Raw genomic sequence first — 53,297 nt, forward strand, 5'->3', positions numbered from 1 at the left:
TTATCAAGAGTGCCTAGCTAAAGTTGGGACTGTTACCTTGCAGGACTATCGAGATGATTTAGTGGCTTTGATTGAAAGTCTAGACCAACCACCACTCATTTTGGGGCACTCTTTAGGCTGTCTGGTGGCTCAAATGGTTGCTGAAAAGACAGAAGTTGCTGGTATGATTCTCATGGGACCTGCTCCGACAGCAGATATTTATGCCTTTTATCCAACCATGTTAGCTTGTTTTGGCAAACACTTTTTACGCTGGGGTTTTTGGAAAAAAGCCATGCCCCCTTATAAAAAGGAGTTTTTCAAGTATTGCATGAATGAACAAGAGGAAGCTTTGAAAGAGGAAGTTTTTGCTAATCTGGTTCCTGAATCAGGAAAAGTTTATACTCAGATGGCTCTTCATTGCTTTGATAAGACAAAGGCAGCTTATGTGGACTTTAGTAACATTTTATGTCCTGTTCTCGTCATTTCAGGAACCAAGGATAAGATGACTCATCCTAATATTGCTAGAAGAACAGCTAAGAACTACCGTGATTCTGTTCTCGTTTCCTTAACAGGTGCAGATCACATGTATGAAAGTGGCAAATACCAGCAGAAGACCTTGAAGGTTATTAAGGGTTGGAGTCAGCAAAATGGTTTTGTGGATTAGTCACGAAAGATAATCAGAAGAAGTTGGAAGGCAATTCCAGCTTTTTTAGCTTTCATTTGAAACGTCTTTTTGAAAATTTAGAAAATTTAGTCACAAAGAGTCCTCACTATGGTATAATTGAAAAAAAGTATGTATTGGAGAACACCCATGGCGATAATAATGGATGGTAAGGCCCTAGCTGTTAAAATGCAGGATCAATTGCAAGAAAAGGTAGCACGTCTAAAAGAAAAGGAATGGATTGTGCCAGGACTAGTGGTAATTATGGTTGGAGACAACCCAGCTAGTCAAGTTTATGTGCGTAATAAGGAACGTGCTGCTAAAAAGGCTGGCTTCCATAGTCAGACGGTCAATCTTTCTGAGAGTATTAGTGAGGAAGAGTTGATTGAAGTTATTGAGCGCTATAATCAGGATCCGCTTTTCCATGGTATCTTGGTTCAGTTGCCACTGCCGAATCATATTAATGAAATGCGTATTCTTTTGGCTATTGATCCTAAAAAAGATGTCGATGGTTTCCATCCTATGAATACTGGTAATCTTTGGAATGGTCGCCGTCAAATGGTTCCTTGTACACCGGCTGGGATTATGGAAATCCTTCGTGAGTACAATGTTGAATTGGAAGGTAAGACAGCAGTTATTATCGGACGTAGTAATATTGTTGGTAAACCTATGGCTCAGCTTCTTCTAGAAAAGAATGCAACAGTTACCTTGACCCACTCACGAACACCGAATTTGGCTAAGGTTTGTAGCAAGGCAGATGTCTTGATTGTAGCTATTGGACGTGCAAAATTTGTAACAGAAGACTATGTCAAAGAAGGTGCTGTTGTCATTGATGTGGGAATCAACCGTGATGAAGAAGGCAAACTTTGTGGTGACGTTGATTTTGATCAAGTGAAAGATAAGGTTGGCATGATCACGCCTGTTCCAGGTGGTGTAGGCCCTATGACTATTACTATGCTGATGGAACAGACCTATCAAGCTGCTCTTCGTAGTGCGAAAGGATAGTTTATGAAAGTTGATGACGATTTAGCTAGGCAAGTGATAACACCTCGCTTGAGAGAGTCTCACAAGGGTTCTTACGGTCGAGTGCTTTTAGTTGGTGGGCTTTATCCTTATGGTGGTGCCATCATTATGGCTGCCATAGTTTGTGTCAATAGTGGGGCAGGCTTGGTCACAGTGGCTACGGATCGTGAAAATATCACAGCCCTCCATGCTCATCTCCCTGAAGCCATGGCTTTTGACCTTAGAGAGACTGAAAGATTTCTTGAGAATCTTAGGGCAGCTGATGTGGTATTAATCGGTTCTGGCCTAGGTGAAGATGGTGTAGCTAGTCAGGCTATGGACTTGGTGCTGGCAAATATTAGGGCAGATCAAAATTTGGTTGTTGATGGTTCAGCTCTCAATCTTTTGGCTAAGAAGAATAAGAAGAGCTTACCAGATTGTCACCTTACTCTCACCCCACATCAAAAAGAATGGGAACGCTTGTCTGGTTTAAGGATTCCAGAGCAGACCGTTTCCAACACTCAAAAAGCCTTGGGAGAGTTCCGAGCTGGGACAATCCTGGTTGCCAAGAGTCATAAGACGGCTGTCTATCAGGGTGAAAAAGTAGCTTATTTAGAAGTTGGTGGGCCTTATCAAGCCACAGGAGGAATGGGAGATACCTTGGCTGGTATGATTACTGGTTTTCTGGCCCAGTTTTCTTCAATTGATCGCTATAAGGCTGTCACAGTAGCTACCTGGCTTCACTCAGCTATCGCTGATGATCTGGCTAAAAATGCCTATGTGGTTTTGCCGACACATATCAGTAAAGCCATTCCTAGCTGGATGAAAAAGTTGTCAATATAATCTAAAAAACGTGTCTTATATTGAGGCGAGTTTTTTTAGATTTCGACATTTTTTTAAGATTGCTGAAGCTTATTTGTGATAAAATAAAAGAGAATTTTTATGAGAACATAGAGGAAAAAAAGTGACATCATTTTCGAAAAAACTCAGTCAAAAATGGGAAAAACGGCGCCAAAAACAAAAAGAAAAACGAGCGAACAAACCTAGAAAGCCAGTAAACATTTCACGTCGTGTTTACTTGCTTTTTGGTGTAGTCTTTGTCCTTTTTTTGTTACTTTTTGCACGTTTGACCTATATGCAGGTTTATAACAAATCGTTTTATACTAAGAAATTAGAGGATAATTCTAAGTATACGGTTAGGATTGCAAGTGAACGTGGGCAAATCTTTGATGCTAAGGGGGTCGCTCTTACGACCAACCAGAGTAAGGACGTTATCACCTTTACACGTAGCAATTTGGTGTCATCAGATACTATGAAGAAGGTCGCTGAAAAGTTAGCGACCATGGTAACACTAACGGAGACGAAGGTAACAGCACGCCAGAAACGCGATTTCTATCTAGCGGATTCTGCCACCTACAAACGTGTGGTTAATGATCTTCCAAAGGACAAGAAAACAGATAAGTTTGGTAATAAATTAGCTGAAGCTACTATTTACAACAATGCTGTTGATGCCGTTCCTGATGAAGCAGTGGATTACACTGAGGATGAGCTTAAGATTGTCTACATTTACTCACAGATGAATGCTGTTTCTAATTTCTCAACAGTCACATTGAAAACAGGAGACTTGACGCCTGAACAAATTGCGATTGTAGCAGCTAAACAGAAGGAACTTAATGGTATTACGGTTGCTAAGGATTGGGAGCGTCATACGGTTGATTCAGCCTTGTCTCCTCTCATCGGGAAAGTCTCAAGTTCAGAAGCAGGTTTGCCACAAGAAGATGCTAAGGAATACCTCAAAAAAGGTTATGCCCTTAATGACCGTGTAGGAACTTCTTATCTAGAAAAAGAATATGAGGAGAAGCTACAAGGGAAACATACTGTTCGTGAGATTACAGTAGACAAGGAAGGCGAAGTTGCTAGTGATAAAATCACTCAAAAGGGAAGTAAGGGTAACAATCTGCAGTTGACCATCGACCTTGATTTCCAAAAGGGAGTTGAAGATATCCTAGGTCAACAGCTTTCTTCAGAGATTTCAGAGAACAAAGCTACCTATTCTGAAGGAATGTATGCCGTTGTTATGAATGCTGAAACTGGTGCTGTACTTGCCATGGCGGGGCAAAAACATGAACAAGGAGCACAAGATTTTAAAGCAAATGCCTTAGGAACAATCACTGATGTCTTTATTCCAGGATCTGTTGTTAAGGGAGCAACCCTAACTGCTGGTTGGCGTTCAGGTGCCATCTATGGGAATCAGGTCTTGACTGACCAACCAATCAACATTGCTGGTTCAGCCTCGATTACGTCTTGGTTTACAGATCAAGGTAGCCGTCCTATTACCGCGACACAGGCTCTAGAATATTCATCAAATACCTATATGGTGCAGATTGCAATCAAACTACTTGGCCAACAGTATGTTCCAGGCATGGCCTTGTCGACTGACAATATGGATAAGGCCATGACGACACTTCGTGATACCTACGCTGATTTTGGTATGGGGGTATCTACAGGACTTGATTTGCCTGGAGAATCAGAAGGGTACATTTCTAAGAATTACAATGTAGCCAACGTTTTGACAGAGGCCTTTGGTCAGTACGATTCTTATACAACCATTCAGCTGGCTCAGTATGTTGCTTCAATTGCAAATGGTGGTAAACGTGTAGCACCTCATATTGTGGGAGGTATTTATGATGCTGGTACTAATGGTAGCTTAGGAGCTCTAGCTTCAACGGTAGATACACGTGTATTAAATACCTTACCTCTTGATTCTGAGCAGATGGGGATTATCCAACAAGGCTTTAATGATGTCGTTAATTCTGGTTCTAGCCTTGCGACTGGTAAAGCTATGGCAAGTTCTATCATTCCAATTAGTGGTAAAACAGGGACAGCCGAAACCTATACGACAGACAGCTCAGGTAACACAGTAAAAACATATAATCTTAATGCCGTAGCCTATGCGACCGCCAAAGATGGTACGAAGTTGGCTGTTGGAATCATGTACCCACATGTTCTTGATTGGAAGAGTAAAAGCCCCCAAGTTGCAGTCAAAGCTATCATGGAACTTTATCAAAATACTCACTAAATATGAAAATCTCTCGTGCCTTGCACGAGGGATTTTTCTGTGATATAGTGTTTGAGTATTTGTTCTTGGGTAAAGACATATCCATGACAGTGACAAAAGATAAGTGATGGATAAAAAAATATAAAGAACAGGAGGCCTTCATGCTTTATCCTACTCCAATTGCGAAGCTGATTGATAGTTTTTCAAAACTCCCTGGAATTGGGGCTAAAACAGCGACACGCCTAGCTTTTTATACCATTAGTATGTCTGATGAAGATGTCAACGATTTCGCAAAAAACCTCTTGGCAGCAAAACGTGAATTGACTTATTGTTCGGTCTGTGGTCGTTTGACAGATGATGATCCATGTAACATTTGTACCGATGAAACTAGAGACCGTACTAAGATTTTGGTTGTTGAAGACTCCAAAGATGTTTCAGCTATGGAAAAGATTCAGGAATACCGTGGTCTCTACCATGTGCTTCAAGGGCTTATTTCCCCTATGAATGGTGTTGGGCCAGACGATATTAACCTGAAAAGTTTGATTACCCGTCTTATGGATAGCGAGGTTGACGAGGTTATCATTGCTACTAATGCAACAGCAGATGGTGAGGCAACATCTATGTATATTTCACGTGTCCTTAAACCTGCAGGAATCAAGGTGACTCGTTTAGCGCGTGGTTTGGCAGTCGGTTCTGACATTGAGTATGCTGATGAAGTGACCTTGCTAAGAGCTATCGAAAATCGAACAGAACTATAAGTAAGAAGTGTTGGTCAGGCCAGCACTTTTAGTTTGTAGTAAGTAGGTTTCTCATTAAAAATTTGGTAAAACAAAGTAAGCGCTTTTATAACGAGGAATCATGATGAAGATTGAAAAGGTTTTAAACAACAATGTTATCCAAGCTTTGGATAATAATGTGGAATACATTGTCATGGGTAAGGGACTAGGTTTTCAAAAGAAGGTCGGAGACCTTGTTGATAAGGAAAAGATTGAAAAGACTTTTGTTTTGGAAAATACAGAGGTAGTAGAGGAATGGTCTCGTGTTTATGTCAATTTACCTGATGGTGAAATGCAGGTCTTTTTGAATATCCTTACTTTTGCTGAGGCTGTCTTGCAAACCAAGTTTAATCCCTCTTTTTTCATCGCCCTTGCCGATCACCTACATTATGCTATTGAAAGAAGTAGAGAGGGTGTTTCTTTGCAGAATCCTTTGGCTTGGGAGGTTCGAAAATTTTATCCTCGGGAGTATGAAATTGGGAAACAAGCCCTTCGTTTGATTGCCAAGGATTTAGAAGTTCAGTTAGAAGATGATGAGGCTGCCTCTGTCGCCTTACATTTTGTTAATGCACAAAAAGATGCGGGTCTCCATGAAAAAGACCGACAGATGACTCAAATTGTGGTTGGAATTAGTGACATTGTCCGTCTTCATTTTGGTTATGATTTGGATGAGGATAGTTTCTCGTATAACCGTTTTATGACACATCTCCAATACCTAGCACAACGTATTGTGAGCGGAGTTAGTGGTGGCAAGAATGATGCTTTCCTTTACGAACAAGTTAAGATAAATTATCCGGAGTCCTTTATCTGTACCCAAAAGATTGCTACCTATATCAAGACAAGTTATGCCTTTGATCTAAGTTTAGACGAACAAGTCTTTTTAACCATTCACATTCAACGTCTTAAGGATAATTTAGATAAGTAAGCGATTCCCAGAGAGGTCCTACAAAAAGCAGACAATTAGCCTTAAGTCTGCTTTTTCTGTGTCCTTATGGTATAATGAAGTGATTAATATTAGACCAAAAATACTCTGGGCTAGTATTCTAGGTATTTGAGTATTTGTATAAAAAAGCTAATGAGTTAGTGAAAGGAAGCGAGCGGTTCTATGCTTGAAGTGAGCATAGCCGTTCCTAAAGTATCTTATGTATATTGAAATGATTGATGAGACTGGACAAGTCTCTGAGAAATTAAAAGAACAAACCTTGGAGTTGCTAGATTTTGCAGCACAAAGACTTGGCAAGGAAGACAAGGAAATGGCGGTCACATTTGTAACCAACGAACGTAGCCACGAGCTAAACCTGGAATATCGTGATACGGACCGTCCAACGGATGTTATTAGTTTGGAGTATAAGCCTGAATTAGACATTAGCTTTGATGAGGAAGAGTTGGCTGAAAATCCTGAATTAGCTGAAATGATGGGAGAGTTTGATAGTTATATCGGTGAACTCTTTATTTCTGTTGATAAGGCTCATGAGCAAGCTGAGGATTATGGTCATAGTTTCGAGCGTGAGATGGGCTTCTTGGCTGTTCACGGTTTTCTTCACATCAATGGCTACGACCATTACACCCCAGAAGAAGAAGCGGAAATGTTTGGATTACAGGAAGAAATTTTGACTGCTTATGGACTTACGCGACAATAACCCACAAAAAAAGTGGAAAAATAGAGAATTTACAGCTAGTTTTGAGTTTGCTCTGACAGGAATAATAACGGCTTTTAAAGAAGAACGCAATATGCGCAAGCACTTGGTTTCAGCTATCTTGGTGGTATTGGCTGGCTTGATTTTCCGTGTGTCTGCGACAGAATGGCTCTTTCTTTTGATGGCAGTTTTTCTCGTAATTGCCCTAGAGATTGTTAATTCTGCCATTGAAAATGTTGTCGATTTAGCTAGTAATTATCACTTTTCGATGCTAGCCAAAAATGCCAAGGATATGGCCGCTGGAGCTGTTTTAGTGGTTTCTTGTTATGCAGTCATTACGGGGATGATTGTTTTCATACCTAAAATTTGGCACTTAATTTTCAATTAAAACGAAGTAGGAAAGAAGTTATATGACATTTAAATCAGGATTTGTGGCTATTCTCGGCCGTCCTAATGTAGGAAAATCAACGTTTTTGAACCATGTTATGGGGCAAAAGATTGCTATCATGAGTGATAAGGCTCAAACAACCCGCAATAAAATTATGGGCATTTACACAACCGATAAGGAACAGATTGTCTTTATCGATACCCCAGGGATTCACAAGCCTAAGACGGCTCTTGGGGATTTTATGGTGGAATCTGCTTATTCAACCCTTCGTGAGGTTGATACAGTCCTCTTTATGGTACCAGCGGATGAGCCTCGTGGTAAGGGTGATAATATGATTATCGAACGCCTCAAACAAGCTAAAGTTCCAGTTATCTTGGTAATCAATAAGATTGACAAGGTCCATCCAGATCAGCTCCTAGAGCAGATTGAGGATTTCCGTACACAAATGGATTTCAAGGAGATTATTCCGATATCTGCCCTCCAAGGAAACAACGTTTCTCATCTTGTGGATGTCTTGAGTGATAACCTTGAGGAAGGGTTCCAATATTTCCCAGCGGACCAAATCACCGACCACCCAGAGCGTTTCTTGGTATCGGAGATGATTCGTGAAAAAGTCCTTCAGTTGACACGTGAAGAAATTCCACACTCTGTTGCGGTTGTCATTGATGAGATGAAGCGTGATGAAGAGACGGATAAGATTCACATTCGTGCGACAATCATGGTTGAGCGTGACAGCCAAAAAGGCATTGTCATTGGTAAACAAGGTTCCATGCTCAAGAAGATTGGTACCCTTGCCCGTAAAGATATTGAAGTCATGCTTGGGGACAAGGTCTTCCTTGAAACCTGGGTTAAGGTTAAGAAAAATTGGCGTGATAAAAAACTTGATTTGGCCGATTTTGGTTACAATGAAAAAGAATATTAAAAAGCTGGGCACTTGCTCGGCTTTCTTGCTAGAAGGAGGAGCAGATGCCTGAGTTACCTGAGGTAGAAACTGTTAGACGAGGGTTAGAAAGATTGGTAGTAGGTCGGACTATTTTGTCGCTTGAGGTTAAGGTCCCGAAAATGATAAAGACCTCCTACGATAGTTTTCTGAATGACTTACCTGGTCAAACTATTCAAGCCATGCGACGTAGAGGCAAGTACTTGATTTTTGACCTTGGACAATTGATTCTGATTTCCCACTTGCGCATGGAAGGAAAATACCTCTTGTTTACAGATCAGGTTCCTGTTAATAAGCATTTCCATCTTTTCTTTACCTTAAATGATGGCTCGACTCTTGTTTATCAGGATGTCCGCAAGTTTGGGACCTTTGATTTATTGGCTAAAAATCAAGAGGACGCTTATTTTACAAAGAAAAAGCTTGGTCCTGAGCCTACTAAGAAGGCTTTTAAATATGCTCCGTTTGAGAGAGCCTTGATGACCTCTGCCAAGCCTATTAAAAGTCTCCTTTTGGAGCAGAAATTAGTGGCTGGTCTAGGCAACATCTATGTTGATGAGGTGCTTTGGGCAGCCAAGGTTCATCCTGAGACGCCAGCAAAGAAACTCAGCAAGGCAGCCATGAAACGGGTCCATGATCAAACGATTGCTATTTTACAGCTAGGAATTGAAAAAGGTGGCTCAACTATAAGGACTTATCGTAATGCCCTTGGTGAAGATGGGACCATGCAGAACTATTTACAGGTTTACGGAAAGACGGGACAGCCTTGTCCACGCTGCGCAAGCACAATTGAGAAAATCAAGTTAGGAGGGAGAGGAACACATTTGTGTCCTCATTGTCAGAAACAATGATTATTGGGTTAACAGGTGGTATTGCTTCAGGAAAATCTACTGTTGTTGAAATGATTAAAGAGGCAGGTTACAAGGTCATTGACGCTGATCAGCTTGTACACGACATGCAGGCCCAAGGGGGCCGTTTGTACCGTGCCTTACTTGATTGGTTGGGAGAGGGGATTCTCCTTTCTAATGGAGAATTGAATCGTCCTAAACTAGGGCAACTGATTTTTTCCAATGAGGAGATGAGACAGCGGTCTGCTGATATTCAAGGGACAATTATTCGAGAGGAACTAGCAGCTCAGAGGGATCGTTTGGCCAAGGAAGAAGATGTTTTTTTCATGGATATTCCCTTGCTTATTGAGAATGGGTATCAGGACTGGTTTGATCAGATTTGGTTGGTGGCAGTGTCACCGGAGATCCAGTGCCAACGCTTGATGAAACGTAATCACTTAAGTTCAAAGGAAGCTAGTATGCGTATCGCTAGCCAGATGTCTTTAGCTGAGAAAATGCCCTATGCCAGCTTGGTTCTTGATAATAACGGTAGTCTCGATGATTTGAAGAAAAAGGTTAAGAGTGCAATAAATGATTTAACGAGCTCCTCATAGCTAGCCATTGTGATATAATGGATAGTGAATTTTAGAAAGAAGATGATTATTTGCGCCAAAAAGAGCTTAAAAGTACTGATTGGCAACGTAACCTTAAAATTGCATGGATAGGAACCTTTTTTACTGGAGCTAGTTTCTCCATTGTTATGCCTTTCATGGCCCTCTACATTGAGGAACTTGGTGTTAAAGGAGATATGGTCGAATGGTATGCTGGCTTGTCTGTTGCCATCTCTGCCTTAGCCTCTGCCTTGGTTTCTCCTGTTTGGGGACGCCTGGCTGACCGTTATGGTCGAAAGCCCATGATGATCAGGGCAAGTATGGTGATGACTTTTACAATGGGAGGTCTTGCCTTAGTCCCAAATGTTTTCTGGCTACTTTTCTTGAGAACGCTGAATGGTTTGTTTGCGGGCTATGTCCCAAATGCCACAGCATTAATTGCTAGTCAGGTTCCTCAGAACCGTTCTGGCTATGCCTTGGGGACCTTGTCTACGGGTCTAACGGCAGGTGTTCTGATTGGCCCTTTGTTAGGTGGTACCTTGTCTGAGGCGTTTGGTATGAGAGGGACCTTTTTATTGGTGGGCCTTATTCTATTTATCTGCTGCCTCTTAACTATTTTTGGCTTGCGAGAGGATTTCCAGCCTGTCGAAAAGGGAGAGATGATGACCCTTTCTCAGGTTTTTGCAAGAATTCCCAGCAAATCTATGTTGATTGGCCTTTTTGTGACCAGTATGATTATTCAGATTTCTGCCCAATCGATTGCACCTATGTTGGCCCTTTACATTCGTTATTTAGGTCAGAGGGAAAATATCCTTTTTTACTCAGGGTTAATTGTTTCTGCTATGGGCTTTTCTAGTCTCTTAAGTATCCCTTATCTGGGAAAATTGGGAGACCGTATTGGGAATCATCGCTTGCTTTTAATGGGGCTATTTTATAGCTTTCTCTTGTATTTCCTCTGTGGTTTTGCCGGTTCAGCCTTGCAACTGGGTATCTTACGCTTTGCCTATGGCTTCGGTGTAGGTGCTCTTATGCCTAGTGTCAATTCTTTATTGACCAAGATGACACCCAAGGAAGGAATCTCAAGAATATTTAGCTTTAATCAAAGCTTTTCATATATTGGACAGGTTTTAGGTCCCTTTGTTGGGTCAGCAGTTGCGACAGGTCTAGGTTATCGCTGGGTCTTCTTTGTGACTGCAATGATTGTCTTTGGAAATTTTGTCTGGTCCTTAATCATCTTTAGAAAATTGCTAGGAGTCAAGAATATAGGTGAGAGTTAAAATCAATTTAAAGTGTAGTGAATGTGGGAGCATCAACTATCTCACAAGTAAAAATAAACAGAATCATCCTGAGAAAATTCAGGTACCCAAATTCTGCCCTAAGGATAGAAAAGTAACCTTACATGTTGAATCTTAAAGGGTTCTATGGTAGAATAAAAAGGACTTTTTCGGAGGAATAACTATGTACGACTTATTATTAACGCTGCTCTTGGTGATGTCAGCTATTATTGTGATTGCGGTATTCATGCAGCCACAAAAGAATCCAAGTAGCAATGTCTTTGATGGTGGTGGGTCAGAAGCACTATTTGAACGTAGTAAACCACGTGGTTTTGAAGCCTTTATGCAACGCTTTACAGGAATCATGGTTTTTCTATGGATTGTAGATGCAATCGTCCTTTCCATTCTCTCAAGTAAGTAATGAGCTGACTGAGGTTGGCTCATTTTTTGCGTTATAGTCAATAAATAAAAGAAAAGGAAATCATGAAAGAATCTATTATAAATTATTTGAAGGAGCATGGGAAATCCAGTGTAAACGACATTGCCCAGGCTCTTAATCATGCTGGGGGAGAAAAGTTTCCTCAGCTCATCAAGGCCATATCAGCCATGGAAAGTAAGGGGCAGTTGCGTTTTAATCGAGATGGCTCTGTTTCCTTGCGTCCTAAGAAAGAAAATCCAAATCAGGTGACTGTTGAAGGTGTTTTCCGTGCCAATAAGAACGGTTTTGGTTTCTTGCATGTCGATGACAGTGAAGATGATATGTTCATTGGTCGTAATGATGTTGGCCATGCCATTGATGGTGATACTGTTGCTGTTGTTATCAAGAAGCCAGCGGATCGTTTGCGTGGGACAGCAGCGGAAGCACGAGTTGTTGAAATTGTAGAACGTTCGCTTAAGACTGTTGTAGGGAAATTTATCCTTAGCGACGAGAAAGAACCTTATGCTGGTTACATTAAGTCTAAAAATCAAAAAATTCAGCAGCCAATTTATATTAAGAAAGAACCAGTTGCCCTAGACGGTACTGAAATTATCAAGGTTGATATTGAAAAATACCCTAACCGTCACTATGATTATTTCGTAGGAAGTGTTCGTGACATTATTGGTCATCAAGGGGATGCTGGTATTGATGTCTTGGAAGTCTTAGAATCAATGGATATTGTTTCAGAGTTCCCAGAGGATGTCATGGCGGAAGCAGAAGCTGTACCAGATGCACCTAGTCAGGAAGACCTCCTTGGTCGTGTTGACCTTCGTCAAGAGGTAACCTTTACTATTGATGGAGCTGATGCGAAGGACTTGGATGATGCGGTCCATATTAAACGTTTGCCAAATGGTAATTTTGAGCTTGGTGTTCATATTGCTGATGTGTCCTACTATGTCACTGAAGGTTCAGCTCTTAACCGTGAGGCCGTAGCACGTGGGACTTCGGTTTATGTGACAGACCGTGTGGTGCCAATGTTGCCTGAGCGTCTTTCAAATGGTATTTGTTCACTAAATCCCAATGTTGATCGCTTGACTCAGTCAGCCATTATGGAGATTACTCCAAAAGGTAAGGTGGTTAATCATAAGATTTGCCAATCTGTGATTAATACAACCTTCCGTATGACCTACAGTGATGTCAATGAGATGTTGGCTGGAAATCCAGAAAAGATTGGGCAGTTTAAGCCAATCATGGACTCTGTATCAGCTATGGCAGAACTGCATAAGATTTTAGAAGACATGCGTGAGCGTCGTGGTGCCCTTAACTTTGATACATCTGAAGCTCGTATCTTGGTAAATGAGAAGGGGATGCCAGTGGATATCGTGGTGCGTGAACGTGGAACAGCTGAGCGAATGATTGAATCCTTCATGTTGGCTGCCAATGAATGTGTGGCAGAGCATTTCGCTAAGGCTAAGTTGCCATTTATTTATCGAATCCACGAGGAACCAAAAGCTGAGAAATTGCAACGCTTCATGGATTATGCCTCTATCTTTGGTGTTCAAATCAAAGGAACTGCCAATAAGATGGATCAACTAGACTTGCAAGAGTTCATGGCGCGAGTTCAAGGCAAACCCGGAGCAGAGGTCATGAACATGATGTTGCTTCGTTCAATGCAACAAGCCCGCTATTCAGAACACAATCATGGGCACTATGGACTTGCGGCTCAGTATTATACCCACTTTACTAGTCCAATCCGTCGTTACCCAGACCTCTTGGTTCACCGAATGATTCGTGAGTACACTAACAATATGTCTCAAGAAACACGTGAACATTTTGAAGAGGTTATTCCTGAGTTAGCGACATCATCTTCAACCCTTGAACGCCGTGCCATTGATGCCGAACGTGTCGTTGAAGCGATGAAAAAAGCGGAATACATGGAAGAGTTTGTTGGTCAAGAATTCGACGGTATTGTTGGAAGTGTGGTTAAATTCGGTATGTTTGTGGAATTGCCAAACACCATCGAAGGTTTGGTTCACATCACCACCCTTCCAGAATTTTACAATTACAATGAACGTACCATGACACTTCAGGGTGAGAAAACTGGTAAGACTTTCCGAGTTGGTCAGCCTATCCGTGTCAAATTAACACGTGCGGATAAGGAAACCGGAGATATTGACTTCCAATACCTTCCAAGCGAGTATGATGTCACTGAAAAAGTAGATCACAAGGCACGTCAGGAACGTGAAGAGAAAGCGAAAGCCTTCCGCAATAGAGGTCCACGTCGTGACCGTCAAAATGGAGACTTCGAACGTCGTGGTAAACGTGGGGATAACCGTAACCGTCAAGATGGTAATGGTCGTAAAGGCTCTTATGACGAAAAACGTAAGTCATCTAAGAAACCAGACAAACGTAAAAATCAAAACCGTCCTCATAATGATAACAAGGGACGTGAGAGTGGTCGTCGTAAGAAAAAAGGGAACAAACCTTTTTACAAGGACGTTGCTAAAAAACGAAAATAGGATGAGAATGGAGGGACTGCTATGCCAAAGGGTGAAGGCAATGTTGTTGCTCAGAATAAAAAGGCTAGACATGACTATAGTATCGTTGATACTATTGAAGCGGGTATCGTACTGACAGGGACAGAGATTAAGTCTGTTCGTGCGGCCCGCATCCAACTTAAAGATGGCTATGCCCAAATCAAAAATGGTGAGGCCTGGTTAATCAATGTCCATATTGCTCCTTTTGAGCAAGGAAATATTTGGAATCAAGATCCAGACCGTACGAGAAAGTTGTTGCTAAAGAAGAAGCAGATCACCAAACTTCAAAATGATCTTAAGGGTACAGGAATGACCCTAGTTCCTCTTAAGGTCTACCTAAAAAACAGTTTTGCCAAGGTATTGCTCGGTATTGCCAAAGGGAAACACGATTACGATAAACGTGAGTCTATCAAGCGTCGTGAACAAGAGCGTGATATTAAACGTATTATCAAGAGTGTTAACCGTTAAACCGCCTATCATCTAAGACTACTATAGTCCTAGATGATTTTTTGTTTTTGGCTTTAAGACATGATATAATGAAAGTACCATTCGGTCTTTAGTTAGGATACTAGCTATACCTGACTCTAGCTGTGATACTGTAAAGGAGATTAGCGATGCCAGTAGATGCTAAAACAAAATACAAGGCCAAGAAGACTAAGATTGTTTTCTTTGACATTGACGACACCCTTCGTGTTAAAAAGACAGGCTACATTCCTGAATCTATTAAGGCTGTTTTCAAAGGGCTTAAAGAAAAAGGAATTTTGACGGGGATTGCCACAGGACGTGGCTACTATGGTGTCGTTGAGGACATTCGAGACCTAGAGCCCGATTATTTTGTAACCATCAATGGAACTTATGTGATTAATCGAAAAGGGGAAGAAATTTATAACCAACCCCTCGCTCGTGAGGTTACAGAAGCTTTTGTTGCTTGGTGCAAAGAGATTGGAATTGCTTGGGGCTTTGCTGGTAAGGATAAGCCAGTTGTCTCAGAGCGTTCAGATTTGATTGATAATGCTATGAAACCGGTCTATGGTCTTTGTGATGTGGAGCCAGACTTTCACTTGTCGAATGATGTTTACCATATGTGGACTTTTGCGGAAAATGATGGTGACCTTGAATTACCAGAAGAACTCGCAGCCCATGTCCGCATGGTACCTTGGCATGAACACTCCTCTGATGTCGTAGCAAATGGTATCTCAAAAGCATCTGGTGTAGAGCAAGTCTTGGAGCATGAAAAACTTAAACCGGTCAATGCTATGATGTTTGGGGATGGTCCAAACGATATGGAAATCTTTGACTATGTTGGCCTTAAGATTGCCATGGGTAATGCCACACCAGAACTGAAAGAAAAAGCAGATTACGTTACAGGAACAATAGAAGAAGATGGCATTTTCAATGCCTTGGAGGAACTCGGATTGGTAGAAAAAAAACTTCATTTCCCACAACTTGACTTGGATACAGTAGAAGGTCCAGTCGCAACAATTAAAACAAATCATGGTAATTTGGTCATCAAACTCTTCCCTGATCATGCACCATTAACAGTTACTAACTTTGTTAATTTGGCCAAGAGTGGCTACTATGATGGTGTGATTTTCCACAGAATTATCAAGGACTTTATGATTCAAGGTGGTGACCCAACTGGTACTGGTATGGGTGGTGAGTCAAGCTTTGGTGGTAGCTTCCAGGACGAATTTTCTGAAGAGCTCTATAACCTCCGTGGTGCGCTTTCTATGGCCAATGCTGGACCAGATACTAATGGTAGCCAGTTCTTCATCGTTCAAACGCCTGAAATTCCTTATGCTAAAAAGGAACTTGAACGTGGTGGTTGGCCAGCACCAATCGCAGAAGCTTATGCTGAAAATGGTGGAACACCTCACCTAGACCGTCGTCACACAGTCTTTGGTCAATTGGTGGATGAAGACTCTTACAAGGTGCTTGATGAGATTGCCAATGTTGAGGTTGGGGCTCAAGATAAGCCACTTGAGGATGTTGTAATTGAAACAGTTGAGGTAGCAGACTAAGATGAAAATTGGAGACAAGCTTAGGGGTGTTATCACAGGCATCAAGCCTTACGGTGCCTTTGTTTCATTGGAAAATGGTACCACAGGCTTGATTCACATCTCAGAGATTAAGACAGGTTATATCGACAACATCTACAATACTCTCAAGGTAGACCAGGAGGTCTTGGTTCAAGTTGTTGATTTTGATGAATTTACACAAAAGGCCAGTCTTTCTTTGAGAACCCTTGAGGAAGAAAAAAATAAAATCCCTCATCGTCATCGTTTCTCTGATAGTCGTTTAAACTATGGCTTTAAACCTTTGGCAGAAGCAATGCCAGGATGGATTGAAGAAGGACTTGACTATCTTAGACAAGAGCATGAGGAAAAATAGCAAAAGCTGACTCTCGATGGGTCAGCTTTTTTGGTGTTTTCGATTTGGCTACAAACAAAAAGGTCTTCAACTTAATTAAAGACCCATGTTTATTAATTAGACATCAAAATAGAGCAATTCTTTTGGTGTGTGTGTGAAGACTTCAAAGCCATCTTTTGTCACATAACCACAGTCCTCGATACGAACACCAACTTTTTCAGGAATGTAAATACCTGGTTCGACTGAGAAGCACATTCCTTCTTCAATGACCATGTCATTTCCTTCCATGATAGAAGGGAATTCATGCACATCCATTCCGATACCGTGTCCGAGGCGGTGGTTGAAGTATTCGCCGTAACCAGCTTTTTCAATAACATTACGTGCTGCAGCATCGACTTCGCTGGCAGTTACACCTGGTTTAATCATATCTAGGGCAGCCTGTTGAGCTTCTAAAGTCAAGTGGTAGATTTCTTTTTTGAAATCATCGGGTTTTCCAACAGCGACTGTTCGCGTCATATCTGAAGCATAGCCATTCACCATACAGCCCAAGTCGAAGAGAAGAAGAGCATCTTTTTCAATTTTGTTGCTTCCAGGAATGCCGTGTGGGTTGGCTGCATTGTTACCAGTCAAGACCATAGTTTCAAAGCTCATTTCATAGCCCAAGCGTTTGATGCCAAATTCGATTTGAGCAATGATATCTGTTTCAGTAACGTCAAGAGAGATATTGTCGAAACCGATATTAACAGCTTTATCAGCATAATCACCGGCCACAATCATTTTTTGAATTTCATCAGCTGACTTGATAACGCGCATTTTTTGAATGAATGGTGTCAAGTTTTCAAAGCGACCATCAAAGACCGTTTGCAATCCTTGGAACTTAGTCACATTGAGATTGTCAAACTCTGCATAAATAATAGGGCTGTCTGTACTTGCTAGGCCAGCCTTGATTTTTTGCCATGGATTTTCAGAGTCTACATAACCAAATACTGGGAAGTCGAGTAAAGCAGAGGCACGTGCAACCTCAAGAGCAGGTACAAAGAGGGCAGGCTCACGATTTTCGTAGACGAAGAGGAACATTTGGCGTTCATGTGGGTCACAATCAAAACCAGTAAGATAATTGACAGTTACAGGATCTGAAACAATAGCTAGCCCTGCTTTATTTTCATTCAAAAAATGACGAATGCGATCAAGTTTAGACATAGAAAAAAACTCCTTTGTATTTCTTACACTCATTCTGTCACTTTTATAAGGAAAATGCAAGCTGTTTTTTTGGCTTTTCATTAAATCATTTACTTTCATTGAGACTTTTTAGGCTAGTTTTGTAAGCGATGGATAGTCTTGGAAACACGAAATGAGAGGCCTTTTTCTGAAATGGCTTTCTTCCTCATAACCACAAAGAAGGAATCCCTTTCATTTTTTTGTAAAAAATCAGTCAAAATAATTGAAAGTGTTTTCAGAATCTGATACAATTAGCGTGAAAGAGTGAGCGTAAAATGAGAAAGGAAGTGTTTTTATGAATACTGATGAAACAATCACTATTTATGACGTTGCGCGTGAGGCAGGCGTTTCGATGGCGACTGTGTCTCGTGTGGTAAATGGAAATAAAAATGTAAAAGAAAACACCCGAAAAAAAGTGCTTGAGGTCATTGATCGTTTGGATTATCGTCCAAATGCGGTTGCACGTGGCTTGGCGAGTAAGAAAACCACTACTGTAGGAGTTGTCATCCCAAATATTGCTAATAGTTATTTTGCTACTTTAGCAAGGGGGATTGATGATATTGCAACGATGTACAAGTACAATATTGTTCTTGCATCTAGTGATGAAAATGACGATCACGAAGTTACCGTGATTAACTCTCTATTTGCCAAACAAGTAGATGGTATCATCTTCATGGGTTACCACTTGACGGAAAAAATTCGTGCAGAATTTTCTCGTACCCGTACTCCGATTGTCCTAGCAGGAACAGTGGACCTCGAGCACCAATTACCGAGCGTTAACATCGACTATAAAGCTGCCGTTGAGGATTCTGTAACACAACTTGCCAAGAATAATGAAAAGGTTGCCTTTGTATCAGGACCACTAATTGATGATATTAATGGCAAGCTCCGTCTAGCTGGTTATAAGGCTGGACTTGAAAAGAATAATTTGCGTTACAATGAAGGTCTTGTCTTTGAAGCCAAATATAGCTATAAAGATGGCTTTGATTTAGCACAACGTGTTTTGAACTCTGGTGCCACTGCTGCCTATGTTGGAGAAGATGAATTGGCTGCAGGTCTCTTGAATGGCCTCTTTGCTGCAGGTAAATCAGTTCCAGAAGACTTCGAAATCATCACAAGCAATGACTCACCAATTACAAGCTACACACGTCCAAACCTTTCTAGTATTAATCATCCTCTCTATGATTTAGGGGCAGTTAGCATGCGTATGTTGACTAAAATCATGAATAAGGAAGAGCTCGAAGAAAAAGATGTTATTCTTAATCACGGTCTTACCTTACGTCAGTCAACAAAATAAAAAAGAGAAGTTGGGACTTAAGTTTGTCTCAACTTCTCTTTTTTAGAAAAAGGGAGAACCAATGACTTTTGAGGATGCTTATTTTAAACAGAAGATCCTAAAACAGGATAGCCTAGAGCCTTTTGGTTTTACAACTACTGAGCAAGGTTACGAGTTCAGAAAAACACTGATAGCTGATGAACTTGAAGCTCGATTGCTTATTGATTTAGAAGGTAAGTTGACGGGACAGGTTGTTGATATCGATCTTGATGAGCCTTATGATATCTTCAGGAGTCCTCAGGCCACTGGAACCTACGTTGGTCAAGTCAGAGAAGCTTATGGAGAACTTCTCTCACAGCTAGCTGATTCTTGTTATGAAAATCAATTGTTCTCATCTCCACAAGCTAATCGTCTAGCTCAGTTTTTAGTTCAAGAATTTTCAGACCAAGCAGACCATCCTTTCGAAAAGGAACCAAGCTATTTGTCCTTTAGGGTTGATGGTAAATGGTATGCCTTGTTTTTTCCTCTTAAGGGAGAAAAACTAGGGCTTGATGGAGAAAAGGCGGATTTAATTTATGATGTGGTTAACCTGAAGGTTAATCAAAAGCAAATGGATAAGCTCTTGAAAATGGAAGGGGTTTTCCCTAGCTACCATATGTCCAAGAAGACCTGGATTAGTCTTGTTTTAGACGAGACATTGTCGGACCAAACCATTATTGAGCTTCTTAGTGACAGTCGCTCCCTAGTGGCCCCCAAACATCTTAGAAAGGCTTTTGAGCCTCATTATTGGATTATCCCGGTAAATTTGAAATACTACGATATTGGAGAGGAGTTCTCCACAAATGAGGAGATTCTTTGGACACAGAAAGCTAGTATGCAAAAGGGAGATTTGGTGGCTATCTATATTACGGCACCTACCAAGGCCATCCGTTACCTCTGTCAGGTTTTAGAAGCGAATATCCCTAATCAAGGTTATCGTGAAGAGGCGAGTATTAAGGAGTTGATGCGGATTAAACCCTTATACACCTTTAATGACACCGAATTTGACAGTGATAGACTAAAGAGTTTAGGGATCAAAACTGTTCGAGGTCCAAGACATATGACAGATGAGTTAGTTCAGTCCTTATTCCCTTACCTAAAAGAAAAATAGAAGGAGGACATCATGCGAATTTTGATTGCACCTGATTCCTTTAAGGAAAGTTTGTCTGCAAAAGAGGTCGCCTTAGCTCTTAAATTGGGCTTTGAAAAGGCCTTACCCGACACTGAATTTGACCTCATGCCAATAGGTGATGGTGGCGAGGGCACCTTAGATGCTCTTGCTGAAAATCTAAATCTTGAGAAGAAAAGTATCAAGATTCCTCATACCTATACAAGTGATGGAAGTGTTTCTTTTGCCAGCAATGGCCAGACTGCCGTTTTTGAAATGGCTGCGATTTGTGGCTTGGGACAGATTCCTAAGGATAAACGAAATCCTCTAGCTCTAACGACACAAGGCGTGGGTGAAGTAATTGTTCATTTGGTTCAATCTGGCATCCGAGATTTTATCATAGGCGTAGGTGGGTCTGCTACCAATGATGGTGGTATTGGTATGGCATATGGATTGGGTTATCGTTTTTATGACTCTCAGGGACAGGAGCTTGAGCCAATAGGTGCTAATCTTGGTCTTATTAAAAAGGTATCCTCTAAAAATAAGATTGATTTGTCTGGTGTTACTATTCATCTGATTACTGACGTAGATAATCCCTTGTGTGGTCAAGATGGAGCGACCTATATTTTTGGTGGACAAAAAGGCCTAGCTCCTTCACAATTTAAAAAGGTTGACCAAGACATGACACAATTCTACGAAAACTTTGCTCCTGAGGTTTTAAAACTGGCTGGTTCAGGAGCCGGAGGAGGCATGGCAGCGGGTTTAGTAGCTTTTGCAGGCGCAGAAATTAAATCAGGGATTGACTTTGTACTTGATTGCGTTGATTTTGATCAACGTGTGAAGGAAGTTGATTTGGTCATAGTTGGTGAAGGACGTATGGATAGCCAGTCCTTGTCTGGTAAAGCACCGGTCTGGGTGGCTAGGCGGACACCATCAGCTATTCCCGTCATTGCTATCTGTGGTAGTTTGAAGGATGACTTGCCTGATTTTCCAGTAGCAGGTATCTCAGCTGCTTTCCCTATCATTGGACAAGTATTAGAGTTAGACCAAGTTTTAGCTACCGCTAAGGAGAATCTCTATCGCACAGGACTCAATATTGGGAATGTCATCAAGCTCAGTAAAACATTGTGATATAAGAAAAAGCTGACTTTGCATCAGCTTTTATTTTCCAAATAGTTTAGCAAAAAATCCCTTTTTTTCAAGGATAGGTTCAGTTTCACTAGGAGTAAGGATATCAGGATAGAGCTCTGAAAATAACACTTTATCAAGATTCTCTGCATGATTACTATGTACGATAAGACCGTATGGTGAATGGGCCTTGGCCTCGTCAACGATAGTTGCAGAAATATTTAGTGCTTGAGCGGTCTTGATATAGGTAAATTGTGTCTGGTCGGCTAATTTTGGCGAAAGTTTGAGACTAAGATTAGGGTAAACGGCTAATAAGTCTTTTAATATTTGCGGAAAATTGTCAATTACAGTTTTCTTTTCGGTATTTTCCAATAGAACAGCTAGGACTACACGTTCCGCATAGGTTCCAAAATACTGACGAAGTTCATCGGGATTTAGGCGTTTTTCGCCACTAGCGCATTGGAGCACTTTGTTTTCAAGTGAAGTCATAGGAATCTCCTCTTAGTTTTCTACTTGTATTATACAATATTTTGAATTCCTTTTCATTTGAGTTGCTTTCTGAGATTTTCAAAAACAATTGAAAATATTAAAAAATAGAAAATCGCTAGAAAATTCTGGTTTTAATTTGCTTAAGCCTTGATATTATGGTAATATATAGGTGTAAAAAATTTTAACTCATAAGGAGAGTATTGTAATGTCAATTATTACTGATGTTTACGCACGCGAAGTCCTTGACTCACGCGGTAACCCAACACTTGAAGTAGAAGTTTACACTGAATCTGGTGCATTCGGTCGCGGTATGGTTCCTTCAGGAGCTTCAACTGGTGAACACGAAGCAGTAGAACTTCGTGATGGTGACAAAGCTCGTTACGGTGGTCTTGGTACTCAAAAAGCAGTTGATAACGTAAACAACGTTATTGCTGAACACATCATCGGATTCGACGTACGTGATCAACAAGGTATTGACCGCGCAATGATCGCTCTTGACGGTACTCCAAACAAAGGTAAACTTGGTGCCAACGCTATTCTTGGTGTGTCTATCGCTGTAGCACGCGCAGCTGCTGACTACCTTGAAGTTCCACTTTATAGCTACCTTGGCGGATTCAACACTAAAGTTCTTCCAACTCCAATGATGAACATCATCAACGGTGGTTCTCACTCAGACGCTCCAATCGCTTTCCAAGAATTCATGATTGTACCTGCTGGTGCACCAACATTCAAAGAAGCTCTTCGTTGGGGTGCTGAAATCTTCCACGCACTTAAGAAAATCCTTAAAGAACGTGGACTTGAAACAGCCGTAGGTGACGAAGGTGGTTTTGCACCTCGTTTCGACGGAACTGAAGATGGTGTTGAAACTATCATCAAAGCTATCGAAGCTGCTGGATATGTACCAGGTAAAGACGTATTTATCGGATTTGACTGTGCATCATCTGAATTCTACGATGCAGAACGTAAAGTTTACGACTACACTAAATTTGAAGGTGAAGGCGCTGCTGTTCGTACTGCTGCAGAACAAATCGACTACCTTGAAGAATTGGTTAACAAATACCCAATCATCACTATCGAAGATGGTATGGACGAAAACGACTGGGACGGTTGGAAAGCTCTTACTGAACGTCTTGGTGGTAAAGTTCAATTGGTTGGTGACGACTTCTTCGTAACTAACACAGCTTACCTTGAAAAAGGTATTGCAGAACACGCTGCTAACTCAATCCTTATCAAAGTTAACCAAATCGGTACTTTGACTGAAACTTTCGACGCTATCGAAATGGCGAAAGAAGCTGGATACACAGCAGTAGTATCACACCGTTCAGGTGAAACTGAAGATTCAACAATCGCTGATATCGCAGTTGCAACTAACGCTGGTCAAATCAAGACAGGTTCATTGTCACGTACTGACCGTATCGCTAAATACAACCAATTGCTTCGTATCGAAGACCAACTTGGTGAAGTTGCAGAATACCGTGGTTTGAAATCATTCTACAACTTGAAAAAATAATTCTATAGTCATATAGAATAAAAGAGGTTCCTTAGGAATCTCTTTTTTGTGTTTCTAAAGAATCTTAGATTGTGTTATGCATTGTCTCTAAATAGAAACTCTACACATAAAAAGTCCCCTCAATCAATAGGATTGAGGGGACTTCGTCTTAGAATAGACCTTTAATCTTGTCTAGAGCTCCACTAACCATTTCGTTACCTGAAACAAGTGACTTAGCTTGGTCAAAGTATTCGCCCAAATCATCTTTATTGTCATCGACAAACTTTTTAGCAGCTTCGAAATCTTTCTTTTCGATCATTTCTTTTACTTGGTTAAATAGGTCCATTGGATTCATATCTGTTCTCCTTTATAAGTTTTCTTACAAACTCTATTTAATCACGCTTATAGTAAACTAGCAAGAAATATGTTTGAGGCGAGTGCTATGAGGATTATGATTTTCTAGTTAAGTACGATTGATAATTGTTTAATCTAAAAAGGCAGTCCAAATAGGACTGCTTTTAAGGCTTATTGTTGTTCCGTTGAAGAGCTACTAGACTCTGATTCACTTGAACTTGAGCTTGATTCAGATTCTGCAGGATGTAGTTCCTTGTAAGATGGGGTCTTGAATAGATCAGCTGTCGATTTATTGCCTTTTTGTTTGTAGAGGCTGGTTGATTTATCTTTCAGCTTTTTATTGATTTCTTTTAGTTGATCCATCTGTTTAGTGTAGGAAATCTTGCTAGAATCAACATGCTTCAAACCGTTTGGCGTATAGAAACGAAGAAGGTCACCTGTTTGAACAGCGTCACTCATCGAAAGCTGAGTTGCTACTGCCTTACGAATGGCTTCGTTATCTTTTTTAGTTGTCTCATCAGGGTTGGTAATTTCTTCCCCTGTTTGAGTGTTATAAAGTCGACCAGAGTAGCTGGTGTATTGAGGAGTAACATATTGACCTGAGGTTCTAAATGCGACGGTTTGCTTATTATCAGGAGATAGGAGGTCTTGTCCCATCTGGATATAAGAGCTAGTGTCAACGCCAAGAACGTGAAGGAGAGTTGGAAGGGCATCAACCTCACCACCAAAGGTGTTAGAGATACCACCACCAGTATAACCTGGAATATGAATCATGTAAGGAACACGTTGAAGCATGGCTTTATCATAGTTTGACCAAGTTTCAGGGTTCTTACCGAGAAGTTCAGCAAGATTGCTGCTTCGTGTATCTGAGATACCATAGTGGTCACCGTACATGACAATAATCGAGTTATCGTAAAGACCGGTTTCCTTGAGGTAATCAAAAAAGTCTTTGATTGCTGAGTCAAGATAGTTAGCTGTTGCAAAATATCCGTTGACTGTCTCGTCTTTTGTTTCGGCAAGTGGGAAACCTTGTTCCTTTTCATCGCCTGAGAGAGAAGTATATGGGTAGTGGTTAGATACTGTAAGGTATTTAACGTAGAAAGGTTGTTGCATTTGTTCCAGATACTTGATGGAATCTGGGAACATGTACTTGTCATTTAGACCATACTGGAAGGAGTTTTCATCAGTTTTTTCAGTGAAGGCTGATGAGTCAAAGAAGTAGTTATACCCCCATTGTTTATAGGTATTGTTACGATTCCAGAAGGATCCAGTGTTTCCGTGGAAAACAGCTGACGTATAGTCACCTGTTTGAGCTAGGATAGATGGCGCAGCATAGGCTGTATTGGTACCACCATAGTTTACCATGTATGACCCTGTACTTAGTCCAAAGAGAGACGTTTCCATCAAGGTTTCAGCATCAGAAGTTTTACCTGATTTTACTTGGTGGAAGAAGTTTGAAAAGGCTAGAGTTTCATTTGAGTGATAAATGGAATTGATGAATGGTGTAACCTCATAGTCTTGACCGTCTACTTTGAGCTTGTAATCAATGAGGAACTGTTGGAAGCTTTCCAAGTGAATAACGATGACGTTTCTTCCTTTAGCAATTCCGTAATACTTAGGGTCAGGTGCCGCATAGTGCTCCTTAACGTAAGCCTCAACCTTTTTCATATCCTCAGCTGTTGCAGATGACCGAGCCTGTGAAGCTTGATAAGTTAAGTTACCAGAATAGGCTGTGAAGAAGGGAAGCCCCATAGCACGAACAATATAGTTATTTGAGAAACCACGTGTCAACAACTCGCCACGGTTAACTTCCGCTAAGAAGAGGTTAACTGAGAGTAGGAGTGTTGATAGTGCAGTAACTGCGAAACTAGCTCGTTTATTAAATGGCTTGCTGTCCAATTTAAGCTTTTTCCTGAAACCAGCATAGATGAAGAAAGGAACATCAATCAGGTAGAAAAGATAGCTTGGCTCAAGAAGGTTCTTGGCTGAGTCTCCTAGTCCTGCTGCCGAACTAGAACTTGCTAGGATGGTATTTACAGTGATGAAGTCTGTAAACTCTCCAAAGTAAATCACATTAGCGATAAGTAAGAGGTTAAGGATGACATAGATAGCAATGGTAATACTATAAAAGAAACGTCGTTTCTTGAAGTATAGTCCTAAACCTAGAAGCATTAATCCTAGTGGAATAGGGTTAATCAGCGAAAGCATAACCTGATATCTGCTTTCCAACTCAAGATTAATGTTGACGTAATAAGCGAATATGGTTTTTAGCCAGTAAAAGAAGAGTAACAAGAGGATAAATCCAAGTCTTGATGAAACTCCTTTCCAAAAGGCTTCAGTAATTTTTTTCAAAGTAATACTTCCTTTGATTCTATATTATCTTAATCATTATACCAAATAAGATAATGACTCTCAAAAATTTACTGCCATTGAGTGTGATATTCCTTGACATATAATTGATAAAATCTAGTCACGAAACAGAAATAATAGCATTTTTTTGGTATAATAGTAACATGAGTATATTGACGGTAAGTCCCTTTGCGGAGAAAAAAATCAAACAAGGAAAACAGCTTCTTTTAGCCGAAGATTTTCCAAATATAACTGAAAATAATCAGTTGGTTTATCTATATAGCCAATCCAAAGACTTTTTAGGAACGGGCTATTTGTCAAGTCAAAATAAGGGGATAGGATGGTTTCTGTCCCCTAAAAAACAACAATTGACAGTGACTTATTTTCAAGGACTTTTTGAAAGGGCTAAGGCCAAACGTCAATCCTATTATGATAATGAGTTGACGACAGCTTTTCGTCTTTTCAACCAAGATGGTGACGATTTTGGTGGTCTCACAATTGATTTATATGGGGATTATGCCCTCTTTTCATGGTACAATGCCTTTGTTTATTCCTTGAAAAATGATATTGTAGATGCTTTCCAAATGGTCTTTCCTGAGGTCTTGGGAGGCTATGAGAAAATCCGCTTCAAGGGTCTTGATTTCGAATCAGACCATCTTTTTGGGCAAGAGGCGGCTGATACCTTCACCATTTTAGAAAATGGGGTAACTTATGAAGTTTTCCTCAATGATGGGCTAATGACGGGGATTTTCCTTGATCAGCATGAAGTGCGTGATGGCTTAGTTAATGGCTTAGCTTTGGGAAAATCAGTTTTGAATATGTTCTCCTATACGGCAGCTTTTTCAGTGGCTGCAGCTATGGGGGGAGCGGTTGAAACGACATCGGTTGATTTGGCTAAGCGTTCACGTGAATTATCGACGGCTCATTTTGAAGCTAATGGCTTCAGTATGGAAAATCATCGCTTGGTCGTGATGGATGTCTTCGATTATTTCAAATATGCAAAGAAAAAAGGCTTATCTTATGACCTTATCGTCATCGATCCGCCAAGCTTTGCTCGAAATAAGAAACGCACTTTCTCAGCAAATAAGGATTACCACAAGTTAATTGCACAAAGTCTTGATATTTTATCAGAGCATGGGACAATCATCGCAAGTACCAATGCTGCTAATATGACAGTGCAACAGTTTAAAAAACAACTACGTAAGGGCTTGGGAGATGTTTCAGCGGACTTCGTTAACCTGCAACAATTACCAGCGGATTTTACCGTCAATCCTAATGATCCAACATCAAATTATTTGAAAGTATACACAATAAAGGTAAATAAATGAAAATTGTAGTTCCGATTATGCCAACTAGTTTAGAGGAGGCACAAGCGCTTGAACTGTCTCGTTTTGAGGGGGCAGACATTATTGAATGGCGTGCAGATTTTTTAGATAAGGATAGTATCTTAACGGTTGCTCCGGCTATTTTCGAGAAATTCGCAGGCTTTGAGATTATCTTTACCATCCGTACAACGCGTGAGGGTGGTAGGCTTGAGTTAACGGATGCGGAATATGTCGCACTGATTAAGGATGTAGCTGCGATTTACTCGCCAGATTATATTGATTTTGAGTATTTCACACGTAAGGCTGTCTTTGATCAAATGCTTGAATTTTCAAACTTGGTTTTGTCTTATCATAACTTTGAGGAGACACCTGAAAACCTCTTGGAACTTTTGTCTGAGATGGCAAACTTGACACCACGAGTGGTTAAGGTGGCAGTTATGCCTAAGCATGAGCAGGATGTTCTCGACCTTATGAACTTCACACGTGGCTTTAAGGCCTTTAATCCTGAGCAGGAGTTTGTGACCATGTCAATGGGTAAACTAGGTCGTTTGTCACGTTTTGCGGGCAACTTGATAGGGTCATCATGGACCTTTGCCAGTCTTGATAATGCCAGTGCTCCAGGACAAATTAGTTTAGCAGACATGCGCAGAATCAGGGAGGTGTTGGATGCAGATTGATGGACACACACGCCTAGCAGCTGTTGTCGCCAATCCAATCAAGCATTCGATTTCGCCATTCATTCATAATTCGGCCTTTGAGAAGACACATGTTAATGGTGTTTATGTGGCTTGGGAGATTCCAGAGTCAGACCTAGCCGAGACAGTTGAAAATATTAGACGTTACAACATGTTCGGTATCAACTTGTCGATGCCATATAAGGAAGCAGTCATTCCTTTTTTGGATGAGATTAGTCCTGCAGCTCAACTGATTGGTGCCGTCAATACAGTTGTTAATCGTGATGGTCATTTGATTGGTCATAATACGGACGGTTTTGGCTTCTTTGCTAGTCTAAAGGACTTTAGCCCTAGAGACGCTCATCTGATGATTTTGGGTGCTGGTGGTGCTGCTAAAGCTATTGTGACGCAGGCAGTTCTTGATGGTGCAAAAAAAGTCAGTGTCTATGTTCGCCCTCAGTCATTAGATAAGGCAAAAGAGAGCTTTAAGTCCTTACTTGAACAGGCAACTTGTCACTTGGAGTTTCATGCTTTAAATGATTTTGAGTATTTTCAAGAGGAACTAGGCCAGGCTGATCTATTAGTGAATGCGACGAGTGTGGGGATGGATGGCGAATCCTTTCCCATTCCTACAGACACAAAATTTCCTAAGGGACTCTTGGTTGCTGATATCATTTATCAGCCTTTTGAAACACCTTTCTTGGCCTTGGCTAGGAAACAGGGAATCGAGGCTGTGAATGGACTTGGCATGTTGCTTCATCAAGCGGCAGGTGCCTTTAAATTGTGGACCGGCAAGGACATGCCAACAGACGCCATTTGGCAGGAATTAGAAAATATTTACAATAGCTAGGAGGGGACGACTATGAAACTAGAGGTAAATTTAACACATAACCCTTATGACATTATTATTGAAAAAGGAGCCCTTAAGACCGTCGGTCAATGGGTGAAGTCACTTTGGGAACCGCAAAAGATTGCACTCATCACAGACAATCATGTGGGAGCTCTATATGCAGAAAAAGTTAAGCTTAGCTTGGAGCACGAAGGTTTTGAGGTAGTCGTTTTTGATTTCCTAGAAGGTGAAGCAAGTAAAAACCTTAAAACTGTTAATAAGGCTTATGAGTTTTTGATTAAGAATGGCATGACTCGTAGTGATGGTATCCTTGCTCTTGGTGGTGGCGTTGTTGGTGATTTGGCAGGATTTGTCGCTTCGACCTATATGCGTGGCATTCACTTCGTTCAGGTTCCAACTAGTCTAACTGCCCAAGTAGATTCATCTATTGGAGGTAAGACAGGTGTGAACACACCATTTGCTAAAAATATCGTGGGAACTTTTGCTCAGCCTGATGGGGTGTTGATTGATCCTAATGTCCTTGAGACACTTGGTAAACGTGAATTGATCGAAGGTATGGGTGAGGTTGTCAAATACGGTTTGATTGATGATCCTGAGCTTTGGCAGCTTCTTGAAAGCATTGATGGTTCGGTTCACAGTATCCTAGAAAACTCAGAAACCATTATTTACCGTTCATGTAACGTTAAGCGTAAAATTGTGGTTGAAGATGAGTTTGAAGGTGGTGTCCGTATGTACCTAAACTTTGGTCATACGATTGGGCATGCCGTTGAACAAACAGCTGGTTACGGTAAAGTCATGCACGGTGAAGCGGTAGCTATCGGAATGGTTCAGATTTCACGAGTTGCTGAGGAAAAAGGTCTGATGCCTAAGGGAATCACACGTCAAATCGCTGAGATGTGTGTCAAATTTGGCTTGCCAGTAGACTATGAGCCATGGCGTGTTGAGGAGCTCTATACAGCCCTCACACATGATAAAAAAGCTCGTGGCAATAGCATTAAGACAGTTATCATTCCAGAGATTGGTAAGGCAGCTATCAATCAGATTCCTTTAGTTGAAATGAAAGAGTACTTGGAGAAATAAATGAGATATTTAACAGCAGGTGAGTCTCACGGCCCACGTTTAACAGCAATTATCGAAGGTGTTCCAGCAGGTCTTCCCTTGACGGCAGAAGATATCAATGGCGATTTGAAACGCCGCCAAAGTGGTTATGGTCGTGGTGGCCGTATGAAAATTGAGTCTGATAAGGTTGAAATCACTTCTGGTGTGCGTCATGGGAAAACAACAGGGGCTCCAATCACCCTTCATGTTATCAATAAGGACCATCAAAAATGGTTGGACATCATGGCTGTGGAAGATATTGAGGACCGTTTGAAAACCAAACGTAAAATCACTCACCCACGTCCAGGACATGCTGACTTAGTTGGTGGAATGAAATACCGTTTCGATGATTTGCGTAATTCTTTGGAACGTTCTAGTGCGCGTGAAACAACCATGCGTGTGGCAGTAGGTGCTGTCGCTAAACGTATCTTGGCTGAGCTTGATATTGAAATTGCTAACCATGTCGTTGTCTTTGGTGGTAAGGAAATTGATGTGCCTGAGAATTTGACAGTAGCTCAAATCAAGGAATTGGCCCAACAATCAGAGATTTCAGTTGTTAACCAAGAACGTGAACAGGAAATTAAAGATTACATTGACCAAATCAAAAAAGAGGGAGACACAATCGGTGGTGTCGTTGAAACTGTTGTTGGCGGCGTCCCTGTTGGCCTTGGTTCTTATGTCCAATGGGATACCAAACTTGATGCTAAGATTGCTCAAGCAGTTGTATCTATCAATGCCTTCAAGGGTGTAGAATTTGGTCTTGGTTTCAAGGATGGCTACCTCAAGGGCTCTCAAGTGATGGACGAGATTCTCTGGAATGAAGAGGATGGCTATACGCGTCGCACTAACAACCTTGGTGGTTTTGAAGGTGGTATGACCAACGGGCAACCGATTGTGGTCCGTGGGGTTATGAAACCTATTCCAACCCTATACAAGCCATTGATGTCAGTAGATATCGAAACACATGAACCATACAAGGCAACAGTTGAGCGTTCAGATCCAACGGCCTTGCCTGCAGCGGGTGTCGTTATGGAATCCGTAGTTGCTACAGTTGTAGCCAATGAAATCTTGGACAAATTCTCTTCTGACAACATGGAAGAATTGAAAGAAGCGGTAGTACGTCACCGTGACTATGTGAAAAACTTTTAAGCAGTATCAGACAATAGATGGGAGTAGTAATGAGTAAGAAAACTATTTATATCGCAGGATTGGGCTTGATTGGTGGTTCTTTGGCCTTAGGGATTAAAAGGGACCACCCTGATTATGAGATTCTTGGATATAATCGCTCTGACTATTCTCGAAATATTGCACTTGAGCGTGGGATTGTTGACCGTGCAACAAGTGATTTCAAAGAATTTGCTCCCCTTGCGGATGTTATTGTCCTTGCAGTGCCAATTAAGCAAACGGTGGCCTACTTGAAGGAGTTGGCTGACCTGGATCTCAAAGATAATGTCATCATCACGGACGCAGGGTCTACTAAGTTGGATATCGTTGAGGCAGCTGAACGTTACCTAACAGGTAAAAATGTTCAGTTTGTAGGTTCTCACCCTATGGCTGGTTCCCATAAATCAGGGGCTATTGCAGCTGACGTGACACTTTTTGAAAATGCCTATTATATTTTCACACCGACGAGTCTAACAAGAGAGACAACTATCCCTGAACTTAAGGACATCTTGTCAGGGCTTAAATCACGTTATGTGGAGATTGATGCGGCTGAACATGATCGTGTAACCAGTCAAATCAGTCATTTTCCACACCTTTTAGCTTCTGGACTTATGGAGCAGGCAGCTGATTATGCGCAGGCTCACGAGATGACCAATCACTTTGCGGCTGGGGGCTTCCGAGATATGACCCGTATTGCAGAAAGTGAACCTGGCATGTGGGCTTCCATTCTCATGACCAATGGGCCAGCTGTTTTGGATCGTATTGAAGATTTCAAAAAACGTTTGGACCATGTGGCTGACTTGATTAAGGCTGAAGATGAGAATGCCATTTGGGAGTTCTTTGACAACGGTCGTAAGAAACGTAAAGAGATGGAGATCCACAAAAAAGGTGGCGTGGAAAGTGCCTTCGATATTTTCGTGGATGTGCCTGACCGAGAAGACGTTATCCTTAACATTATGGAATTGCTGCGAGGAACGTCTTTGGTTAACCTTCGTATTAATGAGGAAAATCGTGAGGATATTCACGGTATCCTCCAAATTACTTTTAAAAATGAAAAAGATCGCACACATGCTAAGACTGTTATTGAAGCCAATACGGATTATCATGTGGTGATCGCCTAGGAGAATAAAATGACAAATATTTATGATTTAGCAAATGAGTTGGAACGTGGCATTCGTGCCCTTCCTGAGTACAAAACTTTGGTAGAGAAAAAAGAAGCGATTGCAGCTGATGCTGAAGCTAGCGCTCTTTTCAAAGAGTTTACTGATTTCCAAGAGGATTTCTATGCTAAAATGCAAGCTGGTACAATGCCAACAGCAGAAGAACAAGCTGCTGTTCAAGAATTGGGTCAAAAGGTAGAAGCTAATGCCCTTTTGAAAGAATACTTGACTGCACAACAAGGTTTGTCTGTTTATTTGAACGATATTGAACGTATCATCTTCAAACCTTTGCAAGAATTGAATAGTTAATCAAAGAGGGTGTGTCAATTGACAGGCCCTTTTCTGCATTCAAAAGAGATTGTCTAAGGAAGAAGCTAGAAATATTAAGGAGGAAAATGATGAGTCGTAAGATTGGAATTATTGGTATGGGAAATGTTGGAGCTGCAGTAGCTCATGGAGCAATTGCTCAAGGCTTGGCTGATAGCTATGTCTTTATAGATATCAATGAGAAGAAGGCCGAGGCAGATGCCCAGGATTTTAAGGATGCCATGGCAAATCTGCCTAGCTATGCAAGCATTGTTGTCAATGATTATGCGGCACTTGAAGATGCTGATGTGATTATTTCATCTCTTGGAAACATTCAGTTACAGCATAATGCTGGTGAGGATCGCTTTGCTGAATTTCCATTTACTCGAGAAGCCGTTTATCAGGTTTCTCAGGCACTTAAAAAATTGAATTTTAAAGGCATACTCTTGGTTATCTCGAATCCTGTAGATGCTGTATCAGCCCTCTATCAGGAATTCACAGGCTGGCCAAGAGAACGTGTGATTGGGACAGGGACTCTACTCGATACGGCGAGAATGAAGGCAGCGGTAGGAGATGATTTGTCAGTAAATCCTAAATCAGTATCCGGCTACAATCTTGGCGAACATGGGAATTCCCAATTTACAGCCTGGAGTCAGGTTAAGGTCAAAGGTCAAGACATTACAGCATTGACCAGTGAAGAAGAGCGACAAAATCTCTTTATGGCTTCCATGAAGGGTGGTCACAAGGTCTTTTATGGTAAGGGCTATACTTCTTACGGCATTGCCAGTGCGGCTCTTCGTTTGGTAACTATTATCCTTTCAGATGCTCAAGAAGAAGTGGCAGTATCAAGCTATCAAGAAGCCTATCAAACCTATCTTGGCTATCCAGTCATCCTAGGGCGTCATGGGGTGGCTGCTCCCGTTCACTTGTCTTTGTCTGCTGAGGAAAATCGTCTTTTAGAGGAGTCTGCTAACTTGATTCGGAACCGTGTTCAAGAGGCAGTTGCCTACCTAAAAGAAAAGTATGGTAATACTAGCGAGTGAATATTTTGACAATTCAGTCTATGGTTGGGCTTTCAATTATGGTATAATGGAAATAACTATAAAATTTTTAGGAGTAACCTATGAAACTAGAAACCAAGGCTCAAGGTCTTCATGGCAGCTTGCGCATCCCTGGTGACAAGTCAATCAGTCACCGTTCGATTATGTTCGGAAGTCTTGCCAAAGGTGTGACAACAGTTCGTGATATTTTACGAGGTGAGGATGTCCTCTCAACTATGCAGGTCTTCCGTGATTTGGGTGTGACTATCGAGGATGATGGTGATGTGGTACGCATTCACGGTGTTGGTTTTGATGGTCTCAAGGCTCCTCAAAACAAGTTGGACATGGGGAACTCTGGAACATCGATTCGTTTGATTTCAGGTGTGCTTGCAGGTCAAGATTTTGATGTGGAAATGTTTGGAGATGATTCCCTTTCAAAACGTCCGATGGACCGTGTGACCATTCCCTTGCGTCAGATGGGTGTAGAGGTTTCTGGTCAAACAGACCGTGATTTGCCACCTTTGAAAATGCACGGTAGCAAGTCTCTTAAACCTATTCATTACCAATTGCCTGTGGCCTCTGCTCAGGTAAAATCTGCCCTTATTTTTGCAGCGCTTCAAGCTGATGGCGAATCTGTCATTATTGAAAAGGAAAAAACACGTAATCATACGGAAGATATGATTCAGCAGTTTGGTGGTCAGCTTCAAGTAGATGGCAAGGAAATTCGTATTTCTGGTGACCAAAGCTTTACTGCTCAAGAAGTAGTGGTTCCAGGTGACATTTCTTCAGCAGCCTTTTGGTTGGTAGCGGGACTCGTGGTGCCTAACTCTAAGATTGTCTTGGAAAATGTCGGCATCAACGAGACACGTACGGGTATCATTGATGTGATCAAAGATATGGGTGGTAAGATTACCCTTTCAGATATTGATCAAGTTGCTAAATCTGCGACTATTACGGTTGAAACTTCAGAACTTAAAGGAACTGAAATTGGTGGAGATATCATTCCACGTTTGATTGATGAACTTCCGATTATCACACTCTTGGCGACACAAGCCCAAGGTAAGACAGTGATTCGTGATGCTGAAGAACTCAAGGTCAAAGAGACCGACCGTATTCAGGTGGTAGCAGATGCCTTGAATGCTATGGGGGCTGATATTGTTCCAACAGAGGATGGTATGATTATCACTGGTAAGACGGCTCTTCATGGGGCAGAGGTCAATACCTTTGGAGACCACCGTATTGGTATGATGACAGCTATTGCTGCCCTCTTGGTTCAAGATGGTGAGGTTAACTTGCAACGTGCAGAAGCTATCAATACAAGTTACCCAAGCTTCTTTAGTGACTTGGAAGGATTGCTCAATGGCTAAGGTTTTATTGGGCTTTATGGGAGTTGGTAAGAGTTCCGTCGCCCCATACCTGGATGGTCGTTTCGTTGATATGGATCAGGTCATCGAGGAGAAAATCGGCATGTCCATTGCTGATTTTTTTGCAAAAGAAGGTGAAGCAGCCTTTCGTCAGATTGAGTCTGAGACTTTGGAAGAACTTCTCCAAGAGGGAGATGATGTCATCATCTCTACTGGAGGTGGTGTCGTTGTGACTGAGCGTAATCGTCAGCTCTTGGCCAAGAATCGTAAGCATAACGTTTGGCTCCACGCTTCTTTCGATGTGGTCTATGATCGCATTAAGAAGGATACCAAAAATCAACGCCCCCTCTTTCTCAATCATTCCAAAGAGGATTTTAAGGCTATTTATGACGGTCGAATGGCACTCTATCAAGATTTAGCAGATTTGGTTGTCACAGTTGATAACCGAACGCCAGAAGAAGTAGCAAGGTTTATCAAATGTATGTAGGTTATTTGGGCCCAAGTGGGTCGTTTACGCATAATGCAGCCTTAAAGGCTTTTCCTGAGGCAGAATTGGTTTCATTAGGTACCATTACCGAGGTTATCAAGTCTTATGAAGAGGGACGTGTGGATTATGCAATCATTCCGGTGGAAAATTCCATTGAGGGCTCTGTTCATGAGAGTTTAGACTATCTCTTCCATCAGGCCGATATTCGTGCTATGGCAGAGATTGTTCAGCCCATCAAGCAGCAGTTGATGGCGACTAAACATCATGAGAAAATTGAGAAAATCTTCTCACACCCACAGGCCATTGCTCAAGGGAAAAAGTATATTAAACAGCATTTTCCACATGCCAAGATTGAGACAACAGCAAGTACAGCCTTTGCGGCTCGTTTTGTCGCTGATAATCCAGATCAGCCTTATGCAGCAATCGCTCCACATGCAGCTGCTAAGGAATACGGTCTACAAATATTGGCTAAGGATATCCAGGAGATTGAAAAGAATTATACCCGCTTTTGGGTGCTGGGGAACACTGCTCCTGAGATTCCGCTCAATCAGATTGATTGTAAATTAACGCTGGCCTTGACCCTGCCTGACAATATGCCAGGGGCACTTTACAAGGCCCTATCGACCTTTGCCTGGCGAGGCATTGACTTGACCAAGATTGAAAGCCGCCCGTTGAAGACGGTACTTGGCGAGTATTTCTTCATTATTGATTGTGATTATACAAAGGAAAAGTTGGCTCAGTTCGCTCTTGAAGAGCTAACTGCAGTTGGAATTGGATATAAAATCTTGGGTGCTTACCAAGTCTATGAAATTTAAAGGGAAATCTTATGACCAAATCTAACAATGGGCCGTTTACGCATCATGAACGGTTACGTTACAGCTATCTTTTAAAAAATCTTGCTCACCTGAATGGACAGCAGGCTTCAGAATTCAATTATCTCCAAGGAAAGTTAGATGCCTATGAAGCTGAGCGGAGGTATCAAGCGCAAAGAGAGGACTATCAAACAGCATGGCACCAGCCTTATGACAATCGTTCTGACTATTATCAAGAGCGTGATTATGAGGCTGCCAATCAGCTAACTGAGGAAGGGCTACCCGTCTATCGAGAGGAAGTTGCTCAAAGTAAACCTAAACGTAAAAAGGTTCAAAGACAAGCAGCACCTTCATCAACGTCGGCTCCAAAGTCCAAGTCGCAAGTAGCCCAGAAGAAGCGGCCAAAGAAAAAGAGAAGGCTCAAGAAGGTTGTCAAGCTAGTACTTAGTTGCTTGAGTCTAGGAGTTGTGTTCCTAGTGATAGCCATGGCTTATCAATTTTACAAGGGAACAGACCTTTCTGCTGCAGGTAATAATGGTAAATCCTACCAGCCTGCCATAGTTGAGACCTTTAATGGTAAGGATAGCAAGGATGGGGTTAATATCCTTATTCTTGGTTCTGACCAACGTGTTAGCCAAGAATCTACCGATGCCAGAACAGACTCCATTATGGTAGTCAATGTGGGCAATAAAGAAGGTAAGGTTAAGATGGTTAGCTTTATGCGAGACACCTTGGTCAATATCAAGGGGGCTTCAGAAACCGACTATTCTCAGGACTTGAAACTCAATACGGCTTTCAATATTGGTGAGCAAAATAATCATCAAGGGGCAGAGCTCATGCGTGAGACGCTCAAACGCAACTTTGATATTGATATCAAGTACTATGCCATGGTTGACTTTGAAACCTTTGCGACAGGGGTTGATACCCTGTTTCCAAATGGTGTAGAAATCAATGCGAAGTTTGCGACCATCGATGGTAAAAAAGTATCTTCGGTTCAAGTTCCAGATGATTTGAAGATGGACAAGAACGGTCACGTGCCAAATCAAACCATTAAAGTTGGTAAGCAAGATATGGATGGCCGCACCCTTCTGAATTATGCCCGTTTCCGTAAGGATGACGAGGGAGATTATGGCCGTACCAAGCGCCAGCAACAAGTGATGCAGGCTGTCATGAAGCAGCTTAAGAATCCACTTAGCCTCTTCAAAGGGCCTGAGGCTTTGGGGAAGGTCTACTCTCTAACCTCAACCAATATGAGTATGACGGACATGTTGGACTTGGGGCTTTCAAATGCTGGTAGTTTCAAAAAAGGGATCAATTCGCAAACCATTCCTTCGGATGGTGATTGGATTGACAGCTATGATTTGTATGGCGGTCAAGGAATTGAAATTGATTTTGACACTTATCAGGCAAAATTAAAAGAACTAGGATTTAGATAAGAAAAGAAGCAGGTTCACACTGAACCTGCTTCTTTTTTGGTATGAAGAGCTTGTATAAGCGCCTTGTATAAGAGTTTTAGAAAATGATAGAGCAAATAGGTCATGATAAGAAGAATAATGACGAACTCTACCTTATAAATCAATTGGGTAGCAAGATTGACTAAACCAAGACTGGTGGTAGCTGCCTTAAAAGCATTGACACTATTGACCAAGGGAAAGCTAAAAGCTGCAAAAAGTGGCATAAAGCCTTTTCTAACCAGTTTTACGAAGAGATTAAGAGCGTAGAAAAAGAATGCTTGTGAGAAGACAAACAGGCCGACTAAAATGATAGTTGCAGGTTTTTGATTACTCTTGATTGAGCTGGTAATGAGAAGGGCCAGAGGTGCTGCTAAAATAGCAAGTATAGGCTGATATAGGTGAGGGATGGCTATCTGTTTCATTCTCCATAAAACAAGTGGAAAGAGGGCCAAAGTCGCTAATCCCGTTACTCCTAGAATAAGTCCCTTGATGCTAGTTGGAACACTAGCCGGTACTGTCACAAGACTGATAGCAGGGCCAACATAGACCACGAACCAGCTTGGAAAGACTTGGTTCAAAGATAGTGGGCGCATAAAACGCAGACTGAAAAAAATAATATAGGCAATATAAAGTCCAAGGAGTCCAACCCAAGTCACACTTAAGCCTGTTTTAGCTAGTGGGAGGCGGCTGGCAAAGAGAAAGGCAGCCATAAAGAAGCTAGCAAAGGCCGAAGCAATGACTGGGTTGCGCAAATCTTCCCTTACTTGTTCAAAGCCAAGAATCAAGCGTCCTAGTATAAGTATAAAACCAATACTGGCCAGAAACCAAATGCCCTGAGCAATCAGGGCAAAGTGGCTTATTTGATTGGATAAACTAAAGAGGGCAAGAACTAGACTAGATAGGGCCAAGGGAATTTTCTTAAAAAATACCTTCATTGGTCCACCGGCCTTTCTAGCTAGCTGCAAGAATGTGACGAAGCTGCACCGCACTCGGAGATACAATTGGAAGGAAGACGCCTTCATTCCAACGACGGATAAAGCTTGACTCTGATTCTTTCAAATAGCCACGGCCACCACTAGCCTGAAGTTCGAGGAGCAGGCTGTTGGCTACGACGTCGACAATATCGATACGCAATTGGAAAAGTTCACGTGGTTTGTCAATGAAATAATCGGCATCATTAAGACCTGCAAAGAGTTGGTCTTGGATAGCAAGAAGATTTTCACGTGTAGCTTCAAATTCTTCACGAAGAACGCTACGGTTACTGTTTAGACTAGCTTCAACCTCATTAAGAGAACGTTTGGCCAAACCAAAGGCAAGACCAAATTGGAAACCAAGGAAGTTTGGACGTGTTTTGGCAATATAGTCCGTACCTTCTTTTGAAAGGATCCAATTAGGATCTAACTTAACGTGATCGAAAGTAAGAGAGGCAGTGTTAGCACCCTGAAGGGAAACAAATTCCAAATCTTCAGAACGGCTGAGGCCTTCAGCTTCAGATGGAATAGTGATAATCCAAGGTTGGCTACCGTCTTTAAAGTCAGCAGCAAAGAGAGCAGCGAATTTATCAGAACGTAGGTTAGTCACCCAAGGCAAACGACCATCAAGATAGTAGTCATCACCTTCTTGACTGATGGTAACATTCAATTCTTCAATATCTGACAAGAATTTGACCGCATTTGACAAGCCAGTTCCACCAGCACGCTCACCGGTATACAATTCTTTCAACCATGTTTCACGAGGATAAGCATTGTCGCTAGCTAGGATATACTCGATGAAAGTACGGTGTCCCCAAGAAATAAAGGAAGCTGTCAAAGAGTGTTGTGCCAATTCATCAAGCACATCAACGACTTGAGTAGGACCACCACCTAGGCCATCAAACTCAGCAGGCACGCCGATTTTAAAGACGTCGTTTTCAGCAATTTTTTCAAGAAGCTGGTCCGCAATGGGTCCAGACTCTTGGTCAATATGGTCAGCGTTGGTATCCAACCAAGTAAGGAATTCTTTTGAAAAATGTGACATAGGCTTAGGTCCTCCTCTGTTTATCGCTTCGTTTTGAATTAAGCGAATTCTTGAAGTTCAGGGTTAATCGGTGTTTGTGCGAGATTGTTAGCGTAGTTACACAAGCTAGCAAGGCTGACACCCAAGATAACGTCAAGGGCATTTTGAGCAGTGTAGCCAGCTTCCAAGAAGTCATTGTAGGCTTCGTCACCAACAGCACCTTTAGTATTAATCACGGCAATAGTAAATTTAGCAAGGGTATCAAGTTTTGGATCGTCTTCGATTGGTGTACGGTTACGAAGAGCTTCCAAGAGTTGAGGTGTCATTTGGATTTGCTTGATTGAAAAGGCTGTGTGACCTGCCACACAGAAAGCACATCCGTTAGTAACAGCAGCTGTAATTTGAACAACCTCACGTTCAGTTGGTGTCAATGAATTGCGACGGTTGATTTCACCTACAGTACGGTAAGTTTCAAGCGCAGTTGGCGCATTAGCAAGGAGACCAATCAAGTTTGGAATGTATCCCCCATTGGCATCTTTGACTGTTTGAAGGACGTCTTTGACTTCTTCTGGTGCAGTTTCGATTGTATGAATGGTAATATCTGGCATGATTATTCTCCTTTAGATAGAAACGACATCTAGCAAGTTGCTGAGTCGTTTAATTTTTTGTCATGGACCTATGATAGCACTGTATGACTTTTCTGAAAAATCTATATTATTTATGGCCAGCCATAAATTTAATTTATATGTGCTATAATGGAGGGTAGTAAAAGGCTTTAGAAGATATGTTTAAGCCCTATAAGAGTAAAGAAAGTTGAATTATGTTAAATAAAAACGATATTGTAGAAGTTGAAATTGTCGATTTGACACATGAAGGAGCAGGCGTTGCCAAGGTGGATGGCTTTGTCTTTTTCGTGGATAATGCCCTCCCAGGTGAAGTCATCAAGATGCGCGTGCTTAAGCTCAAGAAAAATATCGGTTTTGGAAAGGTTGAGGAGTATGTGACCCTTTCACCAAACCGCAATCAGGACATTGATGCAACCTATCTCCGTTCAGGGATTGCTGATTTTGGACATATGACCTACGAGGAGCAGCTCAAGTTCAAGCGTAAACAAGTTGTGGACAACCTCTATAAGACAGCAGGCATCTCAGACGTAGAGGTCACTGAAACATTGGGGATGGAGACGCCTTACGCCTACCGTAACAAGGCTCAGGTACCTGTTCGCCGTGTTAAAGGTCAGCTTGAAACAGGTTTCTACCGCAAGAATTCGCACGACTTGATTCCAATTGAAGATTTCCTTATCCAAGACAAGGAAATTGATAAACTCATTGTCTTTGTCCGTGACCTTCTCCGTCGCTATGACCTCAAACCATACGACGAGAAGGAGCAGACAGGTTTGATTCGTCACTTGGTGGTTCGTCGTGGCCATTATTCAGGTCAGATGATGTTGGTCTTTGTAACGACCAGACCAAAAGTCTTCCGTATTGACCAAGTCATTGCTAAAATTACAGAAGCTTTCCCAAGTGTCGTTTCTATCATCCAAAACATCAACGATAAGAACACTAACGCCATCTTTGGTAAGGAATTTCGTACCCTTTATGGTCAAGACACCATTACAGATAGTATGTTGGGTAATGACTATGAGATCTCTGCCCAGTCTTTCTATCAGGTTAACACCGAGATGGCTGAAAAACTCTATCAAACAGCCATTGACTTCTCAGATCTAAACAGCGACAGCATTGTTATTGATGCCTATTCAGGAATCGGGACAATCGGTTTGTCATTTGCAAAACAGGTCAAGGAAGTCTACGGCGTTGAAGTCATCGAAACAGCTGTCGAAGATGCCAAGAAAAATGCAGAACGCAACGGCATTACAAATGCCCACTATGTGGCTGACTCAGCTGAAAATGCCATGGCCAAGTGGAGCAAGGATGGCATCAAACCAGACGTCATCATTGTGGATCCACCACGCAAGGGCTTGACAGAAAGCTTCATCAAAGCCAGCGTCGCCATGCAACCTGAGAAGATTACTTACGTCTCATGTAACCCAGCAACTATGGCGCGTGATATCAAACTCTATCAAGAATTGGGCTATGAATTGAAAAAAGTACAGCCGGTGGATCTTTTTCCGCAAACGCATCATGTCGAGTGTGTGAGTTTATTGGTAAAACGCAGTTAAACATCTCGCTTTTACATTTCAAGGCGAGATGCTTCAAAGCTCCACTGGAGCTTTGAACTCCCACAAACGCATCATGTTGAGGCGGTAGCACTTTTGTCCAAACTCGATGTCGATAAGCATATAGACGTTGAAATTGAGCTGGATGAGCTTGATTTGACCAGTGCTGAAAGTAAGGCAACATATGCTCAAATCAAAGAATATGTTTGGAATAAATTTGAATTAAAAGTTCCGACATTATATATTGCACAGATAAAAAGGAAATGTGGAATAGAATTACGAGAACATTACAGCAAGTCTAAAAAGGAGAAACAAATTATTCCACAGTGTACACCTGAAAAAGAAGAAGCTATCATGGATGCCTTGAGACACTTCAAAATGATTGAATAGAAAAGAATGACAGCATATGACTTTCTGCATTTATGACATTCCTACTTGGTATAGGAACAGCTATTATTCCTTTCTTGCAAGGTATCAATGAGAAAATAGGCTCAATATAAAGATTGATAGGATCATTTTTATATTTAAAGGAGCGTTGAAATGATTGATAAAAGCAATAAAAAATTTTGGGATAAATTTGCTAAGCTATATGCTCCTTTCATGAAAAAAGACAAAGGAGTATATGATAAAGTTTGCGAATACATTCGTCCTCATTTGAATAAAGACATGGAGGTGCTTGAACTTGCTTGTGGCTCAGGACAATTATCGTTTAATCTTTCAAAGCATACGAAAAGTTGGATTGGCACAGATTTTTCCGAACAAATGATTAAGGAAGCTAAAAAGCGTGGGGAATACGAAAATCTTACATTTGAAACAGCCGATGCAGTAGCATTATCCTATTCGCATGAAAAATTTGATTGTGTGTTAATTGCTAATGCACTTCATATTATGCCTAAACCGGATGAGGCGATGAAAGAAATATATAGGGTGTTAAAACCTAATGGGACTTTGTTCGCCCCCACTTTTCTATGGAAAGAGGGAAAACAAAGAAAAATGATAAAAAGTTTGATGTCTATTTTAGGATTTAAGATGTATCAAGAATGGGATAAAAAGGAATTTGAAGATTTTATTAAAGAATATGGATTTTCAGTAGTTGAAATGAAATTGGCACATGGAGGTCTTGCACCGATTGGTGTGATGATTGCTCAAAAAGTGGCTTAACAGATTCTATTCTTATGATTTAAAAAATTTCATCAAAGTGGTGCAAGGCTTGCTCCATTTGATATTAGGGAACTTAGGGACTTGATGAGTGAAGATGAACTGGAGCTTGATACACTGGGGGATAGAAAAACGGCTCTCTTTGTTATTATCTCTGATACAGATGATACCTTTAACTTTGTAGTATCCATTATGTACTCACAACTTTTTAATCTCTTATGTGATAAGGCAGATGATGTATATGGCGGTAGGCTTCCTGTTCATGTAAGATGCCTTCTTGATGAGTTTGCAAATATCGGCTTAATTCCAAAGTTTGAAAAGCTGATTGCCACAATCAGAAGTAGAGAGATTTCAGCAAGTATCATACTTCAAGCACAATCTCAGTTAAAGGCAATCTATAAGGATAATGCCGATACAATCGTAGGTAACTGTGATAGTACCTTGTTTCTTGGTGGCAAGGAGCAAACTACACTAAAAGAATTGTCTGAAACACTGGGAAAAGAAACGATAGATTTATATAACACATCGGAAACAAGGTCAAATCAAAAGAGCTTTGGTTTAAACTATCAAAAGACAGGCAAAGAACTGATGAGTCAAGATGAGATTACTGTAATGGACGGTAGTAAATGTATCTTTCAGCTTAGAGGTGTCAGACCTTTTCTTTCAGATAAATACGATATTACAAAGCATAAGAACTATAGATTACTTGAGGACTATGATAAGAAGAATTTGTTTGACATAGAAAGCTATATGAAGCGAAAAGGAAAAGGGTTGCCTTTGCCGTGTCCGTCCCAAGAAGGGACCTAAATTAGGGAAGCCTTACCATGTAACAGACAATAAGCTGGATCGTGATTTCCAGGCAGGCAAGCCTATGGAGAAACTTGTCACAGACATCACCTACCTCTATTTTGAAAACTGTAGACTTTATCTATCTTCGATCATGGATCTCTATAATCGTGAAATTGTAGCTTATACCATCTCCGAGTGCCAAGATACGGACTTTGTACTCGACACACTTAATCAACTTGAGCTACCTCAAGGAGCACTTTTCCACAGCGACCAGGGCTCTGTCTACACCTCAAAAGCCTACTATCAGGCTTGTACAGAAAAAGGCATCACCCGCTCCATGTCCCGAAAAGGAACACCAGCAGATAATGCCTGTATCGAATGGTTCCATTCTGTTCTCAAGTCTGAAACCTTCTATCTCCATAAGTGGAGAAACCTAACTAAGGATAGTATAACAGATATTGTTAAAAATTACATCCTATTAGAACAACTATCCGATTTGGAAGAAATAACATATAGATCAATGATGGGCGAATATATTGTTTATTATCGCGGAAAAATTGTGGGTGGGATTTATGATGATAGATTTTTAGTGAAGCCTGTTAAATCTGCAATAGCATATATGCCAAATGCAAAGTACGAGTCACCATATGATGGAGCAAAGGAAATGCTGTTGGTAGATGATGTTGACAACAAAGAATTTTTAACCGGCTTATTCAATTCAATGTATGATGAGTTACCTGCACCAAAACCGAAGAAAAAGAAATAATCAAATTCGAATTTGTGGAGAGGATTTGAATGAAAAATGCCGTTATATATGTTCATGGTAAGGGTGGTAATGCAGAAGAAGCTAATCACTATAAACAATTTTTGATGACAGCTTTGAAATCATTGGATTTGATTACAAATCATTGAACCCGTGGAATGCTAAAATCGAGTTTATAAATTATTTGCGAAACAATAATAACAATAAATATTTTAAGAAGTGGGTTGTTGATGGAAATCATAGAGGTTATGGAAAATAAAAAAAATTATATTGAGTTGCTATTATTGGCAGATGAGCAGGAGGATATGATAGACCGTTATATTGATAAGGGTAAAATGTATGTACTTGATGATAATGGTATTAAATGTGAGTGTGTTGTAATCGATGTGGGGAATGGCGTACTTGAAATTAAGAATATTGCGACAGTACCGGAATATCAAGGCAAAGGTTACGCGAAAGCTATGATTGATTTTCTTATCACGAAATACAGAGAAGAGTATTCTACCCTGCAGGTAGGAACGGGCGATAGTCCAATGACGATTCCGTTTTATGAAAAGTGTGGGTTTGTGCGATCACATATCGCCCAGAACTTCTTTACAGACAATTATGACCATCCAATATATGAAGATGGCATTCAGTTGGTAGACATGGTTTATTTGCGGAGATCTTTCTAACTCCCAGTTTGTCGAGGTAATACATTTAAATGATAACCTTATGCGATCGTTAAAAGGTTTATAGACATGTTTCCACATACAGACAGCTTCACTTGATATACTCAGTGATCAGTCGTTTCATGTTGAGGCAGTATCACTGCTTGTAAGATCTGAAAAATAAATTTGTGTAGCGCTCGCTGTAAAGTTTAAATGGAGGGTTATCGATGGTTATATTGGAATTTTATCAAGGTGATTATCAAAAGGATTTAGTCACGTTTGACTCTTTAGAAGAGGGGAGAGCGTTTGTAGCTCAAATCCCTGGGTATACTTTAGAAACAGAAGATGGGTTTGAAGTGGAGTATGTGAACCCAAAATACTTGCCGTATTATATGGAAATTGTCTTTAACGGAAATATTGTCCCTTTATCTAGATTTTCGTTTAATTCTGAAGAAAATGTGGACATTATTTGGAAAGAAATTTCGAATCTATCCGTTAAAAACGATAAAGTGATCGAAGGATATTCAAAAATCGATGCGTATGTCGTTAACAACGATGAAGTGAAAGCCTATGTCGAAGCAAGAGAAGCGAACTATCGCAAGGCAAAAGACTTCTTAGAACGCTGTGGATATGAAGCCGACAGAAGCTTTTTCGGAAGCGAAGACGGCGAAGCGATTCTCTACAGAAAACGTGGCGCTGAAGATTGGCACTTCTTGTGTCACTTAGACCCGCTGTTTGTAGAGATTGAAGATGTAGAAGGATATGTCAAAGAAGAGATTCAATCGTTAAACTAAAGAACGTTGCGAAGGCGTGGCGTGAGTTATATTTAAAAAGACTTCTATTTTGCTAGATGGTGGAATTAAGGAGAAATTTATGACCTTAAAACAAATTAAATTAAATCCTTTTAAACACTGGGAAATCATCAGCAACTTGTATAAGTAGTCCTTCTCGAAGGACGAGAGAATTCCCTTCTTTGGACTCTGGCTCTTATCATTGAGAAAAACGGCTTTACACTAGAGGTCCTTATCTCATTCATGAGTTAGGCGTTGACTTTGCTGTTATGAACCAAACAGGGCAACTAGTTCCATTCGACTATCAGGATATCTTTGACTCTTTTTCTTATGGACTTGGAGATGTATCGATTCGTCCGATAAATTAATAAAACGTACCTTACCAAAATTGTACTGAACTAAGAATATTATCTAATTGAGAAAAGAACAAAAGTTTTGGTCTATAATATAGATATTTTTTAGCATCACATGTGGAGGCAGTCTCACTGCTTGCGCGAGCTGAGTCATCAGCGTAGTAGAAGTAGATGTTCTGCCCATGCGATAGGACTCGTAGAATGAGGAGGGATATCGACGAGATGATACGCCAAGTCAGAACTGTTGAGTGAGTAGGATTGCTTATAAAAGGATAAAAGATTTGTAACGAAAAAAATTATGAAAAGCCTTGAAACCAAGGCTTTTTGTCATATAGTGGGGAAGTATCATAGTGTGAACTAGTCTTTAGTAGCTGAATTTTCAGTTTAGGTAAAATAGAACTTATTGAAATAGTTATGTGGATTATTTCATTACTTCTTTAATCATTTTAAAATCTTTAAATTAAGATTTGGAGAATTTAAATAATATTTGCATTTGAAAATGAAATGATTAATAAAACAGCTTCCGATAAGATATTTGACATTATTAGTTACTTCCACTACAATAGAATTACATACCATCGGTATGATAGAAAGGGACTAAAATGGCAAGGAATAGAAACTCACATGAAACTAGAAAAAAAATACTAGAGGTCTCCAAAAATTTATTTTTAGAAAAAGGATTTGATAATACGTCAATTCAAGATATCATTGATGGCTTAGGTGGATTAACAAAAGGTGTTATCTATCATCATTTTGAGTCTAAATATGATATACTTCAAACAATCATTAGCGAAAATAATCAAGAAATTTTAAATTATAATTGGAGAGGAAATACTGGATTAGAAAAGATACAAAATTCTTTGATGGACTCTTTCTCTAATTTTGAACACCAAAGGCTCGTATACTCTGCCTCAATCATGCTAAGAAGTCCACGTTTGTTAGGGGAGCAGTATCTAGGTCTATTTTCTGATTTTTTACCCGAAATTAGAGAAAAAGTTTACGAAGGAGTTGAAGATGGGTCTATTAAAACAGAATATCCAGAAGAGCTAGCAGATTTAATTGTTTTAACTCTAAATATTTGGATTGGTTTTCAAATTTCCGTTTTTTCATTAGTAGAATTAAAGCGCAAAATGAATTTCATTAAACTTACTTTTGAAGGTCTAGGGGTACAGTTAATTTCTGATGAAATGATGGAGGTGATTTTCAACTTATTCGAACACTTAAAAAAATAGTAAATAAGTCGTCGCATGACATTCTTGTTAATACTCATTTCTATTTATGTATTATCAATTGAATAAATTATCTTACATAATTTATAATTAAAAAATAACATACTTTAAGTGTGTTATTAAAAATCTATTATACATACCGTAGGTATGTTTGTTTTTAGTATATACATACCGATAGTATGTATAGTGACATTGTCTGAAGAATAAGTTTATTTTTAAATATTTGTCGAGATTAGTCTGAATAGTTTATTCTTTATTTACGCTTTGGAGGAAAGAATCTATGTTGTCGCTTATTAAAATTGAATTAAATAAAGTTTCTAAATCTAAATTATTTTTAGCCTGGTTGTGTACTATATTTATAGTGTTAGGTATTACAGCAATCATTATTATGGGTTTAGGTACTGACAATAAACTAGGAGAATTCACTGGACAGGATTCTAATGTTATTAGAGTTACTGGTAAATGGGAAGGTTGGGCAATTGTAGCTTCATTGTTTTCATCTTTATTTACAAAAGCAGCATTTTTGATTTTCGAATCTTATTTATTGTCTATGATTATTATTGATGAATTTAAACGAAGAACAATTTTTCAGTTGTTTTCTTATCCTATTTCTAAAATAAAGTTACTATGGGGAAAAATTCTTTCAGTCATTCTAATAGCATTTATTGCACATTTTTCTGCACATTTAGTGATTCAATTATTCATTAGATTCATGGCTGTTGTAACTGAATCTAGTTATATCCCTATAGCTAGTCAATTAATTAACTTAGCTGGAATAACGTTTGCAACAGTACTAATAGGGTTACTACCATTTGTTTTAGGTGTGATTAAGCATTCAACAGCTATAACAATGCTTACAGGGCTTGGTTTAGCAGCATTACTTTCAAATGTAAGTCCAGGAAGTTTATCTAATAATATTGCTGATAACTTATTCTTCTTAATATTTGCTAGTTTCATAAGTTTAACGATTGTTTCATTTTCAATTTATACTATTTCAAGAAAAGATATTAATATCAAGTAGCATAGTTGAGTTTAAACGAAGTCAAGTTATAATTCCTTGATGATTTCTGTAAAAAAAGAGACTGTATAAGTTAGTATTTATGCTCCGGGAAAAAAATCTTGCATTTAAAGCTGGATATAGAAAGAGAGATAGAAATGAGAAATATTGTTGAAATAAAAGAAGTTTTTAAAACTATTGATAAAGAAGAAATTTTAAGTGGTATCAACCTTCAAATTGCTGAAGGAGAAATCTATGGTTTTTTAGGACCGAATGGTGCAGGGAAAACAACGTTAATGAAATGTATGTTATCCTTATCAACAATTACATCAGGTAGTATTGAAATTTTTGGGAAAAATCTACAAGAACACAGAGAAGAAATCCTAAGTCAGATTGGAAGTATTATTGAATCACCAATTTTTTATGATAATTGCACTGCAAAAGAAATTTTGGAAATTCACGCTCAGTATATGGGGAAAAATATTATTGAATCAGATATGATAAGAGCCTTAAGAATGGTCGGATTAAAAAATACGACTAAAAAAGTAAAAGATTTTTCATTAGGAATGAGGCAAAGGCTTGGTTTAGCTCGTGCCTTTCTAACAAAACCTAAATTGTTAATTTTAGATGAGCCAATCAATGGTTTAGATCCAATAGGAATTCAAGAAATTCGAAATCTTTTGTTGTCGCTTTCTAAGGAGCATGGAATTACAATACTAATATCGAGTCATATATTATCGGAAATTTCACAGATAGCAGATAAAATTGGTTTTATCAAAAATGGAGAAATGGTAGAACAGGTCTCTATGAAAGAGATTAGGAGAGAGAATATTAACTTAGAAGAATATTTTATGTCTCATTTTCTAAATGAAATTAAGAATTATGAGGTAGATTAAGGATGAAACAATTGATAAAGAACCATCAGAAGGCTTTCTATGCTTTCATGATATTTAATATACTGGTCCCTTTAACTAATATTGCTTTTGCTTATTCTATTAAAGGGATTATTGATAGTGGTATGTCCCATAATGAAGATGCCTTAACTCAAGCGGTACTAGTAGGAGCTAGTGTTATTTTCATCTATGCAGGACTCAACTTTATATCTCTTCGATTGAGAAATAAACTTGTTAGGCAAATCATGTCAACATACAAAAACAAGGTGTTCCAATCTATTTTAGATAGCGATTATAGAAACTTTTCTAAAGAAAAATCAGGGAAATTTATTTCTGTATTAACTGAAAATATGAAGAAAATTGAGCAAGATTATCTACACCAGTATTTTAATATTTCAAAAAACCTTTCCTTAATGATTTTTTCACTCCTAGCTATGTTTATAGGTAATTGGTTTTTGACCTTATTAGTAATCATTGCTAGCATTATTCCAATGATGATTTCAGGATTTATTGGACAAAAATCAGCCTCTCTACAAAATAGTGCTATGATTGCAGATCAGAAGTATTTAGCTAAGGTTAAAGATATTTTAGCAGGATTTCTTGTTATCAAAAGTTTTAATGTGAAAGAGGCTATCTGTGAGGATTATAGTCATGAAAGTGAAAAATTTGATGAAATAAATTTTATAAAAGGGAAATTTGATGTTTTAGCTAATGTTATTTCGCAGCTTTCGGGGATGATTGTTTTTTTAGTAGCCTTTGGTGGAGGAATGTATCTTGTTTTTAATGGCTATACCACAATTGGAAGTGTAACAGCTATTGTTCAACTGGTCAATTTTGTAGTAATGCCACTAAATGAAGTTGGTATGGGAATGAGTAAATTCCGTGAAGGTCAGGCAACACTAGATGCATTTGAGGTAAAAGATGTAACCGAACTTCAGACTGGTGAAACGAAAGAATATTTCGATGATGTTATTTCTTTTTCAAATATAGACTTTTCTTACCCTAATGCTGAAGAAAAAATTTTTAATCATTTATCTTTGAAGATTAAAAAAGGAGAAAAAATTGCAATTGTAGGAATGTCAGGGAGTGGGAAATCAACTTTGCTCAATCTATTACTGCGTTTTTACGATGTAACAAGTGGACATATTTCAATTGATAATATAGATTTGCAAGCTATTTCAGCAGGGAGCCTTTATAACTTAATGACTATTGTTCAACAAGACGTTTATATCTTTGATGATACTTTAAGAGCAAATATTACTCTTAATCAATTCTTCACTGATGAGGAAATAAAGCAAGCGGTACAGCAGTCAGGTTTAGAAAGTTATGTTTTAGAAAATGAATCTGGTCTACAAGCTTTATGTGGAGAGAATGGCTCAAATCTATCTGGCGGACAAAAACAAAGACTTAGTATTGCGCGTGCCTTAATTCGAAAAACACCAATCTTATTATTGGATGAGGCTACCTCATCTTTGGATAATCAAGTAACTACTGAAATTGAAAATTCAATCCTGGATATTCAAGATTTGACTGCACTTGTAGTAACCCACAAGTTGAATGAGAACATTTTGAAAAAATACGATAGAATTCTCTTTATGAAAGGTGGCGTCATTGTTGAAGATGGTTCTTTTGGTGACTTGATGGATAGGAGAGGTGAGTTTTATAAGTTGTTTGAGTTGAGTGTGTAATTCTCTTTCGTTCTATAATATAGGAGTATACTAGCACGACATGTTGAAGCGGTATCACTGCTTGTGAGGCCTAGAAAATGTGTAGAATGAAAAGCCTTGGTGACAGGGCTTTTTATGGTAAGTCATTTGATATTTTTATCTGAATCATATTTCTTCTTCATGTTACAATAAATATATACAAAATAGAACGCTTAGAAAAATGGAAAATATAATGGTTAACCAAAGCAAATATGTGTCTAGTGATTTTCCAGAGGCAACGTATCAAGTGGCTTTTGAGGATTTGAAAAAGAAAATTTTAGTCGGGCATCAGGAAATTATTCAAGGTAAAGTCTCTTCTCTAGCTGATGCGAGAAAGGAATTTGGCCTTGACTAGGTAGGTTGCGATATTGTCTCTCTTACTTGTAACAGAGCTAAGCAGAGTAAATAGTAGAATAATAAAGGTGAACATAGCTTTCAAGACGAGTATGGTACTGGCAATATGAGACATTTTGGAGGGTATCAAATATGAAATTTCATGAGTTTGGTGATAAAAATTTACCTCCCATTTTATTGATACATGGTGGGGGTAGCTCTTGGTGGAATTATCTTAGACAAGCTCGTCTCCTGTCTCATAATTACCATGTCATTTTACCTACACTTAATGGACACGGAGAAGAGTATCAAGAGGATTATATATCAACGGAAGATTTGGCACAGGAAATTCTAGATTATGTTCGACAAAACTGTGGTGGGAAAGTATTTGCTTTAGGTGGAGTTTCACTTGGAGGTCAAATTGCTATGGAGATATTGTCCTTAGATAGCGATATAGCTGAGAAAGCTATCATAGACGGAAGTATCTGTATTCCTCAACCAAGGTTGGCGAGATTTAGCATCTTGTTGGTATCTTTATTTGGTAAACTGATGTTTAGTAAATCCTCTTGTAAACTTCAGTTAAGCTTAATGAATAAATTCTATCCCCAATTAGCTTACCCAGACGAGATAAAAAATTATTATATGGAGGATATGCCAAGGACACCTATCAAAACATTAGTGACTATCTATAAAACCTATATGGGGCATTATAAGTTGAAGAGTAGGATTTCAAAAAGTAAAGCACAGGCTCTCTATATTTATGGCGAAAAAGAATTGAAATGTGTTAAAGAATCAGCTAGATTATTTCAGCAGCTGCATCCCAACACTATCTTGTTTGAGGCAAAAGGCTATAATCACGGCTATTTATCAGCCTACCTACCTCAAGAGTGGATTGACTTGGTTGTTCCATTTTTGGAGAATAATGATTGATTATACTTTATTAATTTAGAAAGCAGAGTCTCATGGAAGTCAAAAAATATAGTCCCCTCAATTCCTTAAAAAAGATAGCAGATAACCTATGGATTGTAGATGGGGAAGAAGTACAGATGGATTTCAAATTATTCAAAGTGCCTTTTTCAACTAGAATGACGGTTATCCGTTTGAAGAATGGTGGTATTTGGGTGCATTCACCGATTAAGCCTAGTGACAATTTGCTTTTTGAAATCAAGCAATTGGGTGAGGTAAAACACCTTATTGCTCCAAATGTCTTACATTATAGTTATATAGATGAATGGCATCAACTATTTCCTGAAGCAAAAGTTTGGCTAGCTAGTGGTGTTCAAAAGCGTGCCAGAAAATCGGGAATGAGTTTGGATTATGGTCAGGAATTAAGCAAGGCCAATTGGAACGAAGAAATTTGTTTTACAACATTTGAGGGAAGTTTTTATGTAAAAGAGGTTGTTTTTTTCCATACTGAAAGTTCAACTTTGATTTTAACGGATCTTATTGAAAACATAGAAACTGAGAAATTATCGCTTTTTGAAAAGCTACTTTTTAAAATAGGTGATAATCACCATCCAAATGGTAAAACACCAAGAGATTTAAGAATGAGCTTCTTATTTGGCAAAAAACAAGCTTTGAGGAGCTACCACAAAATAAAGAAATGGGAACCTAAGAATATTATTATTTCTCATGGACCGTGTATGATTGGTCAAGCAAAAGAGATGTTAAACCAAGCGTTCTTTTGGCTAGAGAAATAGGGTTATGTGGTTAAGGGAACTTGTCGAAAGACAAATACGAATACTTCGACCTTTGTATTTAAAAGTTGCATTCATTCGCTACACAAAAAATCACCCCACAAGCTA

General features: G+C 39.9%; 53 protein-coding genes and 3 pseudogenes. 49 read left to right on the forward strand and 7 right to left on the reverse strand.

Going from position 1 to position 53,297, the window contains the following annotated elements; translation table 11 throughout:
* The 18 genes from O3670_RS07355 to O3670_RS07440 all read left to right on the forward strand — a co-directional run.
* The coding region (locus O3670_RS07355) for an alpha/beta fold hydrolase (protein ID WP_371595936.1) at nucleotides 1-643 on the forward strand (643 nt) is incomplete at its 5' end.
* Between the two features lie 147 nt (nucleotides 644-790).
* Nucleotides 791-1,645 carry a bifunctional methylenetetrahydrofolate dehydrogenase/methenyltetrahydrofolate cyclohydrolase gene (locus tag O3670_RS07360; protein ID WP_175057474.1) on the forward strand — a complete coding sequence of 285 codons (855 nt, stop codon included), beginning with the start codon at nucleotides 791-793 and terminating at the stop codon, nucleotides 1,643-1,645.
* 3 nt (nucleotides 1,646-1,648) lie between these two features.
* On the forward strand, nucleotides 1,649-2,485 hold the full coding sequence (locus tag O3670_RS07365) for an NAD(P)H-hydrate dehydratase (protein WP_175057475.1): 837 nt from the start codon (nucleotides 1,649-1,651) through the stop codon (nucleotides 2,483-2,485).
* Nucleotides 2,486-2,606: 121 nt separating this feature from the next.
* Nucleotides 2,607-4,721 (forward strand): penicillin-binding protein PBP2B, encoded by a 2,115-nt coding sequence (gene pbp2b / locus O3670_RS07370; protein ID WP_037604008.1) that lies wholly within the window; start codon nucleotides 2,607-2,609, stop codon nucleotides 4,719-4,721.
* A 140-nt stretch (nucleotides 4,722-4,861) separates the two neighbouring features.
* Nucleotides 4,862-5,458 (forward strand): recombination mediator RecR, encoded by a 597-nt coding sequence (gene recR / locus O3670_RS07375; protein WP_002889030.1) that lies wholly within the window; start codon nucleotides 4,862-4,864, stop codon nucleotides 5,456-5,458.
* Nucleotides 5,459-5,561: 103 nt separating this feature from the next.
* Complete coding sequence (gene licT, locus O3670_RS07380) at nucleotides 5,562-6,401, forward strand: BglG family transcription antiterminator LicT (RefSeq protein ID WP_371595951.1); 840 nt, start codon at nucleotides 5,562-5,564, stop codon at nucleotides 6,399-6,401.
* Between the two features lie 217 nt (nucleotides 6,402-6,618).
* On the forward strand, nucleotides 6,619-7,116 hold the full coding sequence (gene ybeY / locus O3670_RS07385) for an rRNA maturation RNase YbeY (RefSeq protein WP_002886021.1): 498 nt from the start codon (nucleotides 6,619-6,621) through the stop codon (nucleotides 7,114-7,116).
* Entirely contained in the window at nucleotides 7,097-7,501 is a 405-nt protein-coding gene (locus tag O3670_RS07390; protein ID WP_002890438.1) for a diacylglycerol kinase family protein, read from the forward strand. The genes ybeY and O3670_RS07390 overlap by 20 nt, the downstream gene beginning before the upstream one ends.
* Nucleotides 7,502-7,523: 22 nt before the next feature.
* Nucleotides 7,524-8,423, forward strand: coding sequence for a GTPase Era (era, locus tag O3670_RS07395; RefSeq protein WP_175057476.1), 900 nt, complete (start codon nucleotides 7,524-7,526; stop codon nucleotides 8,421-8,423).
* A 44-nt stretch (nucleotides 8,424-8,467) separates the two neighbouring features.
* Entirely contained in the window at nucleotides 8,468-9,289 is an 822-nt protein-coding gene (gene mutM, locus O3670_RS07400) for a DNA-formamidopyrimidine glycosylase (RefSeq protein WP_175057477.1), read from the forward strand.
* Nucleotides 9,286-9,879, forward strand: coding sequence for a dephospho-CoA kinase (coaE, locus tag O3670_RS07405; protein ID WP_371595937.1), 594 nt, complete (start codon nucleotides 9,286-9,288; stop codon nucleotides 9,877-9,879). Before mutM ends, coaE begins: the two co-directional genes overlap by 4 nt.
* A gap of 50 nt (nucleotides 9,880-9,929) precedes the next feature.
* The gene (locus O3670_RS07410; RefSeq protein ID WP_371595938.1) at nucleotides 9,930-11,153 is read left to right on the forward strand and encodes a multidrug efflux MFS transporter; all 1,224 of its coding nucleotides are present in this window, start codon (nucleotides 9,930-9,932) and stop codon (nucleotides 11,151-11,153) included.
* Nucleotides 11,143-11,289, forward strand: coding sequence for a 50S ribosomal protein L33 (gene rpmG / locus O3670_RS07415; RefSeq protein ID WP_002890443.1), 147 nt, complete (start codon nucleotides 11,143-11,145; stop codon nucleotides 11,287-11,289). The genes O3670_RS07410 and rpmG overlap by 11 nt, the downstream gene beginning before the upstream one ends.
* A gap of 45 nt (nucleotides 11,290-11,334) precedes the next feature.
* On the forward strand, nucleotides 11,335-11,571 hold the full coding sequence (gene secG / locus O3670_RS07420) for a preprotein translocase subunit SecG (protein WP_002886135.1): 237 nt from the start codon (nucleotides 11,335-11,337) through the stop codon (nucleotides 11,569-11,571).
* 62 nt (nucleotides 11,572-11,633) lie between these two features.
* Entirely contained in the window at nucleotides 11,634-14,087 is a 2,454-nt protein-coding gene (gene rnr, locus O3670_RS07425) for a ribonuclease R (RefSeq protein WP_064520748.1), read from the forward strand.
* A gap of 21 nt (nucleotides 14,088-14,108) precedes the next feature.
* Nucleotides 14,109-14,573 carry an SsrA-binding protein SmpB gene (gene smpB, locus O3670_RS07430; RefSeq protein WP_049546182.1) on the forward strand — a complete coding sequence of 155 codons (465 nt, stop codon included), beginning with the start codon at nucleotides 14,109-14,111 and terminating at the stop codon, nucleotides 14,571-14,573.
* A 146-nt stretch (nucleotides 14,574-14,719) separates the two neighbouring features.
* Nucleotides 14,720-16,126 carry a Cof-type HAD-IIB family hydrolase gene (locus O3670_RS07435; protein ID WP_049546183.1) on the forward strand — a complete coding sequence of 469 codons (1,407 nt, stop codon included), beginning with the start codon at nucleotides 14,720-14,722 and terminating at the stop codon, nucleotides 16,124-16,126.
* A gap of 1 nt (nucleotide 16,127) precedes the next feature.
* Nucleotides 16,128-16,496, forward strand: coding sequence for a S1 RNA-binding domain-containing protein (locus tag O3670_RS07440; protein WP_002886108.1), 369 nt, complete (start codon nucleotides 16,128-16,130; stop codon nucleotides 16,494-16,496).
* Nucleotides 16,497-16,592: 96 nt separating this feature from the next.
* Here the strand turns inward: O3670_RS07440 and O3670_RS07445 are convergent, their stop codons facing one another.
* A complete protein-coding gene (locus tag O3670_RS07445; protein ID WP_037597586.1) occupies nucleotides 16,593-17,675 on the reverse strand; it encodes a M24 family metallopeptidase in 1,083 nt (360 codons plus the stop codon).
* Between the two features lie 313 nt (nucleotides 17,676-17,988).
* Between O3670_RS07445 and ccpA the strand changes: the two genes are divergently transcribed.
* The 3 genes from ccpA (at nucleotide 17,989) to O3670_RS07460 (ending at nucleotide 21,247) form a co-directional block, all read left to right on the forward strand.
* Entirely contained in the window at nucleotides 17,989-18,990 is a 1,002-nt protein-coding gene (gene ccpA, locus O3670_RS07450; protein WP_002890449.1) for a catabolite control protein A, read from the forward strand.
* A 61-nt stretch (nucleotides 18,991-19,051) separates the two neighbouring features.
* Complete coding sequence (locus tag O3670_RS07455) at nucleotides 19,052-20,119, forward strand: MmcQ/YjbR family DNA-binding protein (RefSeq protein ID WP_371595939.1); 1,068 nt, start codon at nucleotides 19,052-19,054, stop codon at nucleotides 20,117-20,119.
* Between the two features lie 12 nt (nucleotides 20,120-20,131).
* Nucleotides 20,132-21,247, forward strand: coding sequence for a glycerate kinase (locus O3670_RS07460; RefSeq protein ID WP_371595941.1), 1,116 nt, complete (start codon nucleotides 20,132-20,134; stop codon nucleotides 21,245-21,247).
* 30 nt (nucleotides 21,248-21,277) lie between these two features.
* Here the strand turns inward: O3670_RS07460 and O3670_RS07465 are convergent, their stop codons facing one another.
* Entirely contained in the window at nucleotides 21,278-21,733 is a 456-nt protein-coding gene (locus O3670_RS07465) for a YueI family protein (RefSeq protein WP_048790536.1), read from the reverse strand.
* Nucleotides 21,734-21,938: 205 nt separating this feature from the next.
* Between O3670_RS07465 and eno the strand changes: the two genes are divergently transcribed.
* Nucleotides 21,939-23,243: a surface-displayed alpha-enolase gene (gene eno / locus O3670_RS07470; RefSeq protein ID WP_002886048.1), complete on the forward strand. Its 1,305-nt coding sequence runs from the start codon at nucleotides 21,939-21,941 to the stop codon at nucleotides 23,241-23,243.
* Between the two features lie 148 nt (nucleotides 23,244-23,391).
* On the opposite strand, the gene O3670_RS07475 is transcribed toward eno, so the two are convergent.
* Nucleotides 23,392-23,577, reverse strand: a complete 186-nt coding sequence (locus tag O3670_RS07475; protein ID WP_002890454.1) for a hypothetical protein — start codon at nucleotides 23,575-23,577, stop codon at nucleotides 23,392-23,394.
* A gap of 170 nt (nucleotides 23,578-23,747) precedes the next feature.
* A complete protein-coding gene (locus tag O3670_RS07480) occupies nucleotides 23,748-25,928 on the reverse strand; it encodes an LTA synthase family protein (RefSeq protein WP_371595942.1) in 2,181 nt (726 codons plus the stop codon).
* A gap of 161 nt (nucleotides 25,929-26,089) precedes the next feature.
* On the opposite strand from O3670_RS07480, the gene O3670_RS07485 reads away from it, so the two are divergent.
* The 12 genes from O3670_RS07485 (at nucleotide 26,090) to O3670_RS07540 (ending at nucleotide 37,641) form a co-directional block, all read left to right on the forward strand.
* Nucleotides 26,090-27,253 carry a class I SAM-dependent rRNA methyltransferase gene (locus O3670_RS07485; protein ID WP_037603989.1) on the forward strand — a complete coding sequence of 388 codons (1,164 nt, stop codon included), beginning with the start codon at nucleotides 26,090-26,092 and terminating at the stop codon, nucleotides 27,251-27,253.
* Nucleotides 27,250-27,927, forward strand: a complete 678-nt coding sequence (gene aroD, locus O3670_RS07490) for a type I 3-dehydroquinate dehydratase (protein WP_371595943.1) — start codon at nucleotides 27,250-27,252, stop codon at nucleotides 27,925-27,927. Before O3670_RS07485 ends, aroD begins: the two co-directional genes overlap by 4 nt.
* Nucleotides 27,917-28,774: a shikimate dehydrogenase gene (locus tag O3670_RS07495; protein WP_371595944.1), complete on the forward strand. Its 858-nt coding sequence runs from the start codon at nucleotides 27,917-27,919 to the stop codon at nucleotides 28,772-28,774. Before aroD ends, O3670_RS07495 begins: the two co-directional genes overlap by 11 nt.
* 12 nt (nucleotides 28,775-28,786) lie before the next feature.
* Nucleotides 28,787-29,854 carry a 3-dehydroquinate synthase gene (aroB, locus tag O3670_RS07500; protein ID WP_371595945.1) on the forward strand — a complete coding sequence of 356 codons (1,068 nt, stop codon included), beginning with the start codon at nucleotides 28,787-28,789 and terminating at the stop codon, nucleotides 29,852-29,854.
* On the forward strand, nucleotides 29,855-31,021 hold the full coding sequence (gene aroC, locus O3670_RS07505; RefSeq protein WP_371595946.1) for a chorismate synthase: 1,167 nt from the start codon (nucleotides 29,855-29,857) through the stop codon (nucleotides 31,019-31,021). It begins immediately after the preceding gene.
* A gap of 29 nt (nucleotides 31,022-31,050) precedes the next feature.
* A complete protein-coding gene (locus tag O3670_RS07510) occupies nucleotides 31,051-32,157 on the forward strand; it encodes a prephenate dehydrogenase (protein ID WP_070847371.1) in 1,107 nt (368 codons plus the stop codon).
* A 9-nt stretch (nucleotides 32,158-32,166) separates the two neighbouring features.
* Entirely contained in the window at nucleotides 32,167-32,505 is a 339-nt protein-coding gene (locus O3670_RS07515) for a YlbF/YmcA family competence regulator (RefSeq protein ID WP_070847373.1), read from the forward strand.
* 89 nt (nucleotides 32,506-32,594) lie between these two features.
* Entirely contained in the window at nucleotides 32,595-33,545 is a 951-nt protein-coding gene (locus O3670_RS07520; protein WP_104020800.1) for an L-lactate dehydrogenase, read from the forward strand.
* An 80-nt stretch (nucleotides 33,546-33,625) separates the two neighbouring features.
* The gene (gene aroA / locus O3670_RS07525; RefSeq protein WP_371595947.1) at nucleotides 33,626-34,909 is read left to right on the forward strand and encodes a 3-phosphoshikimate 1-carboxyvinyltransferase; all 1,284 of its coding nucleotides are present in this window, start codon (nucleotides 33,626-33,628) and stop codon (nucleotides 34,907-34,909) included.
* A complete protein-coding gene (locus O3670_RS07530) occupies nucleotides 34,902-35,393 on the forward strand; it encodes a shikimate kinase (RefSeq protein ID WP_104020801.1) in 492 nt (163 codons plus the stop codon). The genes aroA and O3670_RS07530 overlap by 8 nt, the downstream gene beginning before the upstream one ends.
* Nucleotides 35,384-36,208 carry a prephenate dehydratase gene (gene pheA / locus O3670_RS07535; RefSeq protein ID WP_110980860.1) on the forward strand — a complete coding sequence of 275 codons (825 nt, stop codon included), beginning with the start codon at nucleotides 35,384-35,386 and terminating at the stop codon, nucleotides 36,206-36,208. The genes O3670_RS07530 and pheA overlap by 10 nt, the downstream gene beginning before the upstream one ends.
* An 11-nt stretch (nucleotides 36,209-36,219) precedes the next feature.
* Nucleotides 36,220-37,641 carry an LCP family protein gene (locus O3670_RS07540; protein ID WP_156685474.1) on the forward strand — a complete coding sequence of 474 codons (1,422 nt, stop codon included), beginning with the start codon at nucleotides 36,220-36,222 and terminating at the stop codon, nucleotides 37,639-37,641.
* Between the two features lie 14 nt (nucleotides 37,642-37,655).
* Here O3670_RS07540 and O3670_RS07545 read toward each other — a convergent pair whose 3' ends face one another.
* Genes O3670_RS07545 through O3670_RS07555 form a run of 3 tightly spaced genes read right to left on the reverse strand, consistent with a single transcriptional unit; the run spans nucleotide 37,656 to nucleotide 40,262 of the window.
* Entirely contained in the window at nucleotides 37,656-38,594 is a 939-nt protein-coding gene (locus O3670_RS07545) for an SLAC1 family transporter (RefSeq protein ID WP_175061141.1), read from the reverse strand.
* Nucleotides 38,595-38,610: 16 nt separating this feature from the next.
* On the reverse strand, nucleotides 38,611-39,675 hold the full coding sequence (locus O3670_RS07550) for an acyl-CoA dehydrogenase family protein (protein ID WP_175064750.1): 1,065 nt from the start codon (nucleotides 39,673-39,675) through the stop codon (nucleotides 38,611-38,613).
* A 38-nt stretch (nucleotides 39,676-39,713) separates the two neighbouring features.
* Entirely contained in the window at nucleotides 39,714-40,262 is a 549-nt protein-coding gene (locus O3670_RS07555) for a carboxymuconolactone decarboxylase family protein (protein ID WP_002885920.1), read from the reverse strand.
* A gap of 212 nt (nucleotides 40,263-40,474) precedes the next feature.
* On the opposite strand from O3670_RS07555, the gene rlmD reads away from it, so the two are divergent.
* From rlmD to O3670_RS07630, 15 genes and pseudogenes are all read left to right on the forward strand, one after another.
* Nucleotides 40,475-41,833 (forward strand): 23S rRNA (uracil(1939)-C(5))-methyltransferase RlmD, encoded by a 1,359-nt coding sequence (gene rlmD, locus O3670_RS07560; protein ID WP_371595949.1) that lies wholly within the window; start codon nucleotides 40,475-40,477, stop codon nucleotides 41,831-41,833.
* Between the two features lie 66 nt (nucleotides 41,834-41,899).
* Nucleotides 41,900-42,220, forward strand: a pseudogene (locus O3670_RS07565) (23S rRNA (uracil(1939)-C(5))-methyltransferase RlmD); the annotation flags it as partial.
* A 150-nt stretch (nucleotides 42,221-42,370) separates the two neighbouring features.
* The gene (locus O3670_RS07570) at nucleotides 42,371-42,991 is read left to right on the forward strand and encodes a class I SAM-dependent methyltransferase (RefSeq protein ID WP_002890480.1); all 621 of its coding nucleotides are present in this window, start codon (nucleotides 42,371-42,373) and stop codon (nucleotides 42,989-42,991) included.
* 39 nt (nucleotides 42,992-43,030) lie between these two features.
* Nucleotides 43,031-43,795 (forward strand): annotated as a pseudogene (locus O3670_RS07575) (VirD4-like conjugal transfer protein, CD1115 family); the annotation flags it as partial.
* Nucleotides 43,767-44,252 (forward strand): annotated as a pseudogene (locus tag O3670_RS07580) (IS3 family transposase); the annotation flags it as partial. The pseudogenes O3670_RS07575 and O3670_RS07580, both read left to right, overlap by 29 nt.
* Nucleotides 44,226-44,543 (forward strand): TfoX/Sxy family protein, encoded by a 318-nt coding sequence (locus O3670_RS07585; protein ID WP_371595952.1) that lies wholly within the window; start codon nucleotides 44,226-44,228, stop codon nucleotides 44,541-44,543. The pseudogene O3670_RS07580 and the gene O3670_RS07585, both read left to right, overlap by 27 nt.
* 227 nt (nucleotides 44,544-44,770) lie before the next feature.
* Nucleotides 44,771-45,214, forward strand: coding sequence for a GNAT family N-acetyltransferase (locus O3670_RS07590; protein ID WP_175061713.1), 444 nt, complete (start codon nucleotides 44,771-44,773; stop codon nucleotides 45,212-45,214).
* Between the two features lie 203 nt (nucleotides 45,215-45,417).
* Complete coding sequence (locus O3670_RS07595) at nucleotides 45,418-45,984, forward strand: hypothetical protein (RefSeq protein ID WP_175061714.1); 567 nt, start codon at nucleotides 45,418-45,420, stop codon at nucleotides 45,982-45,984.
* A gap of 952 nt (nucleotides 45,985-46,936) precedes the next feature.
* Nucleotides 46,937-47,566, forward strand: coding sequence for a TetR/AcrR family transcriptional regulator (locus tag O3670_RS07600; protein WP_006596092.1), 630 nt, complete (start codon nucleotides 46,937-46,939; stop codon nucleotides 47,564-47,566).
* A gap of 277 nt (nucleotides 47,567-47,843) precedes the next feature.
* Complete coding sequence (locus O3670_RS07605; RefSeq protein ID WP_006596093.1) at nucleotides 47,844-48,584, forward strand: ABC-2 transporter permease family protein; 741 nt, start codon at nucleotides 47,844-47,846, stop codon at nucleotides 48,582-48,584.
* 134 nt (nucleotides 48,585-48,718) lie between these two features.
* Nucleotides 48,719-49,456, forward strand: coding sequence for an ABC transporter ATP-binding protein (locus O3670_RS07610; protein WP_006597273.1), 738 nt, complete (start codon nucleotides 48,719-48,721; stop codon nucleotides 49,454-49,456).
* Between the two features lie 2 nt (nucleotides 49,457-49,458).
* Nucleotides 49,459-51,141, forward strand: coding sequence for an ABC transporter ATP-binding protein (locus O3670_RS07615; RefSeq protein ID WP_371595950.1), 1,683 nt, complete (start codon nucleotides 49,459-49,461; stop codon nucleotides 51,139-51,141).
* A 199-nt stretch (nucleotides 51,142-51,340) separates the two neighbouring features.
* Entirely contained in the window at nucleotides 51,341-51,514 is a 174-nt protein-coding gene (locus O3670_RS07620; RefSeq protein ID WP_002890505.1) for a hypothetical protein, read from the forward strand.
* Nucleotides 51,515-51,645: 131 nt separating this feature from the next.
* A complete protein-coding gene (locus O3670_RS07625; RefSeq protein ID WP_175061718.1) occupies nucleotides 51,646-52,422 on the forward strand; it encodes an alpha/beta fold hydrolase in 777 nt (258 codons plus the stop codon).
* 32 nt (nucleotides 52,423-52,454) lie between these two features.
* Nucleotides 52,455-53,192 carry a DUF4336 domain-containing protein gene (locus O3670_RS07630; RefSeq protein ID WP_175061719.1) on the forward strand — a complete coding sequence of 246 codons (738 nt, stop codon included), beginning with the start codon at nucleotides 52,455-52,457 and terminating at the stop codon, nucleotides 53,190-53,192.
* Nucleotides 53,193-53,297: the final 105 nt, after the last annotated feature.

The organism is Streptococcus sp. 27098_8_74 (assembly GCF_041431705.1).
Taxonomy (GTDB): domain Bacteria; phylum Bacillota; class Bacilli; order Lactobacillales; family Streptococcaceae; genus Streptococcus; species Streptococcus salivarius_E.

Excerpts from the sequence above, each read along its gene's own strand:
- aroC (WP_371595946.1), top strand. The coding sequence starts at position 29,855 with ATGAGATATTTAACAGCAGGTGAGTCTCACGGCCCACGTTTAACAGCA.
- O3670_RS07510 (WP_070847371.1), top strand. The coding sequence starts at position 31,051 with ATGAGTAAGAAAACTATTTATATCGCAGGATTGGGCTTGATTGGTGGT.
- pheA (WP_110980860.1), top strand. The coding sequence starts at position 35,384 with ATGTATGTAGGTTATTTGGGCCCAAGTGGGTCGTTTACGCATAATGCA.
- coaE (WP_371595937.1), top strand. The coding sequence starts at position 9,286 with ATGATTATTGGGTTAACAGGTGGTATTGCTTCAGGAAAATCTACTGTT.
- O3670_RS07625 (WP_175061718.1), top strand. The coding sequence starts at position 51,646 with ATGAAATTTCATGAGTTTGGTGATAAAAATTTACCTCCCATTTTATTG.
- O3670_RS07495 (WP_371595944.1), top strand. The coding sequence starts at position 27,917 with ATGCAGATTGATGGACACACACGCCTAGCAGCTGTTGTCGCCAATCCA.
- O3670_RS07605 (WP_006596093.1), top strand. The coding sequence starts at position 47,844 with ATGTTGTCGCTTATTAAAATTGAATTAAATAAAGTTTCTAAATCTAAA.
- O3670_RS07485 (WP_037603989.1), top strand. The coding sequence starts at position 26,090 with ATGAGTATATTGACGGTAAGTCCCTTTGCGGAGAAAAAAATCAAACAA.
- O3670_RS07435 (WP_049546183.1), top strand. The coding sequence starts at position 14,720 with ATGCCAGTAGATGCTAAAACAAAATACAAGGCCAAGAAGACTAAGATT.
- O3670_RS07615 (WP_371595950.1), top strand. The coding sequence starts at position 49,459 with ATGAAACAATTGATAAAGAACCATCAGAAGGCTTTCTATGCTTTCATG.
- O3670_RS07475 (WP_002890454.1), bottom strand. The coding sequence starts at position 23,577 with ATGAATCCAATGGACCTATTTAACCAAGTAAAAGAAATGATCGAAAAG.
- O3670_RS07360 (WP_175057474.1), top strand. The coding sequence starts at position 791 with ATGGCGATAATAATGGATGGTAAGGCCCTAGCTGTTAAAATGCAGGAT.
- O3670_RS07390 (WP_002890438.1), top strand. The coding sequence starts at position 7,097 with ATGGACTTACGCGACAATAACCCACAAAAAAAGTGGAAAAATAGAGAA.
- O3670_RS07545 (WP_175061141.1), bottom strand. The coding sequence starts at position 38,594 with ATGAAGGTATTTTTTAAGAAAATTCCCTTGGCCCTATCTAGTCTAGTT.
- aroD (WP_371595943.1), top strand. The coding sequence starts at position 27,250 with ATGAAAATTGTAGTTCCGATTATGCCAACTAGTTTAGAGGAGGCACAA.
- smpB (WP_049546182.1), top strand. The coding sequence starts at position 14,109 with ATGCCAAAGGGTGAAGGCAATGTTGTTGCTCAGAATAAAAAGGCTAGA.
- O3670_RS07555 (WP_002885920.1), bottom strand. The coding sequence starts at position 40,262 with ATGCCAGATATTACCATTCATACAATCGAAACTGCACCAGAAGAAGTC.
- rlmD (WP_371595949.1), top strand. The coding sequence starts at position 40,475 with ATGTTAAATAAAAACGATATTGTAGAAGTTGAAATTGTCGATTTGACA.
- O3670_RS07630 (WP_175061719.1), top strand. The coding sequence starts at position 52,455 with ATGGAAGTCAAAAAATATAGTCCCCTCAATTCCTTAAAAAAGATAGCA.
- O3670_RS07600 (WP_006596092.1), top strand. The coding sequence starts at position 46,937 with ATGGCAAGGAATAGAAACTCACATGAAACTAGAAAAAAAATACTAGAG.
- ccpA (WP_002890449.1), top strand. The coding sequence starts at position 17,989 with ATGAATACTGATGAAACAATCACTATTTATGACGTTGCGCGTGAGGCA.
- O3670_RS07590 (WP_175061713.1), top strand. The coding sequence starts at position 44,771 with ATGGAAATCATAGAGGTTATGGAAAATAAAAAAAATTATATTGAGTTG.
- O3670_RS07570 (WP_002890480.1), top strand. The coding sequence starts at position 42,371 with ATGATTGATAAAAGCAATAAAAAATTTTGGGATAAATTTGCTAAGCTA.
- O3670_RS07455 (WP_371595939.1), top strand. The coding sequence starts at position 19,052 with ATGACTTTTGAGGATGCTTATTTTAAACAGAAGATCCTAAAACAGGAT.
- O3670_RS07365 (WP_175057475.1), top strand. The coding sequence starts at position 1,649 with ATGAAAGTTGATGACGATTTAGCTAGGCAAGTGATAACACCTCGCTTG.
- O3670_RS07620 (WP_002890505.1), top strand. The coding sequence starts at position 51,341 with ATGGAAAATATAATGGTTAACCAAAGCAAATATGTGTCTAGTGATTTT.
- O3670_RS07550 (WP_175064750.1), bottom strand. The coding sequence starts at position 39,675 with ATGTCACATTTTTCAAAAGAATTCCTTACTTGGTTGGATACCAACGCT.
- O3670_RS07440 (WP_002886108.1), top strand. The coding sequence starts at position 16,128 with ATGAAAATTGGAGACAAGCTTAGGGGTGTTATCACAGGCATCAAGCCT.
- licT (WP_371595951.1), top strand. The coding sequence starts at position 5,562 with ATGAAGATTGAAAAGGTTTTAAACAACAATGTTATCCAAGCTTTGGAT.
- O3670_RS07465 (WP_048790536.1), bottom strand. The coding sequence starts at position 21,733 with ATGACTTCACTTGAAAACAAAGTGCTCCAATGCGCTAGTGGCGAAAAA.
- secG (WP_002886135.1), top strand. The coding sequence starts at position 11,335 with ATGTACGACTTATTATTAACGCTGCTCTTGGTGATGTCAGCTATTATT.
- O3670_RS07540 (WP_156685474.1), top strand. The coding sequence starts at position 36,220 with ATGACCAAATCTAACAATGGGCCGTTTACGCATCATGAACGGTTACGT.
- mutM (WP_175057477.1), top strand. The coding sequence starts at position 8,468 with ATGCCTGAGTTACCTGAGGTAGAAACTGTTAGACGAGGGTTAGAAAGA.
- O3670_RS07460 (WP_371595941.1), top strand. The coding sequence starts at position 20,132 with ATGCGAATTTTGATTGCACCTGATTCCTTTAAGGAAAGTTTGTCTGCA.
- O3670_RS07530 (WP_104020801.1), top strand. The coding sequence starts at position 34,902 with ATGGCTAAGGTTTTATTGGGCTTTATGGGAGTTGGTAAGAGTTCCGTC.
- aroB (WP_371595945.1), top strand. The coding sequence starts at position 28,787 with ATGAAACTAGAGGTAAATTTAACACATAACCCTTATGACATTATTATT.
- recR (WP_002889030.1), top strand. The coding sequence starts at position 4,862 with ATGCTTTATCCTACTCCAATTGCGAAGCTGATTGATAGTTTTTCAAAA.
- O3670_RS07610 (WP_006597273.1), top strand. The coding sequence starts at position 48,719 with ATGAGAAATATTGTTGAAATAAAAGAAGTTTTTAAAACTATTGATAAA.
- ybeY (WP_002886021.1), top strand. The coding sequence starts at position 6,619 with ATGTATATTGAAATGATTGATGAGACTGGACAAGTCTCTGAGAAATTA.
- rnr (WP_064520748.1), top strand. The coding sequence starts at position 11,634 with ATGAAAGAATCTATTATAAATTATTTGAAGGAGCATGGGAAATCCAGT.
- eno (WP_002886048.1), top strand. The coding sequence starts at position 21,939 with ATGTCAATTATTACTGATGTTTACGCACGCGAAGTCCTTGACTCACGC.
- aroA (WP_371595947.1), top strand. The coding sequence starts at position 33,626 with ATGAAACTAGAAACCAAGGCTCAAGGTCTTCATGGCAGCTTGCGCATC.
- O3670_RS07520 (WP_104020800.1), top strand. The coding sequence starts at position 32,595 with ATGAGTCGTAAGATTGGAATTATTGGTATGGGAAATGTTGGAGCTGCA.
- era (WP_175057476.1), top strand. The coding sequence starts at position 7,524 with ATGACATTTAAATCAGGATTTGTGGCTATTCTCGGCCGTCCTAATGTA.
- O3670_RS07445 (WP_037597586.1), bottom strand. The coding sequence starts at position 17,675 with ATGTCTAAACTTGATCGCATTCGTCATTTTTTGAATGAAAATAAAGCA.
- O3670_RS07595 (WP_175061714.1), top strand. The coding sequence starts at position 45,418 with ATGGTTATATTGGAATTTTATCAAGGTGATTATCAAAAGGATTTAGTC.
- O3670_RS07515 (WP_070847373.1), top strand. The coding sequence starts at position 32,167 with ATGACAAATATTTATGATTTAGCAAATGAGTTGGAACGTGGCATTCGT.